This window comes from Psychrobacter sp. C 20.9, from assembly GCF_001921765.1.
In the GTDB taxonomy this organism is placed as follows: Bacteria; Pseudomonadota; Gammaproteobacteria; order Pseudomonadales; family Moraxellaceae; genus Psychrobacter; species Psychrobacter piscatorii_B.
Genome location: NZ_MRYC01000021.1, coordinates 1 through 55,162 on the forward strand (window position 1 = coordinate 1; position 55,162 = coordinate 55,162).

A 55,162-nucleotide genomic window follows, 5' to 3' on the forward strand; every position below is an offset into this window, starting at 1 on the left:
GGGCTGATGCTAAAATTGCCCCATACTGCGTTACAAATCTCGCTAAGGCATCTGCATTATCGTCGCTTTGTGCCTTGTCTGGAACAATTTTAGCGATCAGCAGTGCCTATTTGCGAATGTTCAACACGCCCTAGAGTCGGTTCAAGATAATTTAGATACAAGGAAGGTGAGTGAAAGTGCTACACGTCGTAGACTGAGCGAGCCTGACACAGTAGCTGATTTATATAGGATTGGCTATATCCGAGCCTCCTGTAAACTTGTTATCATAACGGCATCTTGAATGACAAAAAAGACCCCGACTATGACTGACACTACCTCACCAAATAATTCTAAAAACCTATCTGCTCAAGTACAAAGTGCAACATCTAATATATCCAGTTTGACCGATAACAGTGCCAAGAACAGCGCAGAGATTATCTCGCAAATGCGCACACTTATCGAGTCGATAAAAACGCACAATTATGCTTACTATGTGCTGGATAATCCAATCTTAGAAGACAGTGAATACGATCAATTGCGCCGCTCATTGCTTGAGATCGAAGAAGCATATCCAGACCTGATACAACCTGACAGTCCGATCAATCAAGTTGGTGATATGCCGCTCTCAGCCTTTACCCAAGTCACGCATGATATTCCGATGCTATCGCTCGGCAATGTCTTTGAGTATGATGATTTGCGTGACTTTATGCGCCGTGTCAATGATCGCCTCAGCGACTCGCAGCAAAATCCTGAATATGTAATGGAGCAAAAGCTTGATGGATTGGCAGTCTCATTAAAATACGAGCACGGCAAGTTCGTCCAAGCGGTGACGCGCGGTGATGGGCAGACAGGGGAGGACATTACTCAAAATGCCAAAACCATTCGCAATTTACCACTATGGATCGCCGATGCCGCTGATATCGAGTTGTTAGAAGTGCGCGGTGAAGTGCTGATGCCAAAGGCGGGGTTTGAGCGCCTTAATCGACTGAGCGAGGCGAACGAGGGCAAAACCTTTGCCAATCCACGCAATGCCGCTGCTGGTAGCTTACGCCAGCTTGATCCCGCCATAGCTGCCAGTCGTCCACTGGCCTTTTACGGTTATTCGGTCAATCAAGGACTGCCTGAGAGTATAGAAACCCAATCAGGGGCGCTGGCATGGCTCACCGAGCTTGGCTTTACCGTCAGCGCAGTAAGGGTAGTTGATACTCCACGAGAGGCACAAATTTATTACGAGAAGGCGATTGAAGAGCGCAACCAGTTGCCCTATGAGATCGACGGTATGGTCATCAAGGTCAATAGCCTTGCATTACAGCAGCAGCTTGGGTTTTTATCTCGTGAACCGCGCTGGGCGACGGCCTATAAATTCCCTGCCGAAACCGTCATGACGCGCCTCAACGATATCGAATGGCAAGTTGGTCGTACAGGTCAAATCACCCCAGTCGGCAAGCTCGAACCCGTCAAAGTCGGCGGCGTCACCGTCAGCAATGTCACCTTGCATAACTTTGGTGAGATCCAGCGCTTGGATGTGCGCGCAGGCGATATGGTCAGCGTCCACCGTGCAGGTGATGTTATCCCCAAAGTCACCCGCGTGTGGCACGAGCAGCGCCCAGCCGATAGCAAGCCAGTCACCCTACCTTCTACTTGCCCTGTCTGCGACTCTCCTGTCGTCCTGCCAGAAGATGAAGCTTTGGCCCGCTGTACAGGCGGACTGTTTTGCCCTGCGCAGCAGACCGAGGCGCTCATTCACTTTGTCTCACGCCGTGCCATGGATATCGATGGGCTTGGTGCGAGTTGGCTGATTAGCTTCTTTGAGCATGGTCTGGTTAAAACGGTTGCTGATATCTATCAGTTGCACAATCATGCGGATGAGATGGTCACCTTTGAAAAACTGGGTGAAAAATCGGTACAAAACATCATCAACGCTATCGAAGCCAGCAAGCATACGACACTCGCACGTTTTATCTATGCGCTGGGTATTCGCGGTGTGGGCGAAGGCACAGCACAGAACTTTGCTCAGCAATTTGGTGATTTAGACAGTCTTATGAGTGCCAGTATTGAGACCTTGATAAAAACGCCAGATGTTGGCGAAATCACCGCCGAGCTAACTTATAAGTTCTTCCGTGCGCCGCACAATATAGAAGTCATCACCGCCTTACGAGAAGCAGGCGTGCATTGGGATAAAGTCGAGCAGGTTGCCTCAGAAGGTCTGCCACTCGATGGACAAACGTGGGTCATCACAGGTGCGCTCGATAGCATGGCGCGTGATGAAGCCAAAGCCAAACTGCAAGCGCTGGGTGCAAAAGTCTCAGGCAGCATCTCGGCAAAAACGACTGCGCTACTGGCAGGGGACAAGGCTGGCTCTAAACTGACCAAAGCAGAAAAGCTGGGTGTTAAAGTGGTGGGTGAAGATGAGTTTTTGGCGATGGTTGGGGAGTGAAAAAAATGAGCATGGATAGCTACGAAAATTTAGATGAAGTGACTCGGAAGCAGATTGAGGAGTTGCAAAAGGTTACACGTAAAAGTGATAGTGACGAGCAATTTTCACTTGCTCAGAGAAAGCTGGCTGAAATATTCTATAAGCATGGATTGCTTGATGAAGCTGTTAGAGTCAGTAAATTAATTAAGCCTCAGGACAATAGAGAACATTATAAAAAAGCACAATATAATATTGCTGCTGTTTATGAAGAACAAGACAAAACTGAAGAAGCTCTAAAGATATGGTCGGAAATAGAAGCAGACTCTTCAGAGATATATTCTAGAGCACAGTATAATATTGGCAATATAAAAAATGACTTAGGTGAATTTGAGGAAGCAAAAAAAGCGTGGGGTAAGGTCAAGAAAAACGGTAGTCCAGAGGTATATGCTAGAGCACAATACAATCTAGCTTCTCGACTTGTTAAAGAAGGTCAGGAAGACAATGCTATTCGAGCATGGCGTAATATAGGAAAGAAAGATGACTCTGAGATATATGCACTTGCACAGTTTAATATAGGCGTTAGTCTAAACATCAAAGACAGTACTTATGAAGCTTTAGAGGCATGGGAAAAAATAGAAGCTAAGGATTCTTTAGAAGCATTCAATCGTGCTCAATACAATATTTGTACAGTATCGTTGGAAAATACGCAGTATCAAGATATTAATAGAGCTGAGAATGCGCTTAAGAAAATCGTAAACGGGTATCAATATGAAAAGCGATGTCTAGAAAAAATCTGTAGATTGCTTAAGACTTCCTCTACTGATATTGGAAAATATTTATTACTACTATTCACTCATACTACTGAGATTATTGAAATACTTAAAGTGGATTTTAGCCATAGAGTAACTGACAATAAGCCTGTAGAACGTAAACTAGCTCACTATACTGGTACAGATACAACAAATAAATTACTAGATATAGAAAAAGGAAAAGAACAACCAAGCTCATTTCGTCTGAACACTATAAATAACGTAAATGATCCTAGTGAAGGCAAACTGCTTTTGAATTATCTAAAAGGGATCAAAGAGGGATTATCATATAATTCTCAATTTGATGAAGATTTACATGCTTTTATTAGTTGCTTTACCTTCAACCACGATAGTCTTAACCAGTTCAGGCTATACGGTAAACAAGATAATAAAGAAGCCTCAGGAATTAGTTTGGTATTTAATCAAAATTTTTTTCAAAAACATGATTCTACTGCAGGGTTGTCTTACGTAGCATTTGAAGATAGTTTGCAAAAAATAAATGTAACTTCTATTCAGGGAAGTACTGGCGAAAAAGTTGTAGAAAGAATAAATAAGCAGCCAGTAATGAGATGTGTCTATCTTGATCCTACTTCTGATTACATTCATTTAGCTCAGCGTAATCGTTTAACGTTTTTTAGAGAGTTTAACAACGAAACTGTACAAGTGGAAAGCGGACAGATAAGTAAAGCTGAACACGAATGGGAGAGATATCAAAGTTTTATTGATAAAAAGACTGAAGATTTTAGAAGTGTCTTTATAGGTCTTCAAAGTGATTATAGAACTATTACTGAAAAAATGATTGAGATTGAGGAAAAAAACGCAAGCTTGTCAGGTAAGATAGAAGTTTTATTAAACGAAATTCTTTTACCTCTGAAATACCTTATCAAACATTCAGCATTTCAAGAAGAGCAAGAGTGCCGCATGGTTTATATGACTTCACTTGATGATAAAAAAGTAAAGATGGAGTTTGGAAGATTTCTATATGTCGAGTATGAGCCAAAGGTAAAAGCACATTTGGACAAAATTTACATTGCACCAGTTGCTAATAAGTATCAACCCTACTTAGCTAAATTACTATGCAATACTAATGTGAAAATTGAACTCTCTAACAACCCTTATCGTCAGACTTAATATATTTTAGTAGCGTATTTCATGTAAACCAAAACCAACCACTTATCATTAAACCTAACAAAGTTAACAAGACTGATTCAGATCGCCCTTACCGATGCTTATAAGATAATAGTCACAAATATAAAAAACTATGATCAAGCAGTGAATAAGCAAAACGTAAGGAGCGCGTTATGGCAGACAATACTAATAATGAATCTAATACCGACACTATAGATAGTAGCCAAAGTCCGCAAGTACAGCATCTCATCGACACTCTACAAGGCGAGCATATCGGCAAAGAAGGCGGGCAGTCTGCCGTCATCTTTCGGATGGTGATGCCAGACCACCTATGTCCGTTTGGCCTCAAATCAATCGATGCGCTCAAGCACGCAGGCTACGATATCATTGATCGTCATATCACGACCCAAGATGAGAATACACTGGTCAAAGAGACGCTTGGGGTCAAGACCACGCCGCAGACCTTTATCGATGGCAAGCGCATTGGTGGTAATGATGATCTGCAAGTATTTTTGGGTAATCATGAACCCGAGACAGACGACGACACCACGTACGCGCCCATTATTGCGATATTTGCTGTTACCGCGCTGATGACACTGGCATTATGCTGGGCTTTTGCCGTCAGCGTCTTTTCGATACAAGCGCTTATGTGGTTTGTCGCGCTGTCCATGTGTGTATTGGCGATTAAAAAACTTGAGGATTTGGAAGGGTTTACCACTGGGTTTTTGGGCTATGATTTACTCGCACGCCGCGTGGTACGCTACGCCTATGTATATCCATTTTTAGAAGCGTTTGCCGGTATCGCTATGCTTGCCGATCAGCCTTGGCTCAATCCGATTGCGGGTCTGGTCGCCTTTATCATCGGCTTAATCGGCGGAGTATCGGTTATTAAAGCCGTCTATATCGATAAGCGCGAGCTAAAATGCGCCTGCGTCGGCGGCGATAGCAATGTCCCACTGGGCGCGATCTCTTTAACCGAAAACGTTATGATGTTCGGTATGGGTGGTTATATGCTGATTCGCGCTTTATTATAATCAAGTGATTAGATGATGCGTAACCGATACATCGAGCTACTCCGCCATTTCCCCATGCGCCTTAGCGTCACCTTTTTTGCTATCAGGTTTAATCACGATAGGTAATATCAATCCTTTAGCAAAGTCGTCTGATAACACATAATCGTAGGTACTGGCAGCGACGTCAGGTGTGGTATGAATGACCAGCTTCATCTCGTTGCCATCGGTTAGCTCATGTGAGACATAGGTTTCGCTCAGCTGATCCAAGGCTTTGGATAGCGCTTCGTTACTGGCCATACTGATAGTGAGGTTGTGTTGAGCGGTGGCAAGATCGACATCGAAGTACTCTGCATAGTCACGGACGTTTTGACTATCGATTGCAAATGGATACTTATAGTTGGTGGGGTCGGCAGGCTTGGTCCCACTAGCGACTAATGACCAGTCTATCTGATCGGCTGCTGGTATTGACGAGTCTGATGCGGTCGCCGCTGTTTCGGAGGCTTGGTTAGGGGTTTCGGTGCTATTATCACAGCCTGTTAGCGTCCACATACTCGCAGCTGCCATTACCATCATCGTTATCAGACGCGTCGCCATCGGGTTATCCTTTTTATTATTGATCATCATTAATTGGTGCTAAGGCTATTTTGACAGGTTTCGGTGTGCTTCTCTAGCAAAACAAACCAGCACTGGTGATATCCATAATTATCAGAGAGAAGATGTGTATAAAGAACACGTATAAAAAACAGCCGCTCAAGGGCGACTGTTTTATTTTTGATAGAGCGCTGCTTATCTTTGAGTAATTAGAGTTGGCAGTTTACTTTATATTCTTGGCCGCTTGCCCATTTCATCGCAAAGATGCCTTTGTCACCTTTCATGTGCCACGCATAGACCGCTTTTGGATTTGAATCGTTGACATAGCTTGCGACGTCGCCTTTTACATCACCATTTAAGACGAGCTTTTGCTCTGTCCATTTTACTTTAGGTAAGGTGGCATTGAGCATGACTTGTTTTTTGTTAATAGACTGCTTTGCCATGATGGTGCTGCCATCGGTACAGGTATAAGGGGCGGCTGCCATGCGATCATAAGCGGCAGTGACTTTTTCTGGCGCTGAGGTATCAGTCTCATCTGGCATGGTAGGCGCGGTCGTGGCACAGGCGCTTAGTAGGGCAAGGGCAGGTAGGGCGGTTGCAATTTTAGTGATGGTTTTCATCGTTCTCTCCTAAAGTATTACTGGTGTCATTTACTTGTTCTTAATAATGCGTTTAGTATATAAGAGGTTATAGTAGCGAAAACGAAGTATTGCCGTGTTAGAAATTGTTCATTACCTATTAGCTTCGTTACCCAATCGCTGACTAATGTAACTTACCATCTCCAGCCTATTGAAAGATAAACGATAATCATTTGAATTTTCATTCATTAATAAGTCAGATAAAAAAAGCACCTATCAACTGAGCGCTGATAGATGCTTTTTTTATGGGTCTAATACGATCTACATTTAGTTCATGTTTCTATACTATTCATATTATTAAAACTACTTCTTATCAAGCTATTTGGTTTTGCGCGGTGGCAGACCCGTATGCTGAGTTTGGAAGTTGCCTTTGCTGACTTTTTTCTTGGTGTTTTTGCCGACCGTATTTTTGCTTGTGCCAGCACGGTTTGCAGCGTTGTTGTTTGACGAGTTGTTGCTACGCTTCACCGAGTCATTGCCTAGGCGACTGTTCTTTTTGCGCGCTGACTGATAGCTGTCTTGCGCCGCATCACGCCCCTCTAAGTGTGCGTTAAATGGTGGAATCAAGCAACCACGGTTTTTGCCAATCAGATCACTACGGCCCATGTCTTGTAGCGCTTTACGTAGTAGTGCCCAGTTTTTTGGATCATGATAACGCAGGAACGCTTTATGCAGTTTGCGCTGCTTGCCAGATTTGACAATATCCATATCACCTTCACTACGGCTGATCTTATGTAGTGGGTCTTTGTGGGTGTGATACATGGTCGTGGCGGTTGCCATCGGGCTTGGATAAAACGCCTGTACTTGGTCAGCGCGATAGCCATGACTTTTTAGCCACAGCGCAAGGTTCATCATGTCTTCATCTTTCGTACCTGGATGGGCAGCGATGAAATAAGGAATCAGATATTGCTCTTTGCCCGCTTCCTGACTGTACTGCTCAAACATCGCTTTGAATTGATCATAACTGCCCATGCCAGGCTTCATCATCTTCGATAACACGCCTTCTTCAGAGTGCTCAGGGGCAATCTTTAGATAACCGCCGACATGATGGCTGACCAGTTCTTTGACGTATTCAGGATCTTTTACCGCCAAATCATAACGCAAACCTGAAGCAATCAGGATTTTTTTCACGCCTTTGATATCACGGGCTTTGCGATACAGTTTGGTCAAATTACTGTGATCGGTCAGCAGGTTTTCGCAGACATCAGGATAGACACAAGAGGGCTTACGGCAGTTCTTTTCAATCGTCTCGTCTTTACAGCTCAGACGATACATATTGGCTGTTGGGCCACCAAGATCAGAGATCACGCCAGTATAGTTAGGTGCGGTATCACGAATCGCTTCGACTTCACGCAAGATTGAGTCTTCTGAACGGTTTTGGATAATGCGGCCTTCGTGCTCGGTGATCGAGCAGAAGGTGCAACCGCCAAAACAGCCGCGCATGATATTGACCGAAAACTTGATCATGTCATAAGCAGGGATACGCGCATCGCCATAGCTTGGGTGCGGCAGGCGCGCATATGGCAAGTCAAACACATAATCCATCTCTTCAGTCGAGAGTGGAATCGGTGGTGGGTTCAGCCAGACATCGATAGAAGTATGCGAGTTACCTGCACCGCTACTATGACGCTGCACCAGCGCGCGGGCGTTACCCGGATTGGTCTCTAAATGTAAGATACGGTTGGCATGCGCATAAAGCACAGGGTCAGATTTGACATGCTCATAGTCAGGCAGACGAATCACCGTTTGCTCACGTGGTGGCATTTTGATTTTGTGCTTGCGGGCGGTTTTCGGCTTATCAAACACATTGTCAAAGCCGCGCATCTGTACCACTTGGGTATCAGTATCCACTTGGTCGGCATTAATGACTTTGTCAGTGACTGGCTCAGCGACAAAACCCTGATATTGTGATGACATAGATGACATAGATGACATAGATGACATCGACGACAGCATGGCTTGCCCAACAGGCGAGTCCGATGGTTTGTTCTGCTCAATTGAGCAGCTATCAACGTCTTCGGTCATGACATACGGGTTGATGATCGGATCGACACGGCCAACGGTATCGACATCGTTACTTGCGACCTCGGTCATATCCGCTTGCCAATGACGACGCGTTGGGGTCAATAAATACGCTGTACCGCGTAGCTTACTCATTTGCTCAAAGCTATAGCCTTTTGATAGACCATGTACGACATCGACGATGGCGCGCTCAGCATTACCATACAATAAGACATCCGCACGCGCATCGAGCAAAATACTACGGCGCACTTTGTCTGACCAATAGTCATAATGCGCAATACGGCGTAAGCTGCCCTCGATACCGCCTAAAATAATAGGCACATCAGGATAGGCTTCACGGCAGCGCTGGCTATAGACGATAGCCGCGCGGTCAGGGCGCTTATTAGCGACGTTCCCAGGAGAGTAGGCATCATCACTACGGATTTTACGATCGGCGGTATAGCGGTTGATCATACTATCCATATTGCCAGCGGTCACGCCGTACGCATAGACAGGCTTACCAAGCTCCATAAAGGCATCTTTGCTCTTCCAATCTGGCTGCGCGATGATACCGACGCGAAAGCCTTGTGACTCAAGCAAGCGACCGATAATCGCCATACCAAAGCTTGGGTGATCGACATAGGCATCGCCTGAGACGATGATAACATCGCAAGCATCCCAGCCCAGATCGTCCATCTCTTTGCGGCTCATCGGTAGATAAGGCGCAGGCTCATAGCAGCTCGCCCAGTGTTTGTCATAATCATAAAGTGGCTTGGTGCCTTGTTTAAAGGCAGTGCGGGCGATGGTATCGGCAGACATGGGCGGACCTGTTAATTAGAAAATGGCACTAATAATACAACCCTTATACATCACTGATGATAAAGGCTGATTTAAAAGCGCTCATTTTAACATGAATCGCCTTCACTATGCGACCTATTATATGAGGGGCGATTGCCGATAAGTTATTGATAGCGCGAGATAAACTGCTCATGCAAAGTGTGCTGCTAGCCTAGCAGAATAATGGTAAAAATGATTTCAGCAGAACCGTCACATCGACGCAAGCATGGTTGTTAAAGTGCAATTATCAAAGTATGTGTTTGGTCAGTACTAATCATTTGTTTTCTCATGTTTGTTAGCCGTTCTAATTTTCATCCATAGCTTTTGGCATAGCTTTTGCTCCAACCCCGTTAGGGCTTATTTGTGTGCATTCGTGAGTGAAAATGGTGCACCGATAAAAATTGAACGGATAGATAAGTGTTTGGAGATAAAATGAGAACATCATCTGTTGGGCTGGATGTATTGGAGAAGCTACTCAAGTCATCACTAGGTAAGATATTAGCGCTCAGTACGCTACTGTTTGGCACGATAGCTAGTGCACAAGCTGCGGAAGCAGACACATTGACGGTGGCGCAGCTACTCGAATATCAAAATATCGCTTGGATTATCTGGGGCGGGGTTTTAGTGTTCTTTATGCAGGCAGGTTTTGCGCTACTTGAGAGCGGATCGGTACGCGCAAAGAACGCCGTCAATGTGATGATGAAAAACTATACCGACATGTGTATCGGTGGTCTGGCGTTTTATTTGGTGGGTTTTGGGTTGATGATGGGTACTAATCATTCGGGGTTTGTCGGTACCGATCATTTTATGCCAGTCAATCTATCCAATATGGACTGGGCACTGATGTTCTTTCAGATGATGTTTGCGGCGACAGCGGTGACCATCGCGAGTGGTGCCATGGCAGAGCGTGTCTCGTTTATCGGCTATGCAGTCGCCGCCTGTTTGATCTGTCTATTTATCTATCCTGTGTTTGCCAGTTGGGTCTGGGGTGGGTATTTCGGCGGAACAGGGTGGCTGACCGAGCTTGGTTTTATTGATTTTGCTGGTTCGACCGTCGTGCATTCTATCGGGGGTTGGTTGGCGCTGGCAGGTATTTTGGTCATTGGGCCAAGACTGGGCCGCTTTGCCCCTGATGGTACGCCAAGACTCATCGCAGGTCACAACATGACGCTATTGACGCTTGGCGGGTTTATCTTATGGTTTGGTTGGTTCGGCTTCAATGCTGGATCGACATTATCTATCACTGGAAATATTGGCTTGATTGCCGTCAATACTTTTATCGCTGCGGTCAGTGCGGTGGTGAGCTACATGCTGATTGCTCGGACAATGAATAAAGCCATTTTGCTCAGTGATAGTGTCAATGCCAGTTTGATCGGTCTGGTATCTATCACGGCAGGCTGTGCCACAACAACGCCCATTTTTGCTGTTGTCATCGGTGCCATCGCCTCTGTGGTCTATATCTTATCCACGCAAGCATTATTAAAGTTCAAAATAGACGATGTGGTATCAGCGGTGGCAGTGCATGGATTCGGCGGTGCATGGGGCACACTTGCAGCTGGAATATTTTATACAGGGGACTTATTTAACTTATCACGAATTGGCGTACAAGCGCTAGGCGTGGGCGTGGCGTTAGCTTGGGGACTGGGGTTGGGTCTTGTGATGTATAAGCTGATTGATCTAAGCTTTGGGTTAAAGGCCAGCCGCTTACATGAGCAGCGTGGTCTGGATTATACTGAGCATGCAGAGCTTGGGTATCCTGAGTTTCAAAAGCAAATGTTCGATGCGAAAAGCCTAACAGAGCGGCATTTATAGGAGAGAGCTGATGAATATTGATACTCAATCCGTCGACCAAACCGTGTCCGCGATGGCAGAGGTGCTGTCAGAGTATTTACATCCTGAAGAGGTGCGCCTGCTCAAGCGGCAGTGGCAACAGTACTCGACTGTCTCTGTCAAAATGATGCAGCAATGCATCTTGGATGCGACAAGGCGCTATCCTGAACTACAAGGTCACAAATCTGAAATTCGTAAAGGCTTTTGGGCTACGCTACAAGCAGACAATCAGCCGTCAGTGGAGTCTGACAGTCATAGCGAGGCAGTCACCGTACCTATCTCTGAGCCCGTTCTCGCATTCTATACCGTGATAGAAGCGCTGCGCAGTCAGCTAACGGCAGCAGACAGTCGCCGCTTTTTTCATAGTATGCACCAAACTGTTTCGCAAGAACGCACCTTCAAAGGGCATCACATCAATATCAATCAGTTTTTGGAAGGTAATCGCCCACCTGTACCGGACAATGAGCACCTGTTAAACAATCTGATGCAACTTGCCTACGTGTGCTTGTGCGATATTATTGGTCCTGTAGAGGCAGATGAGATACTGTTTCAAGCAGCACAAACGGCCAAGCAAAGTTATCCAAAAGCCGTCGTCGAAAAATTATTTTAACCTATCAAGTGAGCACGTTACGAGCAAGTACGGATATCGCCTCGTAACGTACCTTATGGTTTCAGGTGAGTCAGTGCGCTGTCTGATAGCTTTTAATTATCTAATAATTGAAGCGGGAAAGTCACCACGTCAAAAGCGAGTGCAAAGGGAAGTAATACCAGTTTTTGCGCGCTATTTGGTCCATGACGGTTTGTGTTTTTTTGCTGCGTTTGAGTATAAAAGCTTACCGTATAAGGCTTGGTTAGAGCGCGATAATTTGACTGAATCAAGCTTAAATTACTCACTTGCGGATATATGGCACCTTTCACGGGGACATTAAAACAAAAACGCTGGGCACCAATACGTTGATCACTGGCTGAGGTACACTCTCGGGCATTATTTTGTAAAAAGAACTGATAATCTGTGCGTCCAAACTCGTCTTTTAATTTGGCGTAAGACAGCCTCATTTCTCCTTGGAAGTGTCCATCATTATTGGGGACATAAAAACTCATGTCATTGTCAACGTGAATGTTTTTTTGCGTGAGATTGCTGAGCAAACTGATCATCTCAGTCCCACCTTGGGTGAGTACGTAGCTGTTTTTTTCACCAACGATAACCATCGTCGCATTTGGTGTTTTTGGTAATGCCTGCGCTGGACGGCCAAAGGCAATAATTTGGTCTTCTGATAATGTTTGCTTAGTAGTGAGGACATGGTTATTACTTTCTAGCAACGAGCTGGTCGCACAGCCTGACATTGCAAGCATTGAAGCCAACATGGTTCCTGTTATCAATGCTTTTGGGCTTATATGCTTTAGTATGTTATACCTGCTAGTGGTCTTGTGAGGGCAGTCTGGTTGATAGGTCATGATCAGGCTTCCTTGTCTACTTCGATGAATAAAAAATGTCCTAACTATTATCAAACTTAAGTTCATATATTACAAGTTTTGAATACAGTTTAAACTCTTATTATTAATAAAAAAGCTGATACCAACTAATACAGATAAATATATTTAGTCTAAGGTAATCTTGGTTCCACTCTTGGTAAAGTTCATCACAAACTGACTTTTAAAGTTGCGTACATTATTTTCGTAAGTCAGCAAGCTACGGGTGAACTGGTGGTAGTCGCTCATATTTTTGGCATTGACCATCAGCATAAAATCAAAATCGCCAGATACTTCATAACAGCTCATCACTTGCGATTGTGCGTCCATCAAACGCTCAAATCGATGCTGCATCGACGTATTGGAGCGCTCCATTTCTATCATCACCACTGCGGTCAGACCGTAGCCCACTTTATTGGGATTAACGATGGCGACTTGCTTGGTAATCACGCCGCTATCTATCAATGCTTGAATGCGACGCTGAGCCGTCGCAATAGAAACGTGCACTCGTTCTGCGACAGTTTTAAGCGGTAATGTCGCATCATCTTGCAATAGGTTCAAAATGGCTTTATCGGTGTCATCTAGATGCTGACTCATGTGCTTATCCTTTTACAGTAACCCTTTTATAGAAATGGGTTTTGGAGTAAAAATATAATAAGAATTATGCATTTATTAAATTATTATCATAATAACTTAGTAAATGATAAATAAATTGATTTATACGGTAGTAATTGAAAAATAAATTCATTATTTTTGATAAATAGATAATTTATATCATAAGACATCAGTAGAATAATACCTATCAGCCAATAGTTACGCAACTTACGCACGCTGAGCTTCACCTTTTATCCTTATCTCAATCTATGGTGCTTCCCATGTCTATGCAAATGCTATCCAATACCGTCACTACGAGCCTCACACGCTGGCTGTTACCTAGTGTTTGGACAACTGGTAACACGCAGCAGCGCACGCTGATGTTGGGAGTGTCATTTGCCATCTTATCTAATATTTTGTTTGGTGTGCTCTATGCGTATAGCAGCTTTCTGACGCCTTTGTCAGGCACACAAGTATTTATCTGGCGTATGCTGTCAATGTGGGCGGTGTTGGTCGGTTACTTATTGATGAGTGGTCGGCTAGGCATACACATCGATAAATTGCGTGCACTGCGCTCGGTCAAACAGTGGGCATGGTTACTACTACCTACGCCGATATTTTTGAGTCAGCTGTGGCTATTTATGTGGGCACCGGTCAATGGACAAGGCGTACAAACCGCGATGGGCTATTTTTTGTTTCCACTCATGATGGTGGTGTTCGGTTGCCTGCTGTTCGGCGAAAAGCTCAGTCGTCTACAGTGGCTTGCGGTCGCATTTGCGGCGGTAGGGGTGTTTAGTGAAATCATTCGTACGCAGAGTGTTTCTTGGGCAACGTTGTGGGTGTGTGGTACTTATCCGATATATTATATCGTGCGTAGACTCCAAGGCATTGACGCCATCACTGGTATGCTGGTCGATCTGACCTTGTTTGCCCCATTTGCGCTTGGTTACTTATACTTTTTTGCACCTAGCAATTTGGCGATGGTAGCAGGGTCTGGATTTTTGATCATGATGTTAGTTGGTCTTGGCGTTTTGAGCATCCTAGCAATGAAAACCAATATTGATGCCAGCCAAATGCTTCCAGTCAATGTCTATGGCATGATGAGTTATATAGAACCTGCTTTGCTATTTATATTGGCGGTGACGGTGCTCGGTAATCCGTTTGAATCAGCAATGATTTATAGTTATGGGTTGATCTGGTTAGGTATTGCTTGTTTGATTGCTCATGGGATAAAGCAGCTTCGCGCTCGTAAAAGTGTGCCATTGGCGGTCAAAGGGCAGGTCGCGTAAGCGGCTAGTATGGTAGTTAATGAGTATTGTCAGTCACGAGTGTTAACAGTTGATAAGTATAGTAGATTCAATTTAAAAATGTTATAGCGCTACTGGTATAAATTTTCCTTGCGTGCTGTATACACAGAGGCTGCGAAAAATTCATCCCAGTAGCGCTTTGGAACTTATGACAGTTTTGTTTTGAACTGACTATATAATCATTAATAAGGTACAAAAAAGGACGGCTCAATATTTACTGAGCCGTCCTTTTTTGACACGTAGATTAAATAACACTTAATCTAAATGTTGTTTAAAGCCGCGCTGCTTATCACGTTCCCAATCGCGATCTTTTAACGTCTTACGTTTGTCGTGTTGTTTTTTACCTAATGCGAGGCCAATTTGGCATTTCACTAGCGAGTTTTTCCAGTAGCAAGACAGCGGTACGCAAGCGTAGCCTTTTTGATTGATTGCTCCAGACAGTTTTTCGATTTCACGACGATTGAGCAGCAGTTTACGGGTACGAATACTGTCTGGACTAACGTGCGTAGAGCTCGATAGTAATGGCTGAATGTGCGCACCAAATAAGAAAGCTTCGTTATTGCGAAATATGACGTACGCTTCAGTGATGGTCATTTTTCCTGCACGAATGGCTTTGACTTCCCAGCCTTGCAATGCCAATCCCGCTTCAAAGGTTTCTTCGATAAAATATTCATGACGCGCTTTTTTATTGGCACAAATCTGATTATCAGGTTTTTTTGATTTTTTTGACATAATTTCTCCATAAGGATTGCCTAAAAACACAGGCACCTTATTTGACCAGTCCTACTAATTCCTCATCTTAACCCATTCAATGGTATTGAATTTTATTTGGATTATAAGTCAGATGAGTCGAACCGCCTATTGTATCAAAGCCTCTGGTGAAAAGGTAAATCGGCTGTTAGGACAAATGTAGCAGATAAGTATTAAGTTTGAGCAAAATTTGCTAGCATATGGCCTAATATTACCGATTATATTAGCCATGCTATGAGCCATTCTATTTCTGCTAATTCCTCAAAGCTACACACCAAAATTCTATATCCTGGTACGTTTGATCCTATTACCAATGGTCATGTGGATTTGGTGACACGCGCAACCAAGCTCTTTGATGAGGTGGTGATTGCGGTTGCCTCGGGGCATCATAAAAAACCTCTATTTAATTTTGAAGAGCGAGTCGCTTTAGTCGAAACCGTATTTGCCGATTTACCGCAAGTCTCGGTGATTGGCTTTGAAGGGTTGCTCGTTGATTTTATGCGCGAAAAACACGCCACCGCCGTGCTGCGCGGGCTGCGCGCGATGTCCGATTTTGAGTACGAGTTTCAACTGGCCAATATGAATCGCGAGCTTGATGAAAACTTTGAAGCCGTATTTTTGACCCCCTCTCAGAACTATTCATTTATCTCATCGACCATGATTCGCGAAATTGCCAAACTCGGTGGCGATGTCAGTAAATTTGTCCCACCTTGTGTGTTGCAAGCTTTTGACAAAAAATTAAATAGTAACTAAAAGATGCTGCATCAAAAATACTCTGCTAGCACTTGCTAAAACAGTCAAGCGCAGCCAGATAAGGCTAATATGAGCAAAAATATAAGGAGCAGTTTATGGCGCTATTAATCACTGATGAGTGCATTAACTGTGATGTGTGTGAGCCTGCTTGCCCCAATGAGGCCATCTCAGAAGGCGATGATATTTATGTCATTGATCCAGATCTATGCACAGAATGTGTCGGGCATTTTGACGAGCCACAATGCGTGGTGATTTGTCCCGTCGACTGTATCCCTCATGACCCCAATCATGTCGAGACAGAAAATGATTTATTAGCCAAATACAAGCGTATTACGGGTCAATAAAATATTGATAAGCGATTGATGACGTTTGGGTTTACAACGCTTTAGGGATGATACGATGACCAAAAAAAACACGACCGCCACAGCCATCCAAGCAACGAATGAGTTTGATCAACGGCACTTATGGCACCCGTATGCCAGCCTACCACCCACTTATTCTAATATCGTAATCGATCGCGCTGAAGGGATTTATATCATCACTGAAGACGGCACGCGCTTAATTGATGGTATGTCGTCATGGTGGGCGAGCGTCCATGGCTACAATCACCCCAAGCTAAACGACGCGCTGTCCCAGCAGTTGAGCAAAATGGCGCATGTGATGTTTGGTGGATTGACCCATCAGCCAGCGATAGACTTGGGCAAAAAGCTACTCGATATTGTACCTACTGGCCTTGACGCTATTTTTTATGCAGACAGTGGCAGTATCGCGGTAGAAGTGGCACTAAAAATGGCGCTGCAATATCAAGTAGCTGCCGAGCGCCCAAACAAGCAGCAGTTTGCGTCAACCCATTCAGGCTATTACGGAGATACTTGGCATGCCATGAGTGTCTGTGATCCTATCAATGGGATGCACAGTCTGTATGGCAAGCAGCTACCGATGCAGCATTTTGTCTCAGCACCGCCACTTGGCTTTGATCGCGCATTGACGGCAGATGATCGTGAGTCATTAGCTCAGTTTTTTGCAGAGTATGGCGCGCAGCTGGCAGGATTTATTATCGAGCCAATTATTCAGGGCGCAGGTGGTATGCGTTTTTATAGCCCTGAATATTTGCGGCTATTACGCGCACTTTGTGATAAGTACAATGTACTCTTGATAGCGGATGAAATTGCTACTGGATTTGGGCGTAGTGGAAAGTTATTTGCCTGTGAGCATGCTGGCATCAGCCCTGATATCATGACCATTGGCAAGGCGCTGACCGGTGGCTACATGACTTTTGCCGCAACGCTCTGTACTCGTCATATTGCCGATACCATTCATAATAGTGACTATCCAGCGCTGATGCATGGCCCGACCTTTATGGGTAATCCGCTCGCCTGTGCGGTCGCCTGTGCATCGATTGATTTGATCCTATCTTATGATATCGAAACGCGTACTGCCAATATGCAGCGTACGATGGAGCAAGCCCTGACGTCAGCTGCACAGCTGGCAGGTGTTGCCGAGGTTCGTTGTTTGGGGGCAGTTGCTGTGATTGAGTTAGATGACGCCGTTGATATGCCCATTTTTCAGTCTTTATTGATTGATCATGGTATCTGGGTCAGACCCTTTGGGAAGCTGGTATACATTATGCCGCCTTACATTATTACTGATTATGAGCTGACCACCTTATGCCAAGCGCTGCTAAAAGTAGTACGTAAATATTTAGAACATCGAGGTTAACCATGAGCGTGCTATTTGTCTCCGGCATCGATACTGACATTGGCAAAACCTATGCCACGGGTCTACTTGCCAAAGCGTTGATGCAGCAAGGCGTCAACGTTATCACCCAAAAGTTGGTACAAACGGGCATCAGTAAACAACCAGATGGCGAGCTGGGCATTGCAGATGATATTTTAAGTCACCGTCAATTGATGCAGATGCCATTACAGCCATGCGATCTGGACTTTACCACCTGTCCTTATCGCTATGAGAAGCCTGCGTCTCCTCATCTGGCTACTAAGCTATTAGGAGAGATACTTGATCCTGATATGATTACTAACGCTACCAAGCGCCTGCAGGCACAGTATGATACGGTGCTACTAGAAGGTGCAGGTGGTTTACTTGTGCCAATTACAGAGAATCTACTCACGTTGGATTATATTGCCAAGCAAGGCTATCCTATCGTCTTGGTCACCTCTGGCCGACTGGGTAGCATCAATCATACGTTGCTTAGTTTGGAGGCGATAAAATCGCGCGGCTTAATGATCCATAGTGTGATTTACAATCATGTCCATGATGATGCTGAACAAACGGATGCTGAGATTGCAAATAGTACCATTGATTTTTTGCAGGCGTATTTGGCGCGCCATTACCCCAAAACGCACTGGCTGGTTTTGGCCAAACAAGCAAATGAACATTCAGATAATGCTGACATAGCCTTGCCAACAGCATTTATCTAAGTGTTTAAAGTGCTTTTAAGGTCATTAAAGTCATTCTAAAAATAAGCCGAAAAGACATTCCCATACAGGCGTTAGTTTTGCTATACTAGCGCGCTTGGTAGACTAGGCGATCGCCGCTGCACACTGGCAACAGATGAGCAGGGGAGGAAAGTCCGGGCTACATAGGGCAGCGTGCCAGCTAACGGCTGGGCAGGGTAACTTGACGACCAGTGCAGCAGAGAGTAGACCGCCTTTGGTATCCTAGATATCATCGGTAAGGGTGAAAGGGTGCGGTAAGAGCGCACCGCGTGGATGGCAACATCTCACGGCATGGTAAACTCCACGCGTAGCAAGACCAAATAGGCATCGGCATGGCGCGGCCCGCGTTCGATGCGGGTAGGTTGCTTGAGCGTATTAGCGATGATACGCCTAGAGGAATGATCGTCCACGACAGAACCCGGCTTATCGGTTTACCAAACCTTTTTTATCGTTTGTTGTAGTAATCGTTGCAATTAATCTGAATGACATTCATTTTTTTGCAAAAAATGCCCATTAGGGGTTGACGGCGGTCAGCAGCTTGGGCATAATGTGCAGCCTAAAACGGCGATGTAGCTCAGCTGGTTAGAGCGCACGACTCATAATCGTGAGGTCGAGAGTTCAAGTCTCTCCATCGCCACCATATATAGCAGTATTAAAAAAGCCAATCTTTCGAGATTGGCTTTTTTTTGCCTGAAATAATCTTTCATTTACAAGGTTTGTATGTGCTATTGCTTAGTCAAATACTCCTTGTTAGATGTCTGGCAGTCTCGCTTACTTGATAAATACTTTCTCTGCTACTAAAATCGCCTTACTTTGCAGTAGAAAACTGCTAGAATACTCTTTGGTATGTGCGTACAAGAGCGCAGCAGAGTTACCGTACTAAGTACTGGGCTTTAGGCGAGGTTATCCATTCTAAGGATTACGATCGACACAACAGCTGACCTATAGCATACGTTTTAACGAAGCATACCTATCTTATCAAGTGTACTTGACCATATTTATCTCTTATCTTTATTCTATCACCTTTAATTTAGTAGGCGCTTCGTGACTGCATTAGCCAATATTCGTAACTTTTCAATCATTGCCCACATTGATCATGGTAAGTCGACCCTTGCCGATCGTTTTATTCAGATGTGCGGTGCCTTGCAAGATCGCGAGATGCAGGCGCAGGTGCTCGACTCGATGGATATTGAGCGTGAGCGCGGTATCACTATCAAAGCACAATCGGTAACATTATTTTATGACCATCCAAATGGTGAGCGCTATCAGCTTAACTTTATTGATACGCCCGGCCACGTTGATTTCTCGTATGAGGTGTCACGCTCATTGGCCGCTTGCGAAGGCGCGCTATTGGTGGTCGATGCCGCGCAAGGCGTAGAAGCACAGTCGGTTGCCAACTGTTATACAGCAGTGGATCAAGGTTTAGAGGTGATGGCAGTCCTTAATAAGATTGATTTGCCGCAGGTCGAGCCTGAGCGTGTTATTCAAGAGATTGAAGATATTATCGGAATAGAAGCCATTGATGCCCCTCGTGTTTCAGCGAAGTCTGGTCTGGGTGTCGATAAATTGTTGGAAGCGTTGGTTGAATTCATTCCAGCACCGACTGGCGACCGTGAAGCACCCTTACAAGCGCTTATCATTGATTCATGGTTTGACAGTTATCTGGGTGTGGTCTCACTGGTTCGCGTACGTGAAGGGACGGTGAAAAAAGGCGATAAGATTTATATCAAATCAACGGGCGATGCTCATCCAGTAAGCTCTATCGGTGTATTCACGCCCAAACCTGTCGATACGGGTATTTTAGAAGCGGGTGAAGTAGGCTTTATTATCGCTGGTATCAAAGATATTGCAGGCGCGCCAGTTGGCGATACGATTACGCATGCCAGTACGCCTGATGTTGAACGTATCCCAGGTTTTAAACAGATCACGCCACAAGTATATGCAGGCATGTTCCCAGTCGATTCGAGTGATTTTGAAAAATTCCGTGAAGCGCTGCAGAAATTGCAAATCAACGATGCGTCATTATTTTTTGAGCCTGATACTTCAGACGCGTTAGGCTTTGGCTTTCGTTGTGGCTTCTTAGGCATGCTACACATGGAGATTATCCAAGAGCGCTTAGAGCGTGAGTATGACTTGGATTTGATCACCACTGCGCCTTCAGTTATCTATGAGATTGAAAAGAAAGGCGGTGAAGTCATCTATGTTGATAATCCATCAAGACTGCCTGAGCCTAACAATATTGAAGAGTTCCGTGAGCCAATTGCCCGCTGTCAGATTTTAGTACCGCAAGATTACTTGGGTAACGTCATGACGCTATGTATCGAGCGCCGCGGTGTGCAGGTCGATATGCGCTTTATGGGTAAGCAGGTTCAGGTTATCTTTGATATTCCGATGGGTGAGGTGGTCATGGATTTCTTTGACCGTCTAAAATCAGTCTCGCGTGGTTTTGCCTCATTGGACTATAATTTTGATCGTTATCAAGTGGACAAATTGGTTAAAGTCGACGTGCTAATCAACGGTGAAAAGGTGGATGCCTTGGCAATGATTGTACATCAAGACCAAGCACGTTTCCGCGGTAATCAGCTAGTGTCCAAGATGAAAGAGCTGATTCCACGTCAGATGTTTGATGTGGCGATTCAAGCCGCAATTGGTAGTCAGATCATTGGTCGTAGTACGGTAAAAGCCATGCGTAAAGATGTCTTGGCCAAATGCTATGGCGGTGACGTATCGCGTAAGAAAAAGCTGTTGTCTAAGCAAAAAGCAGGTAAAAAACGTATGAAACAAGTGGGTAGTGTGGAGATTCCACAAGAAGCCTTCTTGGCTGTCTTGCAAGTTGATAGTTAATAGACAGTGCTATCTCAGATAGTTTTTGTACATAGCAGCAGTTGAATATCGTTAATTTTATCGTCAAAGCAACTAGACAAACAGCACGTTAATAGGCAATTTGGTATGGATTTTGATTTCAATTTAATTTTAGTGCCGTTGACCATAGGCTTAGGAATTGTCTGGCTGCTAGATAAGCTGGCACTCAAGCAGCGCAAAACTCGCGGTCGAGGTCAAGAAAGTCTGTTAGTGCGATGGGCCTATGATTTTTTTCCTGTGTTGGCCGTCGTATTGATCGTACGCTCGTTTTTGATTGAGCCTTTCAATATTCCATCTTCTTCCATGGTGCCAACGCTATATACGGGTGATTTTATTGCGGTCAACAAGTATGCGTATGGCGTTCGTCTACCGCTAACGTATAATAAAGTTTTGGATACTGGCGAGCCTGAGCATGGCGATGTAGTGGTATTCCGTTATCCTGAAAACCCAAGCATCTACTATATCAAGCGCTTGATTGGCTTGCCAGGCGATACCGTCAGCTACAATCAAGGTACAATCTCTATTAATGATGTACCAGTGGAGACGACGCCTGTAGATTTTTCGGCAAGTGCAGAATTGACGTCACAACTTTATTTGCCAGGACAAGTTGGTCCAGGTCAGGTGCTCACAGAAGAGAGTGCTGCTGCGATGGGTCAGGAAGAAGAGGACGCCGCACAGTATTTCCAAGAGACACAGGGTAAAAACACACACCTTGTTCGCTACTTAAATGGTATGAACAGCTCACAGTATGCTCCCTTCCTACAACAACAATCACCAGAAGTTGTGAGTTCAGAAGGTACAGAGTGGCGTATTAAAGTGCCAGAGGGTAAGTATTTTGTCATGGGTGACAACCGTGATCGCAGTGCAGATGGTCGCTTTTGGGGTTTTGTCCCTGATGAAAACTTAGCGGGTAAAGCGGTCTATATATGGATGCACAAGCCACCTGGACTAAATCTACCAACCTTTGAACGCAATGGTGCTATTGATTAGTATTGTGAGTACTCTATTGGTTGATTTATCGATAATAGTTTTATGCTAATATCGTTACTATTCAATAAATAGCGTTTTACTATCTAAGTCATAGGTATAGAACGCTATTAAAAATAGTCATCTATCAATCGAGGATTTCCATCATGCAGCAGTTATCTGGTCTTGCCACGCAGCGCGGTGCTAGTGTGACAAACATCGTTCTCATTATTATGGTGTTGGGGATCGCGGTTAAACTCCTGGTGGCCATTGTGCCTGCTCAAATTGGTGACTATCAGCTCACGAAACTTTTGAGTGCAGAGCTTAAAGTAGCCAATGACAATAACGAGACAGCCAAGCAATTCGTTGAGCGTGTTAATAAGCAGCTATCCATCAATGCTGACTATGACACCAATGCAGAAGATGTATTCACTTTTACCAATAAAAAAACGGGCCAATTGGCCATTCATAAAGAATATGCAGTAACCAGTACGTTCTTTAGCAATGTCGATATTGTGAATCGTTTCGAAGGAAATATCGATATGGCTACAGCAGAATAAATAATCATAATATGGGACAGCGCTTCAGTGTCCTCAACAAAATCCAATATAGACTCTTATTAAACTAAATCTGTAAAACAGAAGGGATAACCACAAGCCACGCATGAAACCAACTTCGCAACATTCCCAAGCGGTTCTTACTCCTAAAAAAAATAGCACGTCTGTCGACACGCTTGTTGTTAGCTCAGAATTTACTCAGCGCTTAGCAGTCTTAACGCGCAAGTTAGGCTATGACTTTAATGATTTGAGCCTGCCAAAGCTTGCCTTGACGCACCGCTCATTTGACAGCAAAAAAAATTATGAGCGCCTAGAGTTTTTGGGTGATGCGCTTTTGGGCATGATTGTGGGTGAGGCTTTATACCATCGTTATCCTAATCAAAACGAAGGGCGTCTAACCCGTATGCGTGCAACTTTGGTCCGCCAAGAATCATTGGTTATTATCGCGCAAAATCTAGAGCTGTCTAACCATCTGATATTAGGCGTGGGTGAGCGTAAGGGTGGCGGCCGTAATCGTGCTTCTATATTGGCGGATGCGGTAGAGTCTTTGATTGGAGCCATCTATTTAGACAGTCAAGATATGGATATCACTCGTCATTGCGTACTCTCTTGGTATGGAGACTTGATTGACAACGTTAATGACCAAAAAGCACTAAAAGATGCAAAGAGCCGTTTGCAAGAGTGGTTACAGTCTAAGCAATTTGATTTGCCAAGCTACGAGCTTATGGAAACACGTGGCAACGCTCCTCATCAAATCTTCGTGGTACGCTGTCACGTGAATATTCAAAACTGCCCTGATATTACTGAATCTGGTGAAAGTCGCCGCATCGCTGAGCAAAAAGCAGCAGAACTTATGATTAATCAGCTGCACAAGCTTCCAGGATCCGCTAAAAAACGCTCTTAGCGAATATTCGCAGGTGATTACAGGCATATTTCTGAGTCAACAATGCCGCTTTTGCGTGATGAGACCTGAAGCGGCATAGACCTAATTTACCTTGTATACTACTTATTTCAAATATTACCAGCTGATATCCAATAGTAACTACACCGACAAACTATTAAGTCATATTTGGCTGGATATAAACCCTATAGGATCAACTTATGAGCAATCACCCTGATGTGCCATCGAATAATGAAGATAGTACTCAAAATATGATTGAAAATACAGATGTCGATACGAATGCAGATAGCGTAGAAGATATCATAGTCGACAACGATATGGCGATTGAAGAATTTTTTGCGCCAAATACGAATGCTCGTATGGCTGACGACTTCAGAGCTGGTTATGTTGCCATTGTTGGACGTCCAAATGTGGGTAAATCAACGTTGATGAACCACTTATTGGGTCAAAAGCTGTCTATTACCTCACGTAAGCCGCAAACAACTCGTCATCGTATTCATGGCATTTTGTCCAATCACGAGATGCAGGCAGTTTTTGTCGATACGCCAGGTATCCATCGCAATGAAGTACGGGCTATTAATGAGCGTATGAATAAAGCGGCAGTATCCGCTTTGGTTGATGTTGACTTGGTTTTATTTGTTGTTGACTCAGATCAGTGGCGTGATGATGATTTACTGACGTTGCAAAAGCTTGGTGATACCAATTTAACTGTTGTATTGGTCATTAATAAATCAGATACTTTAAAAGATAAAGGCAGCGTATTGCCGCTTATTGAAACCTTTAATGAAAGTTTTGACTTTGCTGATATCGTTCCAGTATCTGCACTCAAGAACCAAAACTTAGATCGTTTGCAAGAAGTGATTGCCTCACATTTACCAGTTGCTGCACCTATTTATGATACAGAGCAAATCACTGACCGTTCAGAGCGATTCTTAGCGAGCGAAATCATTCGTGAAAAAATCATGCGTAGCGCTGGTGATGAAGTGCCATACGACTTGACTGTACAGATTGATGCGTTTAAAGATGAGCCTGCGCATACAGATCCAAAGACAGGGCGTCCACGTAAAGCATGTACTTTTATTGATGCAACTATCTATGTTGAGCGCAGTGGTCAAAAAGCCATTGTCATTGGTGATAAAGGCCAGCGCATCAAGCAAGTCGGTATGGATGCTCGTAAAGACATGGAGCAACTGTTTGACAAAAAGATTATGCTAACGCTATGGGTCAAAGTCAAACGTGGCTGGTCTGATGACGAACGTGCATTAACCAGTTTGGGATATTGATAGCAATCACGCATAGTGCGGTAATATTGCTATCCATATGTTAAATGCTGAGGTGATAAACGATGCGTAACGAAGCGTTAATTGGCTATTTATTACATCAGCGTCCTTATCAAGAAAAGCGTGCGGTGTATTATCTTTTTTCTCAGCAGCATGGTGTCATACATGGTGTTGGGAAAAAAGGCGCGCCGTTATTTATGCCTTTACAGCTATTTGCCACTGGCAAACGCGACCTAAAGACATTCACTCAAATCCAGATTACTTCGCAAACCACTCCTCAAACAAATAACGAGCAAAAAGAGGGTGCCCCTGTCGTACTTTCTACTGTGCCTTACAGTAATATCAATGGACAGCACCAATATGCAGCGTTGTATCTTAATGAGATACTGTGGCGCCTGTTACCGACCGAAGATCCAATGCCGGTATTGTGGCAACATTATCAGGACAGTCTACAGCAGCTAAAGCAACCTTTAGATAATAATGAGCTTCGTTTATGTTTGCGCCAATTTGAGCAGCACCTATTCAATGAGTTAGGTTTCACCTTAACGCTAACGCATGATAACATCGAACATACTATCGAACCTAATTGTGTATATCGCTTTTTACCTGATGTGGGGTTACTGCCAATCATGCAGAATGCTATAGAGTCCGAGCATTTAGAGAGTAGTACCGGACAGACTATATTTAAGGGTATCGATATTATCGAGATGGCCTACCTAGGTATCACTAAAGCAACGCTGAATAATTGGTCAAAGCTACATCGGCATCTGATAGATCATCTACTTGATTATCAACCATTACAAAGTCGGCTGCTATGGCAACAGCAACAACGTTATCAATAAAGAGATTATCATTTTTAAATCTATTGAGTTTAGGCCATGGCTTAACTTGTGGGAATATCGATACTGTTGCCTAGGTCGATGGTATTGATGAGTTAAATATAGAACACGCTCTGATTTAGGATTATAGCAAGCTGTTGTTATGGTAAAAAATGCGATGTATTAAAATGCTTAAAGGTAATGTACTTGCTACTTTGTCCGCATTCAATTACCCATCACAATCGGTAGGGTGGTCTTGATTAAGCTTCTGACTGACTCGACCGTTTTGATTGAAAGAAATTTGGTACATTGCATCATTATAGGTAGATGTGGGGCAGTACTTGATATGGCCAAAATGCCCCCGAGGTTTGCCACTATCACCCCAAAATTTGATGTAATGGCGACCCGCTCCGACTCTGAGTTTCAGTGTACTATATTTTAAATTAAAATATTGATTGAGTACTAGAGTATCAGCATTTGTATCGAAGTTTTTGTTACCGTTTTTGTCTACGAATAATATAAGCATGTTGTCACTATTGCGGTCGCATTGTATACCGTCATTCGATAAACAAACCAATACATCTTGTCTAGTGATATAGCTTTCAGCTTTTGCCAAAGCGAGGGCGTTCTCTAATTGGGTTTTGACGCGTTTGGCTTCCATACGCGTTAATTGCGTCAATATGCTTGGCGTTGCAATCGCTACTATGATAGCAAACACCGTTACAGTAACAATCAGCTCAACAAGAGTGAAGCCATTCCTACCTTTAGCGCTTAAAGCTTGCAAATGCATTGCAGAGCGTTTATTACATATAGTTAACTGGTGTAGTGGAGCGTACAACTGATTTATTCGAAATATTAGCCTATCATGACTAAGCATTCCCTTCATAAAAGTAGATACAGGTAAAACCACTATCAGTAATCTGCAATAATTTGATGATGTTTTATAAAGCGATTTCATAGATTGCTACATCCTATGGCTTCAGACTTTCCAAATAGAATAATCGCGCTTATTTGCAATATCTAGCTAATCCATTATGTAGAAAAAATACTTGATAAAGACTAGTATTTTGGTTTGTTGGCAGTATACAAAATTATTACTTTTCTATAAGTTACTTCGGATATCAAATAATGTCGACTATTGTAATATAAACAGAATATATGTCTATTGTCAAAAAATGTTTCAATTAGTGAATAATGTGCATTAGGAATAGAGAAAAATTATTAATTGTAATAAAATATGTTCAAACGATAGGTGCTAGTTAATTTAGTATCTATCGTGAACTGACATACAAAAGATAAAAAGCGTAAGGTGTGTTAGTTCTAAGTAACTTAGAATGGCTATTGTGTTTTAGTTACAACATTATCGTGTAATAATGTGTAGCTCGTTAACGAAAAAAGTTGTAAACTGAATGGATAATCGCTAAGCTACTTCTTAATTGGTTTTGCTTTGTAACCTAAAATGCGTAAAAGATGTCTAATTTAGAGCGTCTTGAGAATCGGTTTTGCTTAATGCATCACTAAAATTATCCTTTGGAGGAAGTCCATGAAACTGAATAAAATTGCTTTAGCACTGTTTGCTGTAACAGCTGCACCTCTAGCAGCTAATGCTGGTGTTACTATTAGCCCACTATTATTAGGTTATCACTACAGCGAAGGCGCTGATGATGATCAAGCTGAATTACTAGCTGACTATAGTGGTAATGGTGATAGCTACTATAAAGAAGATGGTTTATATACTGGTGCCGCTTTAGGTATCGAACTTACTCCTTCTACTCAGTTCCAAGTAGAGTATGGTGTATCAGATACTGATGCTATCCGCCAAGACGGTTCTGATAATTTCGACGCAGAACAAGAAATGATCTCTGGTAACTTCTTAATTGGTACCGAAGAGTTCACTGGTTATACTGATAGCGCTCTTAAGCCATATGTATTAGTTGGTGCTGGCCAATCTAAACTTGAGATTAAAGACTCTTCAGGTGACAAAGTTAGTGGCACTAAAGACACTATCGGTAACCTAGGTCTAGGTGCTATGTATCGTATCAACGATGCACTAAGCCTACGTGGTGAAGCTCGTGCGATTCATAACTTTGACAACAACTGGTGGGAAGGCATGGCATTGGCCGGTCTAGAAGTTGTACTTGGTGGCCATCTAGCACCTACAGTAGCAGTACCACCAATGGAAGAGCCAATGGTTGACAACACTCCAGTAGTTGTTGTTGAAGCTGACCTTGATTCTGACGGCGATGGCGTACCTGATAGCATGGATGCATGCCCAGGCACTCCAATGAATGTAGTGGTTGATGAGCGCGGTTGCCCAGTACCAGTAGATATTACTGATGAGCTAAAAATGGAACTACGTGTATTCTTTGATAACGATAAATCAGCTATCAAAAACCAATACAAGCCAGAAATCGCTAAAGTAGCAGAAAAAATGCGTGAGTATCCAAACTCTACAGCTCGTGTAGAAGGTCATGCATCTAAAACTGGTCCTTCAGCACGTTACAACCAACGTCTATCTGAAGCTCGTGCCGTTGCTGTTAAATCTATGCTAACTAACGAATTCGGTATTGCTCCAAACCGTCTATCAACTGTTGGTTATGGTTATGACCAACCAATCGCATCAAACGATACTGAAGAAGGTCGTGCTATGAACCGTCGTGTTTATGCCATCATCACTGGTGATAAAACTATGACTGTTGAACAAACTAAAGATATGGTTGTTCAGTAAGTATTAGATAATTAATCGTATAGTTAGATATATGGTTACAAAAAAAGCCACCCAATTGGGTGGCTTTTTTTATTTATGTATTGAGAAAAGTAAGTTATTTCATAAATTTATGAATCAATAATGTTATACTAGCCACCCAAACATTCTGTAAATTGACAGAATGTACATTAGCATAGCTATCTGTACGATGAATTTATCGGCATAGATATTTGATTATATTGAGATTTTCTGAGCGATAGCATTTATTGTGTATCATCTAAAATTCAATATTTATCTGATTGATGATAAAAGTTTATCCAGCGGCGCTTATTGCTACTGCATTTTTTTAAGACGACACGAGCATTTTATATGGCGAACGATATCAAACACCTGCGTAACATTGCAATTATTGCCCACGTTGACCACGGTAAAACAACTTTGGTTGATAAATTATTACATCAATCTGGTACTTTTGGCGATCGTGCAAATATTGCTGAACGTGCAATGGATTCAGGTGATATTGAGCAAGAACGTGGTATTACTATTTTGGCTAAAAATACAGCCATTCGTTGGACAGATCAGACTTCAGGAACTGAATACCGTATTAACATCGTTGATACCCCAGGTCACGCCGATTTCGGTGGTGAAGTTGAGCGTGTGATGTCAATGGTTGATTGCGTACTTTTGGTTGTTGATGCTGTCGATGGCCCGATGCCTCAGACTCGTTTTGTAACGCAAAAAGCATTTGAACAAGGTCTAAAGCCGATTGTTGTTATCAATAAAATTGACCGTCCTGGCTCACGCCCTGATTGGGTAATGGATCAAATTTTTGATTTGTTCGATAATCTAGGTGCAACTGATGAGCAGCTTGATTTTCCAGTGGTTTATGCATCAGCGTTAAATGGTATTGCAGGTTTGGAAGCAGATGATTTAGCTGATGACATGACGCCACTATTTAAAACTATTGTTGATGTTGTACAGGCGCCGCAAGTTGATGCAGACGCACCATTCCGTATGCAGATCTCAAGCCTTGATTACAATAGCTTCGTCGGTGTGATTGGTATTGGTCGTATCCAGCGTGGTAAGGTTAAAACCAATACACCAGTTACTGTCATTGATAAGCATGGTAAGACACGTAACGGCCGTATCTTAAAAATTATGGGCTACCATGGCCTTGATCGTATTGATGTTGAAGATGCACAGGCTGGTGATATTGTTTGTATCACAGGTATCGATGCGCTTAATATCTCAGATACGATTTGTGATCCTAATAATGTTGAAGCATTACCAGCATTAACAGTTGATCAGCCTACCGTATCAATGAATTTCCAAGTAAATAACTCACCATTTGCTGGTCGTGATGGTAAGTTTGTCACTTCACGTAATATTCGTGAGCGTCTTGAGCGTGAATTGATTCATAACGTTGCACTACGTGTAGAAGACACTGAATCTCCAGATAAGTTCAAAGTATCAGGTCGTGGTGAGCTTCATCTATCTGTACTTATCGAGAACATGCGCCGTGAAGGCTTTGAGATGGGTGTTTCAGGCCCAGAGGTTATCGTAAAAGAAGTTGATGGTGAGCTACAAGAGCCGTATGAAAACGTTGTCTTCGATATCGAAGAAGAGCATCAGGGTTCTATTATGGAGCAGGTTGGTCTACGCAAAGGCGAGATGACCAATATGGAGCTTGATGGTAAAGGTCGTATGCGTATTGAAGCGACAGTACCAGCTCGTGGTTTGATCGGTTTCCGTTCTGAGTTTTTAACATTGACTTCAGGTAGTGGTATCATGACGTCAAGCTTCTCGCATTACGGTCCACAAAAAATCGGTGATGTGGGTGGTCGTTCAAACGGCGTATTGGTTTCTATGGCAAATGGTACTTGCCTAGGCTTTGCACTGTTTAACCTACAAAAACGTGGTAAATTATTTGCTGAGCCACAGCTTGAAGTTTATGAAGGTATGATTATTGGTCTTAACTCTCGTAACGATGATATGACGGTTAACCCAACAACCGGTAAGCAGCTGACTAACGTACGTGCTAGTGGTACTGATGAAGCGTTGACGTTGACGCCAGCAGTTAAGTTCACGCTTGAGCAAGCGCTTGAGTTTATTCAAGATGATGAGCTAGTTGAAGTAACACCAAAAGCAGTACGTATCCGTAAACGCTATCTGACTGAAAGTGAGCGTAAGCGTCACGGCCGTAGTAAGAAAAATGCATAATATCGACAGTATAAACTACTCGATCTTTTAGAGCGTTGATTTTCAACACCAAAATTTAATGTCTTTTAGACATCGGAGTAGTTAAACAATTAGCAGTATAGGGTGAGCTATAGCGGTTCACTTTATACTGCTTTTTTTTGTTGTAATTTTGAAGAAATAAATACAAAATGAACATTAGTTTTGATGTGTTCAATGATTAACGTTAGAGTGAAGTATGATACTGATTATATAAAATATCTATACGCTTATAGATAATTCTTGAGGAGAATACAATGAGTATGGTTTCAGAATTTAAAGAATTTGCTCTAAAAGGCAATGTGATGGACTTAGCAGTTGGTGTTATCATTGGTGGGGCTTTTGCTACCATCACTAAATCATTGGTAGATGATATCATTATGCCAATTGTCGCTTTCATTGTAGGGGGCGAGATTAACTTTAAAAATATGCTTTTGGTATTGGGTGATGTGCCTAATGGGGTTGCTATGACCTACGATGCACTCAAAGAAGCTGGCGTTCCTGTATTAGCATATGGTAGCTTCATCACTGTACTCATTAATTTTCTAATTTTAGCTTTTATTATTTTTATGATGGTGAGAGTAGTAAATAAAATGCGTCGTACGGAAGCTGTAGAGGAAGCTGTAGTAGAGCCATCAGAAGAAATACAGTTACTGCGTGAAATCAGTGCTAAATTAAGTAATACTCATATTGTAAAATAATAACGTACGGTTTAGTGGTAACAAAAAAGGCTAACTTTACGTTAGCCTTTTCTATTGTCTATTCACAAAGTTATATTTTGTGATTTATGCTAAAAACGATCAAACACAGTAGTTTATGGCGTGACAACCACGTAATCGTTAGTATTAATCAAAATCTCTGATGGTTGGTCAACGACAATACGCACAGTATTATTGTCAATAACTTGTGATTTATAATAGTTGTCTTCAGCAACTGTACAGCCTAAACATCTTCCCATAGCATCCCAAGGCTCAACAAATAATTTTTGCTGCGCTTGATCGGCATTTCCACCGATAAGAGAGAAGGGTAGGCTCACGATATAGGCGGCGGTACCAGCCACAGCATTGACCAGTTGTAATGGTTTACCAACAATCGTATCTACTACCATCGTCTCATACGAAGGGCCAAAGTCAGTTTCGTCTATTTCTATGGCTGCAAAAGTAGGTTGCATACTAGCAGCCATTAACGCTAAGGAAGTAAAGACAGGAAACAACTTTTGCTTAATTGCGCGTTTGTTTGTGGCTTTAACCGTCATAACGATATCCTAAAATTTACAATTAGTATGATTAATGGCTGCTGCTGTCTCCACATAGGAATATCGCGGCAACGACAGGTAAGGTAAGGTAAGTATTACGGAAGAATAAATAGTGCGCACTATTTTTGTAAGCGCTAGCACTATTAAAGCAAGATGTACGCCAATAAGCAACAAGAATACATGGGATATTCTTATGTGAGTAAAAAAATATATCAAACTAGATTGTATTTATTTTGAAAATAGTAGCAGATTTGTCTTTAGTTAAGGTAAAAAATCATATGACCACTAATTAAGCTTAAGCTAGCGGCTGACAATTTGGACAATAAACGCTGGCTCTACCATTGAGCTTAACATTTTCTAGAATGGTATCGCATTTTAGGCAATGCTCTCCTTGTCTACCATAAACATTTAAAGTCTGCTGAAAATAACCGGTTTGACCACTCGCGACTGTGAAATCTCGTAGCGTTGAGCCACCAAGTTTGATAGCCTTTTTTAATATATCTTTAATATTGTCAACTAAAATTATCAGCTGCTCAAGTGATAGTTGATTGGCTGGGGTAGCAGGGTGAATACCTGATAGGTAGAGGCTTTCTGTCGCATAGATATTACCGACACCTACCACGACTTTTTGTTCCATAATGACAGATTTGATAGCTCGTGCGATGGACTGTGCTCGTTTGGTCGATGGTTTTTTGTTAGAGCCTGTATTGTTATGATCTTTATCGGATAAGTTATTACGTTGAATAACGTTATAAAGATATTCTGCGGTAAAATCTTCTGAGAGTGGCTCAGGGCCCAAGTGGTCCAGTAATTTGCTACCGTAATCTTCATACCATAATACTGAGCCAAATCGTCTTGGATCGTAATAATGTAGCTGAGACTTTGCGTTTTCAGAATCCCTAAATACTACTATTAGATGATCATGTTTACGTTTGTCAGTGCCATAATTGTGCTGCTGTAAACTACCTGACATGCCTAAATGAATCAAAAGCTTAAGTGGTGCTACCATGGCATCATTATCATTAAGCACTGTGGGCAAAAATTTAAGAACAAGATATTTTGCTCGGCGTTCAACGCTATCTAACGTGTAGTCAGCCAGACTACTTAAGTCATCTGGCATCGTCCAACGTAGCTTGGGTTCAAAGACCTTTATGTCAATCACCTGTTGTCCTAATAATGGTGCAAGGCTAGTTTTGGTGGTTTCTACTTCTGGTAATTCGGGCATGATGATTTATGACAACTCTATTTTTGAGTGAATAATTGGTAGCTTAGCATTTCAACTAAGCCACAGCGCGACGAGCATGTAAGACACCGTGCTGTTGCTCTAGTTTCGCCAGTAACTTAGATAGATGCGCTAGCCCTGAAACTTCGATATGAAATTTCAAAAAGGCGATATTGTCATCGTTACTAAGCGTTTCAACTTTGCGGATATTGATGTTCTCTTTATCAATAATCTGTGTCAAATCACGCAACAGCCCGCGTCTGTCATACGCCTCTACGTGGATATCAACTGGCTGATAGCGACCAGATTGTACTTGCCAAGCTGCCTCTATTTTGCGCTCAGGATCACGCTCGACCAAACGCAGATACTCAGGGCAACCGCGGTTATGAACGCTGACACCTCGCGATAAGGTAATGTATCCGGCAATTGGCTCACCATGTATAGGATGGCAGCAGCCTGCTAAATTGATTTCAATATTATCCAGACCGTCGATACGGATTTTGTAGGCATCGAGCTTGCTCGCATCTCTAGTATCGACGTGCGGTGCAAAGTTCTCTGGTGGTATCTCAGGTTCTAGATGCAGCTGCCTAGAAATATGGCTGGTTAGCTGGTTGAGACCGATATCACCTGTGACGAGCCCCACGATAATATCATCGGTCGTATTGACGTGGAAATGCTGGATATAGTCATTTAAGTCAATGCTATTGGGATGCACGGATAGGCGCTCAAGCTCTTTGCTAAGCATCTGACGACCTATTTCAATATTCTTATCACGGTCTTGTTTGTTGAACCATTGACGCAGTTTTGAGCGTGCGCGATTGGTATGAATATAGCCCAGTGAGGCGACTAGCCAATCACGATTGGGCTCACGCGATGCCTTAGTGATGATCTCAACTTGTTCCCCTGTTTTTAGCTGATAAGTCAATGGCACATAGCGCTGATTAACTCGGGCTGCCTGTGCACGGTTACCAACTTGGGTATGCACATAATAGGCAAAATCGAGAACGGTTGCACCTTTTGGTAGCTCGGTGATGTCGCCGTCACGGCTGAAAATATAGATACGCTCGAGCTCATCAAAATCAACGAGTTGTTCTTCTTCGTCAAACTCCATGTCATCTAGCTCTTCGCCTGTCATGACAGCTGAGCGCGGCTGGTTACGGGTCTCGTTGTTAATAGACAGTAGCTGACGTAGCGAGCTGATTCTTTGATTTAAGTAATTGTCTTTTTTATTCTTCAGGCCTTCTTTGTAATTGACATGTGCGCACATGCCAAGCTCCGCCTCAAAATGCATCTCCTGAGTACGAATCTGCACTTCAAGCGATTTGTTTTCGGCAATGACGGCGGTATGTAGTGAGCGGTAGCCGTTTGACTTTGGGTTGGTAATATAATCGTCAAATTGCTCAGGAATATAACGCCACAAACCATGTACCAAGCCTAAGACGTGATAACAGTCTGAAGGATTATTGACCAATACTCGTAATGCACGAATATCATAAAGCTGGTCAAAGGATAAACCTTTGAGCTTCATTTTGCGGTAAATAGAATAGATATGCTTGACGCGTCCGGATACTTCGCCCTCAATGCCAGCATTCGCTAATGCCTCATTGAGCTTGTCTTCTACACGCTGAATATAAGACTCGCGTTCGCTTCGCTTTTCGGACAGTAGCTTGGCAATCTCTTTGTACCTATCGGGCGCAAGGTAGCGAAACGCCAGATCCTCAAGCTCCCATTTAAGCTGCGCGATACCTAGGCGATGCGCTAATGGGGCGTAAATAGTCATGACCTCACGCGCGACACGAGTTTGACGCTCTGGCCTAGAAAACGTCAACTCACGCATAGCAAAGGTACGCTCTGCCAACTTAATGAGTACCACACGCACGTCGTTGGTGACAGAAATGAGCATGCTATAAATATTTGATAGCTGGTCACGCTGATTATTGACGAAATGATCTTCTAAGCGTTTATTGCTCTCAATAATCTCTGAGAGTTTCCCCATTGCTAAAGTGTCTTTAACAAGGGCTAGGATATCCGCACCAAAATTTTTCTCAACTTCAGCAAGACTAATGATGGATTTGCGTGCACTGCGATATAGCATGGCAGCAACAAGCGCATCTTCATCTTGATAGAGATAGGTCAATATGTCTGTCATGCCAATACCAGTGACGTAAGCACCTGAGCGCTCAGATTCGCTAGTATTCATGTGACTACGGATAAACTCACAAGCAGCACTCAGATGAGGTACAGACTCTTGTCCGATACGCTTCGCCACATTGTCGAGCCACGTAGGTACATCGATATTGGCTTGATCTAAATCAATGGATTCGAGCTCTTCATCTGAGAGCGTATAGGTGTTGTCCAGATACTCGTTTTCAAGCGCGGGGTCGAGGCCATCATAAGTATGTGCCGCTGATCGATCAAACGTAGTATGTAGCTTGTGAGTTGACAGCTGGTATTTGATATCGAGAGGAATCTGGGCGTAGCTGTTGGCAGATTGGTGAGAGCGTTGGCTCGCTACCAATTGCGCCGCCAGTGTGGCACTATCGGCCTGCGTGGTTTGTCCATCCACCAGCGGTAATCCTTCACGAATTTTTACCATAGCCGACTCCTCTTAGCTATTTTGAATTGATTATAACCTCATCTACTATGCACACACTCTGAATGAACGATTCATAAAGTGCCAGCTATAAACCAATACAACTGCTAAAAATCTGATTTTTAGCAGCTATAAAATGCGCGTAAAATACATAAAGCTATGAGTGCAAGTACTTCTTATACCCTTAGTTAAAACATAAGAAGATTGTTTACTATTATCTCACTTTGAAGTGACAAATCAAGCAAGGCTCTGTAATGACTGTGGTTAATTGCGTGAAATAACCGCGACTTATTGGCAAAAACTCATCCACATTTTGGGTTGGGCTATGCTGCTATGAAACGGCTATTTTGGATGCTTTCATGAATCACATTATAAAGGTCAAAATTAAACCGCGACTTTTTCAAAGCGAGCGATAGATTCAACATGACCCGTATGACAAAACATATCCATGACGCCAGCATGAGTCAGACGATAGCCTTGCTCTAACAACGCTTTTGTATCACGAGCGAGGGTTGCTGGGTTACAAGAGACATAAACAATGCGCTCAGCATTGAATTTTGGCAAATACTGCATGATCTCCCAAGCGCCAGAGCGTGGTGGATCGATTAATAACGCGTCAAAACCTTGATTGGCCCATGGCTTGTCCGTGCAGTCTTTTGTCAAATCTTGGCTATAAAATTCAGTATTGCTGATACCGTTACGACGAGCATTGTCAGCCGCACGCTTGGTCATGGCCTCACTACCTTCGACACCCACCACAGAACCTGTTTCACCAACAAGACGTGCTAGCGGCAGGCTAAAATTACCCAAACCGCTGAATAGATCCAGTACACGTTCGCCTGCTTTTAAGTTTAATAAGTCACAAGCCAGCTTGGTCATTTGGCGGTTGACAGACAGATTGACTTGGGTAAAGTCAGTAGGAATAAACTCAAACGTCAAATCATACTCTGGTAGTTGATAATACAAACGACCAAATTGTTCGCTCAAATCATCAGCATCTGTCAAAGCGATACGCTGGATGCTATCAGCACCTTTTGACTGTAGATATAGCTGCCAATTGCGCGCCGCAAAAAAATCTTTTAATTTGTCTATATCAGTATCTGATAATGGTTCTAAGTGACGCACGATGAGTGCAACAGGTTGATTGCCGTCAGGCAATTCTGGCAATTGCTCACCCATCGCAAGCTCAAGCTGAGCAATCTTGTCACGGCTCTCTAGCGTGCTGATGAGCGTCTTTAAGTTCTCAATCTCAAAACCGATGCGTGGGTCTAAGATATGGCACTCATTGAGCTCTGCCAAAAAGTTACTTGAGCGCTCACGAAAGCCGACCAGCGCGGTTTCTTTTTTGACGACATAGCGCACGCCTAGACGAGCCTTGGTGCGATAGCCAAGACGATCACCTACGACAGGTGCTAGCCAGTTATCAGGTTCTACATTGGCTTGATGCATCAGCATCTCAGCAAGTACGGACTGCTTAAAGTTTATCTGTGCCTTTGGCTCCCAGTGCTGCAAGTTGCAGCCGCCGCAGACGCCAAAATGTGGACAAGGCGGCACAGCACGTTCAGGATTTGGATTGGCAGTGATGCTGATTGCATCGCCTTCCTCAAAACTGGCACGGCTATTGGTTATTTTGACCAAGGCGCTTTCACCTGGCAACGCAAAACTGACAAAGACTGTTTTGCCATGCTTGTCTTCCGCATGGCCATCATCAACCCCAAAACCATTGCCATAGATGGCAACACCGCGACCGTCATGCGACAGTCTATCAATGGTAAAAGGAATCGGCTCTGCATCTTTTAGACGACGGCGCGTTTTTGATGAGGGCTTAGATTTTTTCTTGCTGGGCGGAATAGCAATCTTTTGGGTATCATTGGTTTGAGTAACATTGGCTTGAGTAACATTGTTCTGCGATGTTGCATCAGTTGCTGTCGACGTTTTGGAAGTTGCATCAGTTGCTGTCGACGTTTTGGAATCGGTGGGTTGCATAAACCTGCCTTAATAATAAATAACTATAAGAGGAGAATAACAAACTGCTAATAATACGGTTTCTATAATTTGGGTGCCGATGACCAGTCAGCGATGAACTCTTGATGTCGCGGGCTACCATCGGCTTGGGTATATTTTGCTAGATAGTCGTAGCTCTGCTGTTGCCAAGCATCAAAGTCTGGTGAGGATAACTTTCCTGTCAGACGTAGCCAGCGAAGATAGATAAGCCAAGTGTTCATCACATCAGATTCACAATAGATGGAGAGTGTCTGCCAGTCACCACTACTGACGAGCGCGCCCACCATGCTACCATCAACGTCAGTTTTGCCCGGTAATCCATATAAACTGGCGACGATATCCATGGCTTCGCGGCGACTGGCACCGTACTGACTAAATCTGTCCATTAAATCAAGGTGACGCGTATGGAAACGATTGACGTAGTTATCAAAGCGCATATTTTTGATACGTTCACCTTCTTCAAACAGCCATGGCGCTGATAAATCATATTGCATAGCGCGATATATCAGTACAGGTATGTCAAAACCTGAACCATTCCAACTGATGAGCTGTGGCAAGGTTTCAAGATCACTGAATGCCCGAAAAAACTTGGCAAGAATGTCTTTTTCGCTAAACTTATCTGCGGTCAACGAAAATAGCGATAACTTGCCATCTTTGATATATAAAGCGGAAATACAGACAATGCGCTGCAATGGCAAGCGCATAAAATCGTGTCCTGCTTCTTGGGTGCGTATCGCCGTTAACGCGCTCAACGTATCTGCATCATTAAGATCGGCCAATTGTGGATAGATACGGCGAGCTGCATCGATATCGGCGACCGTCTCGATATCGAAAACTAGTATAGGGTCGGACGGTAAGGGGTGTGACATAAAGAATCCTGCATTTTTATAAGCTTACTATGCTGCGTTATCTGCATTATTATCGATATGACTGTCATCAACATTGTATAAACCTGTCGATAAATAACGGTCTCCACGATCACAGACGATAAAGGCAATGACGGCATCAGGATTATTTTTGGCGACTTGCGTTGCTGCCCATGCCGCTGCACCTGAGGACACTCCAGCAAAAATACCTTCAGTTTTTGCCAGTTTGCGCATATAGACTTCAGCGATACGCTGATCGACATCCATGATCTCATCGACCAAGTCTGCGTCAAAAATACCCGGCATATATGCAGCAGGCCAACGGCGGATGCCAGCAATAGAAGCGTCTTCATCAGGCTGCAAACCAATGATTTTGACGTCTGGATTTTGTTCTTTCAAATAACGTGAGACACCAGTGATGGTGCCAGTGGTGCCCATGGAGCTAATAAAATGGGTGATTTTACCGTCAGTTTGCGCCCACAGCTCAGGCCCTGTAGTCAGGTAATGCGCTTGGCTATTGTCAGGATTATTAAACTGATCCAGTACGATGCCTTTACCATCGGCTTGCATCTGCAATGCCAAATCGCGTGCCGCTTCCATGCCTTCATCGACTTCAATCAACGTCGCGCCGTAAGCAATCATGGCATCTTTACGCTCTTGAGTAGAGTTGGTTGGCATCAGTAATGTCATTGGATAGCCGCGCATCGCCGCGACCATGGCTAATGCAATGCCAGTATTGCCGCTAGTGGCTTCAATCAACGTGTCGCCGGGTTTGATATCACCGCGCTGCTCTGCTTGATAAATCATATTAAAAGCAGGGCGATCCTTTACAGAGCCAGCGGGATTATTGCCTTCTAATTTGGCTAATAATGTGGCGCCATTTTCGATATGCTCTTGTTCAGGTAGGCGCTGCAATTTAACCAGTGGCGTTTGACCGACACAATCGGCAAGCGTGGTGACTTGAGTGATAAAGTTAGCGTTTGACATGGCCGTTGCGGACATAAGAAATCCTTATTTATTTTCTAAAATATTTTTTGGGCGATAGGCTGTGATCGAATCACTATTTTTTATTGTTTGATCATCATTTGAGACAAGCGTTTTGTGTATTGGCTTATAGTGACAGATAAACCAAAACTTAACGGCAGTAGCGTACGCTCTCATTCATCATGAGGGTAAACCATCTATTGTGGCAAATAAAAAGTTGCGTCATTATATCATTTTGTTGCTAGCTGCGCTTATTGCATAAAAGAATAATACTTGATGAAAGCGCCTTTTACTGGCAATTTTTTTAGGGACAAAAGCAGGTTTTATGGTGCCGCAACCATGCCGTTTAGTAACGTATGTATATTTGTTAGGTTTGCTTAAAGCCATATTGGTCAAAGTTTGTGTTTCATTCACCTTGAATGGGTAAACGTGATTTATAGAATCCTGTTAAGATAATCTTGAACCATAAAAGGCGTATCATTAAAAAACAAGCTAGCAAGCTTAAGCATTTTTTATGGTAGCGTAGAGACCGTAACAAAATTCACAGAAAGCATTTTCGTAGAGAGTAGAGCGAGCATGGCATATAAAAAACGTTTCAATACCAGCAGTGCCTATGGGCAGCTGATCCTATTGGTGTTTTTACCCATCTGCGTGTTGGCGGCGGTAGGGGGTATTTTGGTATTTCACGAAACCATGCGTGCGAGCGATTCAGAGCAAGAGGCACTGGCTGAGGCGGTATTGATTCGTTATACACCAGTCATTGCAGAGCTGATTCCTGATTTGTTGGAGCAAGAACGTCAGCAAGCAAAAAGCAACACAGATGAGGCATCACAGAGTGCGATGACAACGCTCGAAAGCATACAGGATAAACTCGGGCGTATGCAGTCTGAGCAGCATGTACAGCGTATTGCTGTTATCAATGAAGGCAATCAAGTATTGGCGACCGTAGGCTATGGTCTGAACGAGAAATGGCCGCTAATCAGTGACTCAGCAAAGTTTTTATCGCAAAAACCAACGCCTGTAGGCACGGCATATGGCAGCGTGTTGGGTGAGTTTGAGGGGCAGACGTTGTGGCTACTGGTCGATATGGACAACGAGCCACTTTATATCGCCCGTTATCGTATCGCGATGGCGCTGGTGATTACCGGTCTGTTTACCATTCTGATTTTATTACTCAGCTTAAATATTTACTCAAAGCGTTGGATTGCACCTATCTATGAGCTGCGTTTGCAATTACAACGTACCCATGTTGATAACTTATATCAGCCTGTACCAGTAGAGTCAGATGGTGAGCTTAATTTATTACAGCAAGATTTGGTCAAGACGTTTCGCCGTCTCCATAGAAGTTTTCAGGAGCTTAAGGATCATGCCGAGCAAACCGAAGACGATCTGCGTTTGGCATTTGATGAGATGGAAATGCAAAACATCTCTATTCGAAATGCGCGTGATGCTGCCATTTCGACCAGCCAAGCCAAATCCGCATTTTTGGCCAACATCAGCCACGAGCTACGCACACCATTGAACAGTATCGATGGCTTTATTAACTTATTAGCGCGTCACGGTGAGCTCAATCCTGAACAGGATTTATACGTACAGACTATCCGTAAATCCTCAGCTCACCTACTTGCTTTGGTCAATGACGTTCTAGATTTTTCTAAGATTGAGGCGGGCAAGTTGGTGCTTGATCGTCATGAATTTGATCTGTATGACACCATTTATGATGTGGTTGATATGCTCTCTCCTGTTTCTGCCGAGAAGGGGCTGCGCATGGCTGTCTTGTTCTATAACGATGTGCCAATGCGTATCAATGGCGATGCGCTGCGCCTCAAGCAGGTATTGACCAATATCGTGGGGAATGCCATCAAATTCACAGACAGTGGCGATGTGGTCGTACGGGTCAGCTTGGATGATCACCGTGATAACTATCTGATGATTAGTGTGCAAGACAGTGGTAAAGGCATTTCGCTTGCTGACCAAAAAATGCTGTTTCAGAGCTTTAGCCAAGGTGATCCGTCAATCACGCGCCAATATGGTGGTACGGGACTGGGGCTGGTTATCTCCAAGCAATTAACGCGTCTCATGGGCGGCGATATCGGCTTTCATGACAATGCTCAAGAGAACATCGCCAATCAAGGCGCGACGTTTTGGTTTCGCATGCCAGCCCATGTCGATGTGCTAGAGGCACCAACTGGTCAGACCATTGAGCTGCCAGTATTGGCACCGCTTGCGAGCGAGACAGATGAGTTCAACGTCTTGGTTTGGATCAGTCATACGGCCTCAATACAAGTGCTAAAAGCCAGCTTGCAGTACTTACCGATTAAGCTTACCCAAGCCAATTCATTACCAGGGGTGCTTGAGTCACTCAAAGAGCATGGCAACTTTTGGGATTGGGTCATCGTTGATGATGACACGCAAGACGATATGATGGCGTTACTCAAGCAAATCCGTCTCCATTATCAAGGCAAACTTGCTGTGTTTGGCTATCAAGTGGCGGCTGATCAAGCACTGCTAAACCGCTATCAAGCCAATATCTTGTATGAGCCATTGGACAAAAGACAGCTATACGCGATGCTCGATACACAAAACCGTAGTATGCCAAAGAGCTTACAAGAGCCGCGCTGGAAAGGGATTACCGTGCTGGCAGTTGATGATCATCTACCAAATTTATTGGTGCTTGATGCACTATTGAGCGAGCTTGGCATACAAGTCATTACAGCGAGTAGCGGCTTTGATGCCATAGAGATTATCAGCAAACAGCAAACCAAAAATGTCAAATCTGCTAAAAATGATAAGCAAAGTCTATCGAGTAAAACGCAAATCTCTAAAGCGGAAACGCGCGATGAGGTCAATAAAAAATCCAGCACCTCCCTGTATGCTGAAGAGAGCGCAAATGACGATAAAACAGCTACTCAAGATAAAAATCATATCGATTTGATATTTATGGATATCCAAATGCCGCGTATGTCAGGTCATGAAGCAGCGAAGCAAATTCGGAGCATTGAAGCGGCTGATAGCCGTATTCCTATTATTGCTCTCACCGCACATGGCCTAGCGGATGAGCGTGATAAGCTTATCGCCAGCGGTATTAATGACTACGTCGGTAAGCCCATCAGTCAACCTCAATTGTTACAAGTGCTACAGAAATGGTTAGGACGCCAAAACACCACGCCGCAAATAACGGCATTGGCTGATACTGATTTGCAAGCTTCTAATTTGCAAGCTTCTAATTTTCAAAGCATCGATTTACAAAATACCGACTCCGAAAATATACACCCCACAGAACAATCGACGCCGCTCTCGGATCAAAAGACCCCAATTTATCCGATGGTCAAAGACAACGAACGCGTTCGTAATAGGACTGAAATCACAGAACCGCCAAAAGTCACTCGACCATTATCACTGAAAAAAATCCGTGATGACTACTTGCGTGACAGTCAGCCACGTGACGATTATAGACGAGAGACCACCCGTGAGAACCAGCCTCGCTATGAGAGCCTACGTTTACACAAGCAAGGGCAAGAATCATTATTATATCCACCAAAAGAACCGACAGATAATTCTGCTGAAGACATAACAGCGAATATGGACAAAAGGCTATATGAGCAAACGGATCACAACCTCCATCAAAAAAACCTCAGTACAATGGATACGTCTGATATTTTAGACTGGCAAGATGCGCTTACTCGCTCAGCAAACAAACCTGATTTAGCAGCCAAGCTCATCATTATGATGCTCGATACGATTAACGAGGAAAAGCAAGCACTGACTCAAGCATGGGAAGCTCGTGATCGTAACTTGTTGGCACAAATTGCCCATCGGATATTGGGCGGCAGTCGTTATACAGGAGTGCCGCAGCTACGTCAGGCCAGCCAAGACTTGGAGGATAAGTGCTTATTGAATGTACAGCATACAACACCGGTACAATTTGCGATGATTGAGCCATATTATGAGGCACTACTTACCGCGCTGAATAATTTACAAAACGTGGATTTATCGGCTTACCCTCAGCTCAACTATCATCGTTTGAGCGAAAATGACATGACGTGGAAAATGATTTAGAGCAGGTAATCGGACCGTTATTATGCGATGTAATAAGTGAATTGCATACGATACCGATCACTAGCGGCCAGATAATGTGCGAATATAAAAAGGCAGACGCTTGATACAGTATCGTAGCAGTCAGTTATTGCTACGGTAGAGTAGGGTTAAGCCTGCTAATATTGTGACCATCATTACTATAGTTATTTTATTCATTAATAAGGATTATTATGAACGTGGTTGCCAGTTACCAGTATGAAACATTACAAGTGCGTGTCGTAGACAATATATTGACGGTCACCTTAAATCGTCCAAATAAAAAAAATGCCATGAGCTTTCAAGTCATAGATGAGCTGATTATGGTGGCAGAGCGCATTAGCAAAGACAAAACGATACGCGCGGTTATTTTAAATGGTGCAGAAGGCACATTCTGTGCAGGTATTGATTTAGGGGATTTAAACCATCCAAAAAACCAAGTCTTTGCTATTTGGGAGCTGATTAAGCCTTGGCAAAGCTCATTCCAACGTGTCTGCTTGGTGTGGCGTGATCTACCAGTACCTGTCATCGCGGTACTAGAAGGCTACTGTATTGGCGCTGGGCTACAGCTAGCATTGGCATGTGATGTGCGTATTAGTCATCCGGATTGCCAGCTGTCTATTATGGAAGCCAAATGGGGTTTGGTACCGGACATGGGATTGACGCAATCAGCATTTGGGGTGGTACGAGAAGACGTTCTCAAAGAGCTTGCCATGACTGCGCGCATCATTAATGCCAATGACGGCAAAGAATTAGGATTAATCAGTCATTGTAGTGAGACGCCTCTTGAGCAAGCACGACAGCTGGCGGCTGAGTTTGCTGAGCGTTCTCCTGACGCTGTGCTAGCGAGCAAACGCGTAATCAATGCGATGTATGAGCAGCCTGCAACTACCTTATATAAAGAAAAAATCTGGCAAATTAAGATGATGCTTGGACGCAATCGCAAGCTGGCCCTTAGAAAAGCAAAGCAAGCCAGCACCGTATTTAGCAAACGTCAGTTCCGCTAACGTTCTTTAATTTTGGTAGATATTGTCTTAAGGATTTTATCTGAGACAATTTCGGCCTCAGTACTTAGATTAAAAGTACGCCAGACATATTTTGATAAATTACGTTGATTGTTTTTAGTTGTTAAGGCTTGTTTCATTAGTCCCTTATGGCTATTGAAATCCGAGTGGACAGCACGATATAACACTGCCCGCTTGCACAGATTTAGATAAAGATGCACTATTGTCGTTAAAAATATCTATTAGATCTCTTGCAAAAGTACCAGTTCATTGACTTCCACTGACGGAGTTACAAGGGCTGACGATGACTTATGCAAGAAGTCTATTTCATGCATCTTACAAGCGCTTAAGTAATCATCACTATATAAACGGTGTAAATATGTCTGCCCCAAAGTCCTCTCTCCCAAATAAACCTATCGCCTCCGAACGAGTACGTTCTGCTGATCTGCCTGTTGCATGGATTATGATGCTGGGATTAATGGTTGCGGTAGGACCGTTATCCATTGATATGTACCTGCCTGCGCTACCATCAATGGCAGATGATTTTGGCGTATCTACGGCATTTATGGCCAACTCTGTACCAGCGTATTTTTTGGGTTTGGTATTCGGGCAGTTATTTTATGGCCCTTTTAGTGATCGTGTTGGCCGTGTTAAGCCTTTATATATAGGTATGACACTATATGTGATTGCGTCCATTCTTTGTGCGACCACGGATAATGAGTATGTGTTGTTTGTCGGCCGAACGATGCAGGCATTGGGCGCTTGTGTAGGGGCAGTGGTGACCCGAGCTGCTATTAGAGATCGCCTAACCGCCAAGCAAACCGCAAAAGCTTTTTCGATTATGATTTTGGTGATGGGTCTGGCACCGATACTCGCGCCGTCGCTTGGTGCACTATTTTTACAGTTTTTTGATTGGCATTCCATTTTCTGGTTTTTGGCCGCTTTTGGTGCCCTAAATTTATTGCTTACTAAGTTTTTCTTTTTTGAGACATTGACCGAAGAAAATCGTAATGTGCGTCCTGCAAAAGAGGTGCTTAGTCAGTATTGGGATTTATTAAAAGATCCAACCTTTAACTATCCAGCGATTGGTGGAGGGTTGTTGATGGGTGCGATGTTCGTCTACATCAGCTCAGCCTCTGAGCTTATCATGGATACCTATGGTGTATCGGCGACACATTTTGGCTGGTTATTTGGGATGAATGCAGCAGGCTTTGTAGGTTTGACTCAGTTGAACCAATGGCTCACCAATCGCTTTCGTATTTTAAGCATTCTGCGGTTTGGTGCGATGATGCAGGTGATTTCTGCAGGCGTGCTGTTTGTGATAGGTCTGTTCTTGGGTACCGATGCTTGGTTACCACTGGTACTGGCGTGTATTTTCTTCTGTATTGCAGGTTTGGGTCTGAGTCAGCCTAATGCATCGGCAATTGCACTGGCCTTTCAGAAACGCCGCGCGGGCATGGCAAGTGCATTGCAAGGATCGCTTATGTTTTCAGTCGGTATTTTTGGTGGACTTTTATTGAATTTATTCCCCGTCAACCCCGTCCTCAAAATCGGTATTGCGATGTTTGCGCTGATGAGTATTGGTACCTTTTTGATTTGGCAGATAGATCGTAACTTAAATCTTGACGATGCAGAATAAATACAAGGTCTTATCGTAAACCGAGTACTTATAAAAAGCACCCATATATTCTAGATATATGGGTGCTTTTTTGTGGGTATTTTTATCTTTTACATAAGGTTTTCATTTTAAAAGTAATTTTTCTTTATGCTAAATAGAAAACATATGTTTTGTATATTCAAATATGTCTTATTTTACATATAACTTATCGTACATAATTGTCAAACATTATTATTGCAAATGTAAAGTTAGGTAAGTATTATCTGACGTAACGTTATGTAAGTAAATATTATAGGAATATTGCCTAACCTCTCTAGATTGTCATTCATTAAATTGTATAACCACGTTAATTTTCAAGGATAGATTATGAAGCAGCTATACCGAATATTACCAGTCGTTTTGAGCGTAGGTATCTTTGGATGCAGCAACTCTAGTACACCAGAAAGTACTGCTGCTGAGAATACGCCTGCAGAAGGGCAGGAGACGTTTGTCAGTAGCCTTCCAGATTCAGCGCCAGTTTTAAAAGTAGCAACCACAGGAACCATGCCTCCATTCTCGTTTCAGGATGACTACGGCAACATGCAGGGCATTGACATTGACTCTATTCGCGCGCTTGGCGAAGAAGAAGGGTTCAAAGTTGAGTTTTATAAAGAAACCTGGCAAAACATGTTCGACACAGTAGAGTCGGGTAGTCGCGATTTGGCGATTTCAGGCATCTCTTATAAGGATGAGCGCGCCGCTAAGTATGGATTATCTCAGCCTTATTTCTTTAACCCTGCCGCTATTATGTATGCAAAGCCAGAATTAAATATCAATAATTTAGATGACTTGCAAGGCAAGAATATCTCTGCGATGGAAGGCTCTAAGCAGGTTGATCAAGCACAGCAAATGGGTAAGTACAACAACTTCTCGACCAGAACGACTGCCTTTTTATTGTATGAAGATTTAATGCAAGGCAAAGTAGATGCGATTTTGCATGATCTACCTATCTTGCAATATACGGCAAAAAACCATCCTGAGCAAAAAGTAACCATCGTTCCTTATGAAGGGCAAGACAATCCATCAGCACAGCAGGTTATTTTGATGGCAAAAGGTAATACTGAGCTCATTAACAAAATCAATGACGGTATTACCAAGCTAAAAGCGGAAGGTAAGTTTAAAGAGATTGAAGCTCGCTGGCTTGGTGAGACTACAAGTCCAACGGCTAGTGCTTCTGCCACCACTGAACAAGCAAACTAAGGGACGTTTGATATGGCTACAATAAATAATGGAGATAACAAACGTTATCGCGGCTTGATTATTTCGATTGCACTGTTTTTGTCTTTGATCGGTGCTTTGCTTGTATTTACTTTCTATACCTCAAGCTTGCTTGAAAGAAACACGGTATTGATTGATCAGACCAACCAAGTGGCAAATAGTGCACAGTCAGTTATTAAAGATTTGTTCGATTTGGATAGCAGTTACGGTGAAGATACCAGCTCGCCGCACATTCAGCGTGTATTAGAGCGTTTGGAACAGAATACAGCACTGATTAACAATACGTTGACGGCTATCGGAGAAGGCGGCACGATTACCGACGATGCTGATGGCAAAACGTATAAATTACCGAGCGTTAGCGGTAGTGCGCAAGAAAATGTACAAGCGGCAAACGAGCAATGGCAGCTACTTGAGCCTAGAATTGAAACTTACTTGCAAGATGCTGATAACGTACTGGTCGATTCATCAGATGATTTGACTCAGGCGGTAGAGCAGGCAAAAACCTCAAGTTTGCTAATGAACGAATCATTAGATGATTTGACCAACGAAGTATTTGATGACGCAGAACGCCAAGCCAATACCATTCGTCTAATTCAGGCACTTGGGGTTGTTGCGATTTTTGCTTACTTCTTGATCTTCGTATTCTTCTTTGTACGCCGCTTACGTGAGACGGATGCTGAGGCATTTGCTGCTCGTCGCGAAACCCAAGAGATTATGGAAACGGTAAATACAGGTCTATTCCTACTGGACAAAGACCTAAATATTGGTCAACAGCACTCGCGCGCGCTTAACGGCATTGTCGGTTCTGATAGGCTAGCAGGAGAGAACTTTACCAACGTCTTGCGTGGTCGTATTTCTGATAAAGATCTTAAGACCACTCAGCAGTTCATTGAGCAGCTTTATAATCCTCGAGTTAAAGAAAAATTGGTAGATTCTCTAAATCCTTTGCACAAAGTGATGCTACATAACAGCTCTGATGATAAAGGACTTAATAATCGCTTCTTAGACTTTAAATTCTCACGTGTTTATGACAATAAAGACATTGCCCGTATTTTGGTTAACGTCAACGATGTGTCAGATGCAGTCTACTTAGAACAGCGTTTAGAAAAAGAGCGCTCGCAAAACGATATGCAGATTGAGATGTTAACCACTATCTTGAATGTAAATCCAAAAATCATTAATGAGTTCATTAGCAATACCCAAGCGCATATCGAGCGTATGAACAACATCTTGAAAAACCCTGGTAGCTCACAATACGAGCTTGAAGGCAAACTAAATGCGATCTATCGTGAAATGCACAGCTTGAAAGGTGAGGCATCGGCACTAAAACTGCATAGCTTTACCAAAATCGCGTCAGAAGCAGAAGATAAGCTGCATGCCTTGCAAAATCAAGGCCAGCTATCGGGCAATGATTTCTTACAGTTGGCAGTACACTTAGATGACTTACTAAGTCTATCAAATACTATTGCGACCTTGGGTGAACGCATCAACCGCTCAGCACCGCCTAAAGCGGCGACAGCCAATACGCAAGCCCCATTAAGCGATTCTGCTTTAAAAGACAGCGTGGCAAAAACAGCTGCGGTAAATAGTCAGCCAGCGAGTAGCATCAGCACTGATGGCGGTTTAGATATTGATCTAGACGATGAAAGCAATGATGATCGACTGTCTTTTTACAATGAGTTTGCAAAAGAGATTGCCGCTAGACAAGGCAAGCAAGTACAGCTAAAAAGCACGACACTGGCGCAAACTCACATACCAGAGCACCTTGCCAAGCCAATTAAAGAAATCAGTATTCAGTTGCTACGTAACGCGGTTGTGCACGGTATCGAAACCCCAGGTGTTCGTCATTCGGCTGGTAAGCCTGAAGTCGGTACGATTGTTTTGGAAGTACAAGATAACGGTTCAGATGTCACACTAGTAGTGCAAGATGATGGCCAAGGTATCGACTATGAAAGTATCCGTAATAAACTGAGCACAGAAGGTCGCTTTAGTGAGGAAGAAGCAAGCCAGCTCAGTCAAGGCGATTTACTCAAGCAGTTATTTTCTTCTGGGTTCTCTACCAAAGAAAACGCAGATGAAGATGGTGGACGCGGCGTTGGACTGGATATCATCAAAGCGCAAGTAAAAGACTACAATGGTAAGCTGAACGTAAATAGTGAGCTGGGTCAAATGACACGGTTTGTCATTACGTTACCAAAAGCTTAATTAAAAACAGTAAACATATTGTCAGGGACGACAAGCATTTCATTAAAGGTAATAGACAAGTTATGCATAAATTAATGATTGTTGATGATTCAAATATTATCAGAAACCGTATTCAGCGCGCATACGACTCAGGAAAGTTTATGCTGGTTGCAACAGCGACTAGCGGCGTTCAAGCCATTGAGAAGTTTAATATCCATCGTCCTAACGTGATCACCATGGACTTGACCATGCCACAAATGGACGGACTTGAGTGTATCGAAAAAATCATTGCGATTGATCCTGATGTACGTATTTTGGTCGTATCAGCGTTGTCTGATAAGGCCACTGGTATCGAAGCTTTATCACTAGGTGCCAGCGGTTTCTTGTGCAAGCCTTTCTCAGAAGAGGAGCTCGTGGAGTCTTTGTATGAGCTGATGCAAGACTAATACCATTCATCGATTAAAGCAGATGCCATTATGAAAGAACAAAAACTACAGATTTTTTTGAGTATTATTAGTAATTATTTTAATCAGTTTGGTGGCGAAGAGCTGGTTGCTGACACCCCTTACCTATTAGAAAACAAGCAGCCAAAAGTCCACGATTATACAGGCGTTATTGGTATATCAGGTGGACAAAAAGGCGTGGTGTATTTTTCGGCAACTCGTCAATTACTGTCTTCAATATTGGATAGCATGGGTGAAGCTGATAAGAGTGAGGAAAACTACATCGATTTGGCTGGTGAAGTTGCCAACACGATTTCGGGTAATGCGCGTAAAGAGTTCGGCTCTGAATTTCATATCTCTGTGCCGTTTGTGTTCAAAGGCGCACCGCAAAGTATTGTGTTGCCGAACGATGAGCGTTCTTTTATCATTCCCATCACTTGGCACTCACAAGTTGGCGAGATTGTGGTTTGTTTGCAGGACTAATGCTGCTGTCACGTAATACAGATGGATATTAATATATTATGTTTAAAGTAGAAAAGTTGGGTGTGTTTCTAAGCTCGATCAATGCTTTTTTTGCACAGATCGACGGCTCAGAAGTATCTATCGATACCCCTTATTTGAACAACAATAAAACGGCGATTGGTTTTGATTATAGTGGTGTCATTAAGATATCAGGGCCTCTTGAGGGCTGTGTCTATGTCAGCGCACCAAGCGTAATGTTGCGAGAAGTGATAAATGTGATGGGTGAGCCTGACTCTTCGATCACGATGATGAAAGATTTGTTGGGTGAAATGGCCAATACTATCTCTGGTAATGCGCGTACAGAATTTGGTTCTGAATTCATTATCTCTCCGCCGCAGATTGTTGAAAGCGCACCAAGTGTGTCTTACTTACCTAGAGATCGCCAAAGCTATATCACGCCATTCACATGGCGCGGTTACAAGGCTGTGATTGGTATCTGTATTGCATAATCTAATATGAAACCATTCATATAAAGTCTAAAGCCAGAAATAAAAAAGCGATACGAATGTGTCGCTTTTTTTATTGCACCACCGATCTACTGTGTCTGTAACGCATTGAGGCACTATGAATAAACTGCTGGAGACTTTAAGGTATTATGTGATAAAATATAGCGCAGCTATTTTTACAGTTTAGATATAATTAGTTTAAACGTACAATGGCTTATTTTTGAAACCAACCAATGACACACACATCATGGCAAAAAATTGCTGGGTGTTTGGCGACTTGATTAATTTGCGAACCATTAGGGCTTTAGTAATAAAGACTAGTCAGTAGCAGATGCGTGTCGCCAAATAGGCTGTTTTTGTGATGTGGAGGCATAACCCAACCAATAGGATATATTATCATGGCTACAAAGAATCCAACCAAAATCGAAATGCGCGACTTACTACAAGCTGGCGCTCACTTTGGTCACCAAACACGTTTTTGGAACCCAAAAATGGGTCCATACATCTTTGGCGCACGTAACAAAATCCATATCATCAACTTAGAGCACACCGTAAAAGCGTTCAACGAAGCGTTGACTTACGTAAACGGCCTAGCTGCTAAGAAAAACAAAGTATTATTTGTTGGTACTAAACGTGCTGCAAGCGGTATCGTACGTGAGCAGGCAGCTCGTGCTGGTATGCCATACGTTGACCATCGCTGGTTAGGTGGTATGTTGACTAACTGGAAAACACTACGCCAGTCAATCAACCGTCTAAAAGAGCTAGAAAAGCAATCAGAAGACGGTACTTTTGCGAAGTTAACCAAGCGTGAAGCGCTAGAGCGTACCCGCGATATGGAAAAACTTGAGCGTTCACTAGGCGGTATCAAAGACATGGGCGGTCTACCTGATGCTATCTTCGTTGTAGACGTAGATCACGAAGCAATCGCTATTAAAGAAGCTAAAAACCTAGGTATCCCAGTTATCGGTATCGTTGATACTAACTCTAGCCCAGACAACGTTGACTACATCATCCCAGCTAACGATGATGCTATCCGTGCTGTGACTTTGTACGTAACTTCTATGGCTGATGCGATCATCGCTGGTAAAGAATACGCACAAACTCAAGCTGGCGGTAAAGCTGAGCAAGCACCTACTACTGAAGAAGCACCAGCTGTAGAAGAAGCTGCAACTCCAGCAGAGTAAATAGCTGAGTTAAAAAGTTTAACTTTGTAAGGATATCTTGATAGTGTGGCTATCAGCATCCATATAATGTTATGAACAGCGTATAAGCTCATAATAGGCATGATGTAGTTTTACTCGTCATGCCTTGTTATTGAATAGAGCATTATTAATGAGGCCGTTATACATAACTGAGTAGCTAATGGGCGAGTATTATCGTTCGTACTGGCTATAGCACTATGTTTTTAAGATGTTATCTTTTTGACATCATTGATGGCTATATTAGTAATGACTCAAAATGAGCGGTCTTGCTAGATTTAAAGCAACATTAAGATATCGAATAGACATTAATTCCTCTTATACATAACTATACTAAGGTGACTCTTATGACAGAAGTAAAAGTATCTGCCAAAATGGTAAAAGAACTGCGTGACCGTACTGGTCTTGGCATGATGGAATGTAAAAAAGCGTTAGAAGAATCAAACGGTGATGTTGAAGTTGCCATTGATAACCTACGTAAATCTGGTCAAGCGAAAGCAGCTAAAAAAGCGGGTAACATCGCAGCTGATGGCGCTATCATCATCGCTCAAGGCGAAAACAAAGCATTCTTGTTAGAAGTTAACTGCCAAACTGACTTCGTTGCAAAAGACGATAGCTTCACTGCATTTGCAGAAAAAGTGGCTAACATTGCACTAGAAAACAATGTCACTGACGTTGCTGCTATCTCTGAATTGCCTTATGGCGATGGTCAGACGGTTGAAGAAGCACGCGTATCTTTAGTACAAAAAATCGGTGAGAACATTCAGGTTCGCCGTGTTGAAGTACTTGAAGGCGCTAACATCGCTGCATACCGTCATGGTCTACGTATCGGTGTCGTGGTTTCTTATGAAGGCGGCGACGCTGACACTGGCAAAAACCTTGCCATGCACATTGCAGCATTCAACCCTGTTGCTGTAGATGACGAAGACGTGGCTGCTGACGTATTGGCACGCGAAAAAGACATCATCGAAGCCAAAGCAAAAGAGTCTGGCAAGCCTGACAACATCGTTGAAAAAATGATCGAAGGTGGCCTACGTAAGTACCTAGACGAAGTAACTTTGCTACGTCAGCCATACGTTATGGACAACGACAAAAAAGTTGGTGATGTCCTAAAAGCTGAAGGCGTAAAAGTACTTGGTTTCAAACGTTTAGAAGTTGGTGAAGGCATCGAGAAGAAGCAAGAAGATTTCGCTGCTGAAGTTGCTGCAACTCAGGCTGCTAACAAGTAAGCGCTAAGTATATTGGAAAATGCTGCGAGTGCTGACTTAGTACTCACAGTTTGGCTTTATTACTGATGACATATCACGATATAAAGCGTCCAAGCATGAAAAAGCCCGTTAAGAAATTAACGGGCTTTTTTGTGTCTGGCTTTTTAGTTCATCGGTCTATTTTATTTCTGGCTTAGCGTAAAGCATCATAAGCTGAGTTAGCATAGCTGGCACTATTCACATTATTGCTAGTGCCGTAACTGACGTTGCGCAATCCACTGTTAATGCTGCTACTCGTTTGATTGCTGGCACTCATACTAGCGCCAGATAGCCCAGCATCATTCTTATACAAGCTATGATAACGGCTCATGACTCTTTGCACATAGTTACGGGTTTCTTTAAAAGGAGGAATACCGCCGTATTTATCGACGTTGCCTTCACCTGCATTGTAGCCAGCTACTGCATGTTCGACATTGTTATTGAAACGGCGCATGAGCCAAGCGATATATTTGGCTGAGCCTTCAATATTGTCTGCAGGGTTCCAAGGGTTACTTACATTAAAGCGACGAGCCGTCGCTGGCATTAACTGCATGAGGCCTTGCGCACCGACAGGTGAGCGAGCATTGGGATTGAAAGCAGATTCGGTATGCATCATTGCTTTCATAAGGGCAGGATCTACGCCATTACGTTCAGCAGAGGCGCGAATGTAGCTGTCGTAAGCATTGCGGCTACCACTCTTGCTAGCGGCACTGCTACCATAGTCATTGCTACTATTAATGCCGTCATACATTTTAGAGTCTTTATAATAAGTGACTTTAACTTTCTTAGTGAATTTATCAAAATTGCCACTAGGATTGACGTTGGTCAGTAGTACTTGTCCAGCTTTGTCTTTATAGATATACATATTGCCAGCGTTGGCAGCAGTAGAAAAAGTAGAGAGGGCAATCGCACTTAATAAAATAGGAGACAAACAGCGAGTAATCAAAGTAGCAGTATTTATCATAGTGTTATCACTTTTTATCGAATAATAGCAAATTGTTTTGCCTATAGACGCGTCATTTTACGCGCTTAAGCGGTCATCGAGGTTGCAGGATTTTATAGCTCGTCATCGATATAGCCACCTAGCAAATACCACGTTTAACAAGAACCACTTGCAATAGATACAAAAAATAATAGTTGCTTACTATAACATATAATAACTTTTTACCGCATCAGATTGACAAAATAAGTTGTAAAATCAAATTTTTATCGTTAGGGCGTGTTGAACATTCGACCATGGCACTGACAGCGACTATTTTTTAGGCGATTCGATGTTAAAAATAATAAGTTTAGTCATTCTAAGCGCTTATTTTTAACGATGAAGCGGCAAAAAAGAGTCCTGTCCC

43 protein-coding genes, 1 tRNA gene, 1 other RNA gene and 1 pseudogene are annotated in these 55,162 nt (G+C 43.2%); 31 read left to right on the top strand and 15 right to left on the bottom strand.

What is annotated here, in order from left to right; all coding sequences use genetic code 11:
• The first annotated feature begins 301 nt into the window (after window positions 1–301).
• The 3 genes from ligA (at window position 302) to BTW00_RS12155 (ending at window position 5,366) form a co-directional block, all read left to right on the top strand.
• Entirely contained in the window at window positions 302–2,416 is a 2,115-nt protein-coding gene (ligA, locus tag BTW00_RS12145) for an NAD-dependent DNA ligase LigA (RefSeq protein WP_075107629.1), read from the top strand.
• A 5-nt stretch (window positions 2,417–2,421) separates the two neighbouring features.
• Window positions 2,422–4,335: a lipopolysaccharide assembly protein LapB gene (locus BTW00_RS12150; protein ID WP_143506609.1), complete on the top strand. Its 1,914-nt coding sequence runs from the start codon at window positions 2,422–2,424 to the stop codon at window positions 4,333–4,335.
• A 170-nt stretch (window positions 4,336–4,505) separates the two neighbouring features.
• Window positions 4,506–5,366: a MauE/DoxX family redox-associated membrane protein gene (locus BTW00_RS12155; protein ID WP_143506611.1), complete on the top strand. Its 861-nt coding sequence runs from the start codon at window positions 4,506–4,508 to the stop codon at window positions 5,364–5,366.
• A 36-nt stretch (window positions 5,367–5,402) separates the two neighbouring features.
• Here BTW00_RS12155 and BTW00_RS12160 read toward each other — a convergent pair whose 3' ends face one another.
• From BTW00_RS12160 to BTW00_RS12170, 3 genes are all read right to left on the bottom strand, one after another.
• Window positions 5,403–5,969: a hypothetical protein gene (locus BTW00_RS12160; protein ID WP_256714071.1), complete on the bottom strand. Its 567-nt coding sequence runs from the start codon at window positions 5,967–5,969 to the stop codon at window positions 5,403–5,405.
• A 176-nt stretch (window positions 5,970–6,145) separates the two neighbouring features.
• The gene (locus tag BTW00_RS12165) at window positions 6,146–6,556 is read right to left on the bottom strand and encodes a hypothetical protein (protein WP_075107632.1); all 411 of its coding nucleotides are present in this window, start codon (window positions 6,554–6,556) and stop codon (window positions 6,146–6,148) included.
• 336 nt (window positions 6,557–6,892) lie between these two features.
• A complete protein-coding gene (locus BTW00_RS12170) occupies window positions 6,893–9,394 on the bottom strand; it encodes a YgiQ family radical SAM protein (RefSeq protein ID WP_075107633.1) in 2,502 nt (833 codons plus the stop codon).
• A 450-nt stretch (window positions 9,395–9,844) separates the two neighbouring features.
• Here BTW00_RS12170 and BTW00_RS12175 point away from each other — a divergent pair, with 450 nt between their 5' ends.
• The gene (locus BTW00_RS12175) at window positions 9,845–11,224 is read left to right on the top strand and encodes an ammonium transporter (RefSeq protein WP_143506613.1); all 1,380 of its coding nucleotides are present in this window, start codon (window positions 9,845–9,847) and stop codon (window positions 11,222–11,224) included.
• A 10-nt stretch (window positions 11,225–11,234) separates the two neighbouring features.
• The gene (locus BTW00_RS12180) at window positions 11,235–11,852 is read left to right on the top strand and encodes a hypothetical protein (protein WP_075107634.1); all 618 of its coding nucleotides are present in this window, start codon (window positions 11,235–11,237) and stop codon (window positions 11,850–11,852) included.
• Window positions 11,853–11,944: 92 nt separating this feature from the next.
• Here BTW00_RS12180 and BTW00_RS12185 read toward each other — a convergent pair whose 3' ends face one another.
• Entirely contained in the window at window positions 11,945–12,697 is a 753-nt protein-coding gene (locus BTW00_RS12185) for a hypothetical protein (protein WP_083603651.1), read from the bottom strand.
• 144 nt (window positions 12,698–12,841) lie between these two features.
• A complete protein-coding gene (locus BTW00_RS12190; RefSeq protein ID WP_075107635.1) occupies window positions 12,842–13,309 on the bottom strand; it encodes an Lrp/AsnC family transcriptional regulator in 468 nt (155 codons plus the stop codon).
• Window positions 13,310–13,587: 278 nt separating this feature from the next.
• Between BTW00_RS12190 and rarD the strand changes: the two genes are divergently transcribed.
• Window positions 13,588–14,595, top strand: a complete 1,008-nt coding sequence (rarD, locus tag BTW00_RS12195; protein ID WP_075107636.1) for an EamA family transporter RarD — start codon at window positions 13,588–13,590, stop codon at window positions 14,593–14,595.
• Window positions 14,596–14,868: 273 nt separating this feature from the next.
• Here rarD and smpB read toward each other — a convergent pair whose 3' ends face one another.
• Window positions 14,869–15,345: an SsrA-binding protein SmpB gene (smpB, locus tag BTW00_RS12200; protein ID WP_057758370.1), complete on the bottom strand. Its 477-nt coding sequence runs from the start codon at window positions 15,343–15,345 to the stop codon at window positions 14,869–14,871.
• 252 nt (window positions 15,346–15,597) lie between these two features.
• Between smpB and coaD the strand changes: the two genes are divergently transcribed.
• A complete protein-coding gene (gene coaD / locus BTW00_RS12205) occupies window positions 15,598–16,116 on the top strand; it encodes a pantetheine-phosphate adenylyltransferase (RefSeq protein WP_075107637.1) in 519 nt (172 codons plus the stop codon).
• 44 nt (window positions 16,117–16,160) lie between these two features.
• On the opposite strand, the pseudogene BTW00_RS14315 reads toward coaD, so the two are convergent.
• Window positions 16,161–16,211 (bottom strand): annotated as a pseudogene (locus tag BTW00_RS14315) (hypothetical protein); the annotation flags it as partial.
• Between BTW00_RS14315 and BTW00_RS12210 the strand changes: the two are divergent.
• The 11 genes from BTW00_RS12210 to BTW00_RS12260 all read left to right on the top strand — a co-directional run bounded on the left by BTW00_RS12210 (window position 16,212) and on the right by BTW00_RS12260 (window position 25,980).
• Complete coding sequence (locus BTW00_RS12210) at window positions 16,212–16,460, top strand: YfhL family 4Fe-4S dicluster ferredoxin (RefSeq protein ID WP_058024492.1); 249 nt, start codon at window positions 16,212–16,214, stop codon at window positions 16,458–16,460.
• A 55-nt stretch (window positions 16,461–16,515) separates the two neighbouring features.
• A complete protein-coding gene (gene bioA, locus BTW00_RS12215) occupies window positions 16,516–17,835 on the top strand; it encodes an adenosylmethionine--8-amino-7-oxononanoate transaminase (protein ID WP_075107638.1) in 1,320 nt (439 codons plus the stop codon).
• 2 nt (window positions 17,836–17,837) lie between these two features.
• A complete protein-coding gene (bioD, locus tag BTW00_RS12220) occupies window positions 17,838–18,554 on the top strand; it encodes a dethiobiotin synthase (RefSeq protein WP_075107639.1) in 717 nt (238 codons plus the stop codon).
• A gap of 94 nt (window positions 18,555–18,648) precedes the next feature.
• Window positions 18,649–19,014, top strand: an RNA gene (gene rnpB, locus BTW00_RS12225) — RNase P RNA component class A.
• Window positions 19,015–19,135: 121 nt separating this feature from the next.
• Window positions 19,136–19,212: transfer RNA gene (locus BTW00_RS12230), tRNA-Met, on the top strand.
• Between the two features lie 404 nt (window positions 19,213–19,616).
• Complete coding sequence (gene lepA / locus BTW00_RS12235) at window positions 19,617–21,416, top strand: translation elongation factor 4 (RefSeq protein WP_075107640.1); 1,800 nt, start codon at window positions 19,617–19,619, stop codon at window positions 21,414–21,416.
• 105 nt (window positions 21,417–21,521) lie between these two features.
• The gene (gene lepB / locus BTW00_RS12240) at window positions 21,522–22,424 is read left to right on the top strand and encodes a signal peptidase I (RefSeq protein ID WP_075107641.1); all 903 of its coding nucleotides are present in this window, start codon (window positions 21,522–21,524) and stop codon (window positions 22,422–22,424) included.
• Between the two features lie 143 nt (window positions 22,425–22,567).
• Window positions 22,568–22,960, top strand: a complete 393-nt coding sequence (locus tag BTW00_RS12245; protein ID WP_256714072.1) for a DUF4845 domain-containing protein — start codon at window positions 22,568–22,570, stop codon at window positions 22,958–22,960.
• Window positions 22,961–23,063: 103 nt separating this feature from the next.
• The gene (rnc, locus tag BTW00_RS12250) at window positions 23,064–23,861 is read left to right on the top strand and encodes a ribonuclease III (protein ID WP_058024497.1); all 798 of its coding nucleotides are present in this window, start codon (window positions 23,064–23,066) and stop codon (window positions 23,859–23,861) included.
• 314 nt (window positions 23,862–24,175) lie between these two features.
• A complete protein-coding gene (era, locus tag BTW00_RS12255; RefSeq protein WP_227675693.1) occupies window positions 24,176–25,141 on the top strand; it encodes a GTPase Era in 966 nt (321 codons plus the stop codon).
• A gap of 62 nt (window positions 25,142–25,203) precedes the next feature.
• Complete coding sequence (locus BTW00_RS12260; protein WP_075107643.1) at window positions 25,204–25,980, top strand: DNA repair protein RecO; 777 nt, start codon at window positions 25,204–25,206, stop codon at window positions 25,978–25,980.
• 205 nt (window positions 25,981–26,185) lie between these two features.
• Here BTW00_RS12260 and BTW00_RS12265 read toward each other — a convergent pair whose 3' ends face one another.
• Window positions 26,186–26,914 (bottom strand): GspH/FimT family pseudopilin, encoded by a 729-nt coding sequence (locus BTW00_RS12265; RefSeq protein WP_256714073.1) that lies wholly within the window; start codon window positions 26,912–26,914, stop codon window positions 26,186–26,188.
• 585 nt (window positions 26,915–27,499) lie between these two features.
• Here BTW00_RS12265 and BTW00_RS12270 point away from each other — a divergent pair.
• The 3 genes from BTW00_RS12270 to mscL all read left to right on the top strand — a co-directional run bounded on the left by BTW00_RS12270 (window position 27,500) and on the right by mscL (window position 31,599).
• Complete coding sequence (locus BTW00_RS12270) at window positions 27,500–28,684, top strand: OmpA family protein (protein ID WP_075107644.1); 1,185 nt, start codon at window positions 27,500–27,502, stop codon at window positions 28,682–28,684.
• 348 nt (window positions 28,685–29,032) lie between these two features.
• Window positions 29,033–30,883, top strand: coding sequence for a translational GTPase TypA (gene typA / locus BTW00_RS12275; RefSeq protein WP_058025800.1), 1,851 nt, complete (start codon window positions 29,033–29,035; stop codon window positions 30,881–30,883).
• A 272-nt stretch (window positions 30,884–31,155) separates the two neighbouring features.
• Window positions 31,156–31,599: a large conductance mechanosensitive channel protein MscL gene (mscL, locus tag BTW00_RS12280; RefSeq protein ID WP_075107645.1), complete on the top strand. Its 444-nt coding sequence runs from the start codon at window positions 31,156–31,158 to the stop codon at window positions 31,597–31,599.
• Window positions 31,600–31,712: 113 nt separating this feature from the next.
• On the opposite strand, the gene BTW00_RS12285 is transcribed toward mscL, so the two are convergent.
• The 6 genes from BTW00_RS12285 to cysM all read right to left on the bottom strand — a co-directional run bounded on the left by BTW00_RS12285 (window position 31,713) and on the right by cysM (window position 39,825).
• On the bottom strand, window positions 31,713–32,153 hold the full coding sequence (locus BTW00_RS12285) for a hypothetical protein (protein WP_075107646.1): 441 nt from the start codon (window positions 32,151–32,153) through the stop codon (window positions 31,713–31,715).
• A gap of 295 nt (window positions 32,154–32,448) precedes the next feature.
• A complete protein-coding gene (mutM, locus tag BTW00_RS12290; protein ID WP_075107647.1) occupies window positions 32,449–33,378 on the bottom strand; it encodes a bifunctional DNA-formamidopyrimidine glycosylase/DNA-(apurinic or apyrimidinic site) lyase in 930 nt (309 codons plus the stop codon).
• Between the two features lie 55 nt (window positions 33,379–33,433).
• Complete coding sequence (locus BTW00_RS12295) at window positions 33,434–35,971, bottom strand: bifunctional (p)ppGpp synthetase/guanosine-3',5'-bis(diphosphate) 3'-pyrophosphohydrolase (protein WP_075107648.1); 2,538 nt, start codon at window positions 35,969–35,971, stop codon at window positions 33,434–33,436.
• 381 nt (window positions 35,972–36,352) lie between these two features.
• Window positions 36,353–37,954 carry a 23S rRNA (uracil(1939)-C(5))-methyltransferase RlmD gene (gene rlmD, locus BTW00_RS12300; RefSeq protein WP_178379306.1) on the bottom strand — a complete coding sequence of 534 codons (1,602 nt, stop codon included), beginning with the start codon at window positions 37,952–37,954 and terminating at the stop codon, window positions 36,353–36,355.
• A 62-nt stretch (window positions 37,955–38,016) separates the two neighbouring features.
• The gene (locus BTW00_RS12305) at window positions 38,017–38,841 is read right to left on the bottom strand and encodes a 3'-5' exonuclease (protein WP_075107649.1); all 825 of its coding nucleotides are present in this window, start codon (window positions 38,839–38,841) and stop codon (window positions 38,017–38,019) included.
• 27 nt (window positions 38,842–38,868) lie between these two features.
• Window positions 38,869–39,825 carry a cysteine synthase CysM gene (cysM, locus tag BTW00_RS12310; RefSeq protein WP_075107663.1) on the bottom strand — a complete coding sequence of 319 codons (957 nt, stop codon included), beginning with the start codon at window positions 39,823–39,825 and terminating at the stop codon, window positions 38,869–38,871.
• Between the two features lie 573 nt (window positions 39,826–40,398).
• Here cysM and BTW00_RS12315 point away from each other — a divergent pair.
• The 10 genes from BTW00_RS12315 to tsf all read left to right on the top strand — a co-directional run bounded on the left by BTW00_RS12315 (window position 40,399) and on the right by tsf (window position 53,798).
• A complete protein-coding gene (locus tag BTW00_RS12315; protein WP_075107650.1) occupies window positions 40,399–43,881 on the top strand; it encodes an ATP-binding protein in 3,483 nt (1,160 codons plus the stop codon).
• A 209-nt stretch (window positions 43,882–44,090) separates the two neighbouring features.
• Entirely contained in the window at window positions 44,091–44,903 is an 813-nt protein-coding gene (locus BTW00_RS12320) for a crotonase/enoyl-CoA hydratase family protein (RefSeq protein ID WP_075107651.1), read from the top strand.
• 376 nt (window positions 44,904–45,279) lie between these two features.
• Window positions 45,280–46,539, top strand: coding sequence for a multidrug effflux MFS transporter (locus BTW00_RS12325; protein WP_075107664.1), 1,260 nt, complete (start codon window positions 45,280–45,282; stop codon window positions 46,537–46,539).
• 345 nt (window positions 46,540–46,884) lie between these two features.
• Window positions 46,885–47,757, top strand: coding sequence for an ABC transporter substrate-binding protein (locus tag BTW00_RS12330; protein WP_075107652.1), 873 nt, complete (start codon window positions 46,885–46,887; stop codon window positions 47,755–47,757).
• Between the two features lie 12 nt (window positions 47,758–47,769).
• Window positions 47,770–49,980, top strand: coding sequence for an ATP-binding protein (locus BTW00_RS12335; protein ID WP_075107653.1), 2,211 nt, complete (start codon window positions 47,770–47,772; stop codon window positions 49,978–49,980).
• Between the two features lie 62 nt (window positions 49,981–50,042).
• The gene (locus BTW00_RS12340; protein ID WP_058025789.1) at window positions 50,043–50,405 is read left to right on the top strand and encodes a response regulator; all 363 of its coding nucleotides are present in this window, start codon (window positions 50,043–50,045) and stop codon (window positions 50,403–50,405) included.
• A 30-nt stretch (window positions 50,406–50,435) separates the two neighbouring features.
• On the top strand, window positions 50,436–50,885 hold the full coding sequence (locus BTW00_RS12345) for a chemotaxis protein CheX (RefSeq protein ID WP_075107654.1): 450 nt from the start codon (window positions 50,436–50,438) through the stop codon (window positions 50,883–50,885).
• Between the two features lie 38 nt (window positions 50,886–50,923).
• Complete coding sequence (locus tag BTW00_RS12350; protein WP_058025787.1) at window positions 50,924–51,373, top strand: chemotaxis protein CheX; 450 nt, start codon at window positions 50,924–50,926, stop codon at window positions 51,371–51,373.
• A gap of 395 nt (window positions 51,374–51,768) precedes the next feature.
• Window positions 51,769–52,554, top strand: a complete 786-nt coding sequence (gene rpsB, locus BTW00_RS12355) for a 30S ribosomal protein S2 (protein ID WP_075107655.1) — start codon at window positions 51,769–51,771, stop codon at window positions 52,552–52,554.
• Window positions 52,555–52,916: 362 nt separating this feature from the next.
• Window positions 52,917–53,798, top strand: a complete 882-nt coding sequence (gene tsf, locus BTW00_RS12360) for a translation elongation factor Ts (protein WP_075107656.1) — start codon at window positions 52,917–52,919, stop codon at window positions 53,796–53,798.
• A gap of 172 nt (window positions 53,799–53,970) precedes the next feature.
• Here tsf and BTW00_RS12365 read toward each other — a convergent pair whose 3' ends face one another.
• Entirely contained in the window at window positions 53,971–54,780 is an 810-nt protein-coding gene (locus BTW00_RS12365; RefSeq protein WP_075107657.1) for a lytic transglycosylase domain-containing protein, read from the bottom strand.
• Window positions 54,781–55,162: the final 382 nt, after the last annotated feature.

Bases quoted from the DNA above. Each gene is read 5' to 3' on its own strand.
- ligA (WP_075107629.1), top strand. From the start codon at position 302: ATGACTGACACTACCTCACCAAATAATTCTAAAAACCTATCTGCTCAA.
- BTW00_RS12150 (WP_143506609.1), top strand. From the start codon at position 2,422: ATGAGCATGGATAGCTACGAAAATTTAGATGAAGTGACTCGGAAGCAG.
- BTW00_RS12155 (WP_143506611.1), top strand. From the start codon at position 4,506: ATGGCAGACAATACTAATAATGAATCTAATACCGACACTATAGATAGT.
- BTW00_RS12160 (WP_256714071.1), bottom strand. From the start codon at position 5,969: ATGATGATCAATAATAAAAAGGATAACCCGATGGCGACGCGTCTGATA.
- BTW00_RS12165 (WP_075107632.1), bottom strand. From the start codon at position 6,556: ATGAAAACCATCACTAAAATTGCAACCGCCCTACCTGCCCTTGCCCTA.
- BTW00_RS12170 (WP_075107633.1), bottom strand. From the start codon at position 9,394: ATGTCTGCCGATACCATCGCCCGCACTGCCTTTAAACAAGGCACCAAG.
- BTW00_RS12175 (WP_143506613.1), top strand. From the start codon at position 9,845: ATGAGAACATCATCTGTTGGGCTGGATGTATTGGAGAAGCTACTCAAG.
- BTW00_RS12180 (WP_075107634.1), top strand. From the start codon at position 11,235: ATGAATATTGATACTCAATCCGTCGACCAAACCGTGTCCGCGATGGCA.
- BTW00_RS12185 (WP_083603651.1), bottom strand. From the start codon at position 12,697: ATGACCTATCAACCAGACTGCCCTCACAAGACCACTAGCAGGTATAAC.
- BTW00_RS12190 (WP_075107635.1), bottom strand. From the start codon at position 13,309: ATGAGTCAGCATCTAGATGACACCGATAAAGCCATTTTGAACCTATTG.
- rarD (WP_075107636.1), top strand. From the start codon at position 13,588: ATGTCTATGCAAATGCTATCCAATACCGTCACTACGAGCCTCACACGC.
- smpB (WP_057758370.1), bottom strand. From the start codon at position 15,345: ATGTCAAAAAAATCAAAAAAACCTGATAATCAGATTTGTGCCAATAAA.
- coaD (WP_075107637.1), top strand. From the start codon at position 15,598: ATGAGCCATTCTATTTCTGCTAATTCCTCAAAGCTACACACCAAAATT.
- BTW00_RS12210 (WP_058024492.1), top strand. From the start codon at position 16,212: ATGGCGCTATTAATCACTGATGAGTGCATTAACTGTGATGTGTGTGAG.
- bioA (WP_075107638.1), top strand. From the start codon at position 16,516: ATGACCAAAAAAAACACGACCGCCACAGCCATCCAAGCAACGAATGAG.
- bioD (WP_075107639.1), top strand. From the start codon at position 17,838: ATGAGCGTGCTATTTGTCTCCGGCATCGATACTGACATTGGCAAAACC.
- lepB (WP_075107641.1), top strand. From the start codon at position 21,522: ATGGATTTTGATTTCAATTTAATTTTAGTGCCGTTGACCATAGGCTTA.
- BTW00_RS12245 (WP_256714072.1), top strand. From the start codon at position 22,568: ATGCAGCAGTTATCTGGTCTTGCCACGCAGCGCGGTGCTAGTGTGACA.
- rnc (WP_058024497.1), top strand. From the start codon at position 23,064: ATGAAACCAACTTCGCAACATTCCCAAGCGGTTCTTACTCCTAAAAAA.
- era (WP_227675693.1), top strand. From the start codon at position 24,176: ATGGCGATTGAAGAATTTTTTGCGCCAAATACGAATGCTCGTATGGCT.
- BTW00_RS12260 (WP_075107643.1), top strand. From the start codon at position 25,204: ATGCGTAACGAAGCGTTAATTGGCTATTTATTACATCAGCGTCCTTAT.
- BTW00_RS12265 (WP_256714073.1), bottom strand. From the start codon at position 26,914: ATGAAATCGCTTTATAAAACATCATCAAATTATTGCAGATTACTGATA.
- BTW00_RS12270 (WP_075107644.1), top strand. From the start codon at position 27,500: ATGAAACTGAATAAAATTGCTTTAGCACTGTTTGCTGTAACAGCTGCA.
- typA (WP_058025800.1), top strand. From the start codon at position 29,033: ATGGCGAACGATATCAAACACCTGCGTAACATTGCAATTATTGCCCAC.
- mscL (WP_075107645.1), top strand. From the start codon at position 31,156: ATGAGTATGGTTTCAGAATTTAAAGAATTTGCTCTAAAAGGCAATGTG.
- BTW00_RS12285 (WP_075107646.1), bottom strand. From the start codon at position 32,153: ATGACGGTTAAAGCCACAAACAAACGCGCAATTAAGCAAAAGTTGTTT.
- mutM (WP_075107647.1), bottom strand. From the start codon at position 33,378: ATGCCCGAATTACCAGAAGTAGAAACCACCAAAACTAGCCTTGCACCA.
- BTW00_RS12295 (WP_075107648.1), bottom strand. From the start codon at position 35,971: ATGGTAAAAATTCGTGAAGGATTACCGCTGGTGGATGGACAAACCACG.
- rlmD (WP_178379306.1), bottom strand. From the start codon at position 37,954: ATGCAACCCACCGATTCCAAAACGTCGACAGCAACTGATGCAACTTCC.
- BTW00_RS12305 (WP_075107649.1), bottom strand. From the start codon at position 38,841: ATGTCACACCCCTTACCGTCCGACCCTATACTAGTTTTCGATATCGAG.
- cysM (WP_075107663.1), bottom strand. From the start codon at position 39,825: ATGTCAAACGCTAACTTTATCACTCAAGTCACCACGCTTGCCGATTGT.
- BTW00_RS12315 (WP_075107650.1), top strand. From the start codon at position 40,399: ATGGCATATAAAAAACGTTTCAATACCAGCAGTGCCTATGGGCAGCTG.
- BTW00_RS12320 (WP_075107651.1), top strand. From the start codon at position 44,091: ATGAACGTGGTTGCCAGTTACCAGTATGAAACATTACAAGTGCGTGTC.
- BTW00_RS12325 (WP_075107664.1), top strand. From the start codon at position 45,280: ATGTCTGCCCCAAAGTCCTCTCTCCCAAATAAACCTATCGCCTCCGAA.
- BTW00_RS12330 (WP_075107652.1), top strand. From the start codon at position 46,885: ATGAAGCAGCTATACCGAATATTACCAGTCGTTTTGAGCGTAGGTATC.
- BTW00_RS12335 (WP_075107653.1), top strand. From the start codon at position 47,770: ATGGCTACAATAAATAATGGAGATAACAAACGTTATCGCGGCTTGATT.
- BTW00_RS12340 (WP_058025789.1), top strand. From the start codon at position 50,043: ATGCATAAATTAATGATTGTTGATGATTCAAATATTATCAGAAACCGT.
- BTW00_RS12345 (WP_075107654.1), top strand. From the start codon at position 50,436: ATGAAAGAACAAAAACTACAGATTTTTTTGAGTATTATTAGTAATTAT.
- BTW00_RS12350 (WP_058025787.1), top strand. From the start codon at position 50,924: ATGTTTAAAGTAGAAAAGTTGGGTGTGTTTCTAAGCTCGATCAATGCT.
- rpsB (WP_075107655.1), top strand. From the start codon at position 51,769: ATGGCTACAAAGAATCCAACCAAAATCGAAATGCGCGACTTACTACAA.
- tsf (WP_075107656.1), top strand. From the start codon at position 52,917: ATGACAGAAGTAAAAGTATCTGCCAAAATGGTAAAAGAACTGCGTGAC.
- BTW00_RS12365 (WP_075107657.1), bottom strand. From the start codon at position 54,780: ATGATAAATACTGCTACTTTGATTACTCGCTGTTTGTCTCCTATTTTA.